This is a genomic window from Mesorhizobium sp. M2A.F.Ca.ET.046.03.2.1, from assembly GCF_003952425.1.
Lineage (GTDB): Bacteria > Pseudomonadota > Alphaproteobacteria > Rhizobiales > Rhizobiaceae > Mesorhizobium.
The window spans coordinates 2,396,590-2,453,341 of the sequence record NZ_CP034449.1 but is presented as its reverse complement, the minus strand read 5'-3'; the positions used below and the strand labels follow the sequence as shown (position 1 = coordinate 2,453,341).

At 64.4% G+C, this 56,752-nt stretch carries 52 protein-coding genes (2 of these 52 running past the window's edge); 33 read left to right on the top strand and 19 right to left on the bottom strand.

Annotation, left to right across the window (positions count from 1 at the left end):
- The 4 genes from EJ072_RS11625 to ugpC all read left to right on the top strand — a co-directional run.
- Positions 1-1,001 carry the 3' portion of a sugar ABC transporter substrate-binding protein gene (locus EJ072_RS11625; RefSeq protein ID WP_126079824.1) on the top strand. 277 nt of this gene lie to the left of the window's left edge, so only the last 1,001 of its 1,278 coding nucleotides appear in the window; the start codon falls outside the window, past its left edge; the stop codon is at positions 999-1,001.
- 241 nt (positions 1,002-1,242) lie between these two features.
- Entirely contained in the window at positions 1,243-2,166 is a 924-nt protein-coding gene (locus tag EJ072_RS11620) for a sugar ABC transporter permease (RefSeq protein ID WP_126079823.1), read from the top strand.
- Positions 2,166-3,014, top strand: coding sequence for a carbohydrate ABC transporter permease (locus tag EJ072_RS11615; protein WP_126079822.1), 849 nt, complete (start codon positions 2,166-2,168; stop codon positions 3,012-3,014). The genes EJ072_RS11620 and EJ072_RS11615 overlap by 1 nt, the downstream gene beginning before the upstream one ends.
- Before the next feature lie 3 nt (positions 3,015-3,017).
- A complete protein-coding gene (ugpC, locus tag EJ072_RS11610) occupies positions 3,018-4,085 on the top strand; it encodes a sn-glycerol-3-phosphate ABC transporter ATP-binding protein UgpC (RefSeq protein WP_126079821.1) in 1,068 nt (355 codons plus the stop codon).
- On the opposite strand, the gene EJ072_RS11605 is transcribed toward ugpC, so the two are convergent.
- From EJ072_RS11605 to EJ072_RS11595, 3 genes are read right to left on the bottom strand one after another with little or no spacing between them, the layout of a single operon-like run.
- The gene (locus tag EJ072_RS11605; RefSeq protein ID WP_126079820.1) at positions 4,086-4,937 is read right to left on the bottom strand and encodes a TIGR01459 family HAD-type hydrolase; all 852 of its coding nucleotides are present in this window, start codon (positions 4,935-4,937) and stop codon (positions 4,086-4,088) included. It lies immediately after the preceding gene.
- Complete coding sequence (locus EJ072_RS11600; protein ID WP_126079819.1) at positions 4,934-6,208, bottom strand: FGGY-family carbohydrate kinase; 1,275 nt, start codon at positions 6,206-6,208, stop codon at positions 4,934-4,936. The genes EJ072_RS11605 and EJ072_RS11600 overlap by 4 nt, the downstream gene beginning before the upstream one ends.
- A 4-nt stretch (positions 6,209-6,212) precedes the next feature.
- Positions 6,213-7,253 (bottom strand): class II aldolase/adducin family protein, encoded by a 1,041-nt coding sequence (locus EJ072_RS11595; protein WP_126079818.1) that lies wholly within the window; start codon positions 7,251-7,253, stop codon positions 6,213-6,215.
- A 193-nt stretch (positions 7,254-7,446) separates the two neighbouring features.
- On the opposite strand from EJ072_RS11595, the gene EJ072_RS11590 reads away from it, so the two are divergent.
- From EJ072_RS11590 to EJ072_RS11565, 6 genes are all read left to right on the top strand, one after another.
- The gene (locus EJ072_RS11590; RefSeq protein ID WP_126063063.1) at positions 7,447-8,229 is read left to right on the top strand and encodes a DeoR/GlpR family DNA-binding transcription regulator; all 783 of its coding nucleotides are present in this window, start codon (positions 7,447-7,449) and stop codon (positions 8,227-8,229) included.
- Positions 8,226-9,605 (top strand): carbohydrate kinase, encoded by a 1,380-nt coding sequence (locus tag EJ072_RS11585; RefSeq protein ID WP_126079817.1) that lies wholly within the window; start codon positions 8,226-8,228, stop codon positions 9,603-9,605. Before EJ072_RS11590 ends, EJ072_RS11585 begins: the two co-directional genes overlap by 4 nt.
- Positions 9,602-11,158, top strand: a complete 1,557-nt coding sequence (locus EJ072_RS11580; protein WP_126079816.1) for a sugar ABC transporter ATP-binding protein — start codon at positions 9,602-9,604, stop codon at positions 11,156-11,158. The genes EJ072_RS11585 and EJ072_RS11580 overlap by 4 nt, the downstream gene beginning before the upstream one ends.
- A complete protein-coding gene (locus EJ072_RS11575) occupies positions 11,155-12,153 on the top strand; it encodes a ribose ABC transporter permease (RefSeq protein ID WP_126079815.1) in 999 nt (332 codons plus the stop codon). Before EJ072_RS11580 ends, EJ072_RS11575 begins: the two co-directional genes overlap by 4 nt.
- An 83-nt stretch (positions 12,154-12,236) precedes the next feature.
- Entirely contained in the window at positions 12,237-13,175 is a 939-nt protein-coding gene (locus EJ072_RS11570; protein ID WP_126063059.1) for an ABC transporter substrate-binding protein, read from the top strand.
- A 70-nt stretch (positions 13,176-13,245) separates the two neighbouring features.
- Positions 13,246-14,139, top strand: coding sequence for a sugar phosphate isomerase/epimerase (locus EJ072_RS11565; RefSeq protein WP_126063058.1), 894 nt, complete (start codon positions 13,246-13,248; stop codon positions 14,137-14,139).
- A 4-nt stretch (positions 14,140-14,143) separates the two neighbouring features.
- Here the strand turns inward: EJ072_RS11565 and EJ072_RS36715 are convergent, their stop codons facing one another.
- On the bottom strand, positions 14,144-15,016 hold the full coding sequence (locus EJ072_RS36715) for an oligopeptide/dipeptide ABC transporter ATP-binding protein (RefSeq protein ID WP_245467286.1): 873 nt from the start codon (positions 15,014-15,016) through the stop codon (positions 14,144-14,146).
- Positions 14,965-15,525 (bottom strand): ATP-binding cassette domain-containing protein, encoded by a 561-nt coding sequence (locus EJ072_RS36710; RefSeq protein ID WP_245467285.1) that lies wholly within the window; start codon positions 15,523-15,525, stop codon positions 14,965-14,967. The genes EJ072_RS36715 and EJ072_RS36710 overlap by 52 nt, the downstream gene beginning before the upstream one ends.
- A gap of 190 nt (positions 15,526-15,715) precedes the next feature.
- On the opposite strand from EJ072_RS36710, the gene EJ072_RS11555 reads away from it, so the two are divergent.
- The 8 genes from EJ072_RS11555 to EJ072_RS11520 all read left to right on the top strand — a co-directional run bounded on the left by EJ072_RS11555 (position 15,716) and on the right by EJ072_RS11520 (position 24,139).
- Positions 15,716-17,074 carry an LLM class flavin-dependent oxidoreductase gene (locus EJ072_RS11555; protein WP_126079814.1) on the top strand — a complete coding sequence of 453 codons (1,359 nt, stop codon included), beginning with the start codon at positions 15,716-15,718 and terminating at the stop codon, positions 17,072-17,074.
- Between the two features lie 11 nt (positions 17,075-17,085).
- On the top strand, positions 17,086-17,859 hold the full coding sequence (locus tag EJ072_RS11550; protein WP_126079813.1) for a DUF427 domain-containing protein: 774 nt from the start codon (positions 17,086-17,088) through the stop codon (positions 17,857-17,859).
- Between the two features lie 57 nt (positions 17,860-17,916).
- Complete coding sequence (locus EJ072_RS11545) at positions 17,917-19,560, top strand: ABC transporter substrate-binding protein (protein ID WP_126079812.1); 1,644 nt, start codon at positions 17,917-17,919, stop codon at positions 19,558-19,560.
- A gap of 31 nt (positions 19,561-19,591) precedes the next feature.
- Entirely contained in the window at positions 19,592-20,551 is a 960-nt protein-coding gene (locus tag EJ072_RS11540) for an ABC transporter permease (protein ID WP_126079811.1), read from the top strand.
- Positions 20,548-21,435: an ABC transporter permease gene (locus EJ072_RS11535; protein ID WP_126079810.1), complete on the top strand. Its 888-nt coding sequence runs from the start codon at positions 20,548-20,550 to the stop codon at positions 21,433-21,435. The genes EJ072_RS11540 and EJ072_RS11535 overlap by 4 nt, the downstream gene beginning before the upstream one ends.
- 62 nt (positions 21,436-21,497) lie before the next feature.
- Positions 21,498-21,983, top strand: a complete 486-nt coding sequence (locus tag EJ072_RS11530) for a hypothetical protein (protein WP_126079809.1) — start codon at positions 21,498-21,500, stop codon at positions 21,981-21,983.
- A 120-nt stretch (positions 21,984-22,103) separates the two neighbouring features.
- A complete protein-coding gene (locus tag EJ072_RS11525) occupies positions 22,104-23,543 on the top strand; it encodes an aldehyde dehydrogenase family protein (protein WP_126079808.1) in 1,440 nt (479 codons plus the stop codon).
- A 20-nt stretch (positions 23,544-23,563) separates the two neighbouring features.
- Positions 23,564-24,139, top strand: coding sequence for a DUF1349 domain-containing protein (locus EJ072_RS11520; protein WP_126079807.1), 576 nt, complete (start codon positions 23,564-23,566; stop codon positions 24,137-24,139).
- Positions 24,140-24,259: 120 nt separating this feature from the next.
- On the opposite strand, the gene EJ072_RS11515 is transcribed toward EJ072_RS11520, so the two are convergent.
- From EJ072_RS11515 to EJ072_RS11500, 4 genes are all read right to left on the bottom strand, one after another.
- A complete protein-coding gene (locus tag EJ072_RS11515) occupies positions 24,260-25,543 on the bottom strand; it encodes an O-antigen ligase (protein WP_126079806.1) in 1,284 nt (427 codons plus the stop codon).
- A 40-nt stretch (positions 25,544-25,583) separates the two neighbouring features.
- Complete coding sequence (locus EJ072_RS11510; RefSeq protein ID WP_126079805.1) at positions 25,584-26,675, bottom strand: acyltransferase; 1,092 nt, start codon at positions 26,673-26,675, stop codon at positions 25,584-25,586.
- 119 nt (positions 26,676-26,794) lie between these two features.
- Entirely contained in the window at positions 26,795-27,973 is a 1,179-nt protein-coding gene (locus tag EJ072_RS11505; protein WP_245467284.1) for a polysaccharide biosynthesis/export family protein, read from the bottom strand.
- Positions 27,974-28,172: 199 nt separating this feature from the next.
- Complete coding sequence (locus EJ072_RS11500) at positions 28,173-28,850, bottom strand: sugar transferase (protein ID WP_126079804.1); 678 nt, start codon at positions 28,848-28,850, stop codon at positions 28,173-28,175.
- A gap of 606 nt (positions 28,851-29,456) precedes the next feature.
- Between EJ072_RS11500 and EJ072_RS11495 the strand changes: the two genes are divergently transcribed.
- The gene (locus EJ072_RS11495) at positions 29,457-29,729 is read left to right on the top strand and encodes an exopolysaccharide production repressor exox (RefSeq protein WP_126079803.1); all 273 of its coding nucleotides are present in this window, start codon (positions 29,457-29,459) and stop codon (positions 29,727-29,729) included.
- Here the strand turns inward: EJ072_RS11495 and EJ072_RS11490 are convergent.
- From EJ072_RS11490 to EJ072_RS11465, 6 genes are all read right to left on the bottom strand, one after another.
- Positions 29,703-31,598: an ABC transporter ATP-binding protein gene (locus EJ072_RS11490; protein ID WP_126079802.1), complete on the bottom strand. Its 1,896-nt coding sequence runs from the start codon at positions 31,596-31,598 to the stop codon at positions 29,703-29,705. The two genes, EJ072_RS11495 and EJ072_RS11490, sit on opposite strands and share 27 nt — an antisense overlap.
- Before the next feature lie 8 nt (positions 31,599-31,606).
- The gene (locus EJ072_RS11485; RefSeq protein ID WP_126079801.1) at positions 31,607-32,578 is read right to left on the bottom strand and encodes a serine kinase; all 972 of its coding nucleotides are present in this window, start codon (positions 32,576-32,578) and stop codon (positions 31,607-31,609) included.
- Positions 32,575-34,488, bottom strand: a complete 1,914-nt coding sequence (locus EJ072_RS11480; protein WP_126079800.1) for a lasso peptide isopeptide bond-forming cyclase — start codon at positions 34,486-34,488, stop codon at positions 32,575-32,577. Before EJ072_RS11480 ends, EJ072_RS11485 begins: the two co-directional genes overlap by 4 nt.
- A 3-nt stretch (positions 34,489-34,491) precedes the next feature.
- Positions 34,492-34,953: a lasso peptide biosynthesis B2 protein gene (locus EJ072_RS11475; protein WP_245467283.1), complete on the bottom strand. Its 462-nt coding sequence runs from the start codon at positions 34,951-34,953 to the stop codon at positions 34,492-34,494.
- Between the two features lie 42 nt (positions 34,954-34,995).
- A complete protein-coding gene (locus tag EJ072_RS11470) occupies positions 34,996-35,295 on the bottom strand; it encodes a PqqD family protein (RefSeq protein ID WP_126079798.1) in 300 nt (99 codons plus the stop codon).
- Positions 35,296-35,448: 153 nt separating this feature from the next.
- The gene (locus EJ072_RS11465; RefSeq protein ID WP_126063040.1) at positions 35,449-35,601 is read right to left on the bottom strand and encodes a lasso peptide; all 153 of its coding nucleotides are present in this window, start codon (positions 35,599-35,601) and stop codon (positions 35,449-35,451) included.
- Positions 35,602-36,101: 500 nt separating this feature from the next.
- Between EJ072_RS11465 and EJ072_RS11460 the strand changes: the two genes are divergently transcribed.
- The 8 genes from EJ072_RS11460 (at position 36,102) to EJ072_RS11425 (ending at position 45,457) form a co-directional block, all read left to right on the top strand.
- Complete coding sequence (locus EJ072_RS11460) at positions 36,102-37,304, top strand: nucleotidyltransferase family protein (RefSeq protein WP_126079797.1); 1,203 nt, start codon at positions 36,102-36,104, stop codon at positions 37,302-37,304.
- A 4-nt stretch (positions 37,305-37,308) separates the two neighbouring features.
- Positions 37,309-38,337: a glycosyltransferase family 2 protein gene (locus EJ072_RS11455; protein WP_126079796.1), complete on the top strand. Its 1,029-nt coding sequence runs from the start codon at positions 37,309-37,311 to the stop codon at positions 38,335-38,337.
- A 123-nt stretch (positions 38,338-38,460) separates the two neighbouring features.
- The gene (locus EJ072_RS11450; protein ID WP_095817674.1) at positions 38,461-38,838 is read left to right on the top strand and encodes a hypothetical protein; all 378 of its coding nucleotides are present in this window, start codon (positions 38,461-38,463) and stop codon (positions 38,836-38,838) included.
- 177 nt (positions 38,839-39,015) lie between these two features.
- Positions 39,016-39,843 (top strand): glycoside hydrolase family 16 protein, encoded by an 828-nt coding sequence (locus EJ072_RS11445; RefSeq protein WP_126083596.1) that lies wholly within the window; start codon positions 39,016-39,018, stop codon positions 39,841-39,843.
- A 181-nt stretch (positions 39,844-40,024) separates the two neighbouring features.
- Complete coding sequence (locus tag EJ072_RS11440) at positions 40,025-41,356, top strand: UDP-glucose/GDP-mannose dehydrogenase family protein (RefSeq protein WP_126079795.1); 1,332 nt, start codon at positions 40,025-40,027, stop codon at positions 41,354-41,356.
- Positions 41,357-41,391: 35 nt separating this feature from the next.
- Complete coding sequence (locus EJ072_RS11435) at positions 41,392-42,474, top strand: glycosyltransferase (protein ID WP_126079794.1); 1,083 nt, start codon at positions 41,392-41,394, stop codon at positions 42,472-42,474.
- Positions 42,475-42,824: 350 nt separating this feature from the next.
- Complete coding sequence (locus EJ072_RS11430; protein ID WP_126079793.1) at positions 42,825-43,991, top strand: glycosyltransferase; 1,167 nt, start codon at positions 42,825-42,827, stop codon at positions 43,989-43,991.
- Positions 43,991-45,457 carry a lipopolysaccharide biosynthesis protein gene (locus EJ072_RS11425; protein WP_126079792.1) on the top strand — a complete coding sequence of 489 codons (1,467 nt, stop codon included), beginning with the start codon at positions 43,991-43,993 and terminating at the stop codon, positions 45,455-45,457. Before EJ072_RS11430 ends, EJ072_RS11425 begins: the two co-directional genes overlap by 1 nt.
- Here EJ072_RS11425 and EJ072_RS11420 read toward each other — a convergent pair.
- Complete coding sequence (locus EJ072_RS11420) at positions 45,353-46,738, bottom strand: polysaccharide pyruvyl transferase family protein (RefSeq protein WP_126079791.1); 1,386 nt, start codon at positions 46,736-46,738, stop codon at positions 45,353-45,355. The genes EJ072_RS11425 and EJ072_RS11420 overlap by 105 nt on opposite strands.
- 147 nt (positions 46,739-46,885) lie before the next feature.
- Positions 46,886-47,035: a hypothetical protein gene (locus EJ072_RS35935; protein WP_189343391.1), complete on the bottom strand. Its 150-nt coding sequence runs from the start codon at positions 47,033-47,035 to the stop codon at positions 46,886-46,888.
- Here EJ072_RS35935 and EJ072_RS11415 point away from each other — a divergent pair.
- From EJ072_RS11415 to EJ072_RS11390, 6 genes are all read left to right on the top strand, one after another.
- A complete protein-coding gene (locus EJ072_RS11415; RefSeq protein ID WP_126079790.1) occupies positions 47,009-48,175 on the top strand; it encodes a glycosyltransferase in 1,167 nt (388 codons plus the stop codon). The two genes, EJ072_RS35935 and EJ072_RS11415, sit on opposite strands and share 27 nt — an antisense overlap.
- Before the next feature lie 23 nt (positions 48,176-48,198).
- A complete protein-coding gene (locus tag EJ072_RS11410; RefSeq protein WP_126083595.1) occupies positions 48,199-49,188 on the top strand; it encodes a glycosyltransferase family 2 protein in 990 nt (329 codons plus the stop codon).
- The gene (locus EJ072_RS11405) at positions 49,188-50,126 is read left to right on the top strand and encodes a glycosyltransferase family 2 protein (protein ID WP_126079789.1); all 939 of its coding nucleotides are present in this window, start codon (positions 49,188-49,190) and stop codon (positions 50,124-50,126) included. Before EJ072_RS11410 ends, EJ072_RS11405 begins: the two co-directional genes overlap by 1 nt.
- A complete protein-coding gene (locus EJ072_RS11400) occupies positions 50,116-51,102 on the top strand; it encodes a glycosyltransferase family 2 protein (protein WP_126079788.1) in 987 nt (328 codons plus the stop codon). Before EJ072_RS11405 ends, EJ072_RS11400 begins: the two co-directional genes overlap by 11 nt.
- A gap of 29 nt (positions 51,103-51,131) precedes the next feature.
- Positions 51,132-52,028, top strand: coding sequence for a UTP--glucose-1-phosphate uridylyltransferase GalU (galU, locus tag EJ072_RS11395; RefSeq protein ID WP_126079787.1), 897 nt, complete (start codon positions 51,132-51,134; stop codon positions 52,026-52,028).
- A 167-nt stretch (positions 52,029-52,195) separates the two neighbouring features.
- Positions 52,196-54,577 (top strand): polysaccharide biosynthesis tyrosine autokinase, encoded by a 2,382-nt coding sequence (locus EJ072_RS11390; protein ID WP_126079786.1) that lies wholly within the window; start codon positions 52,196-52,198, stop codon positions 54,575-54,577.
- 44 nt (positions 54,578-54,621) lie between these two features.
- On the opposite strand, the gene EJ072_RS11385 is transcribed toward EJ072_RS11390, so the two are convergent.
- Both EJ072_RS11385 and EJ072_RS11380 read right to left on the bottom strand, forming a co-directional pair.
- Positions 54,622-55,335, bottom strand: a complete 714-nt coding sequence (locus tag EJ072_RS11385; RefSeq protein ID WP_245467282.1) for a metallophosphoesterase family protein — start codon at positions 55,333-55,335, stop codon at positions 54,622-54,624.
- Between the two features lie 455 nt (positions 55,336-55,790).
- Positions 55,791-56,752, bottom strand: partial view of a propionyl-CoA synthetase gene (locus tag EJ072_RS11380; RefSeq protein WP_126079784.1) — the 3' portion only. The gene runs 946 nt beyond the window's last position; the window shows 962 of its 1,908 coding nt (coding positions 947-1,908); its start codon lies beyond the right edge, outside the window; its stop codon occupies positions 55,791-55,793.

The following is a 56,752-nucleotide window of genomic DNA, read 5'->3' as shown; positions in this document are numbered from 1 at the left end:
GCCTCTACGCCAACAACGGCCAGCTCGAGGATCTCGGCCCCTATATGGCCAAGTGGGACGACGCCAAGACGCTGGGTGACCGCGCCAAGCAGTTCGGCTCGACCGTCAACAACACCCAGTTCATGATCCCCTACGGCTATTATGTGAACGCGCTGTTCTGGAACAAGAAGCTGTTCAAGGAAGCCGGCCTCGACCGGCCGCCGGCAACGCTGGATGAGTTCGTCGACTTCTCCAAGAAGATCTCCGCCATCCCCGGCAAATATGGCTACTGCCTGCGCGGCGGTCCTGGCGCCTTCAACGGCATGCACATGTTCATGAACATCGCCGACGGCAAGGGCGGCTACTTCACCGACGACGGCGTCTCGACCATCAACGATGAAGGCTCGGTCAAGGGCCTGCAGATGCTGGCCGACATGTACAAGAACGGCCTGGCGCCGAAGGACGCCGTGAGCTGGGGCTTCAACGAGACGGTCACCGGCTTCTATTCCGGCACCTGCGCCATGCTCAACCAGGATCCGGACGCGCTGCTCGGCATCGCCGACAAGATGAGCGCCGACGACTTCGCGGTGGCGCCGCTTCCCGTAGGCCCGAGCGGCAAATCCTATCCGACGCTTGGCTATGCCGGCTGGGCGATGTTCGCCAATTCGCAGCACAAGGACGAGGCCTGGAAGCTGATGGCGACGCTTCTGTCGCCCAAGGATAATCTGGAATGGGCCAAGGAAGTCGGCGTTGTGCCGATCCACAATGGCGCCGACCAGGACGCCCACTTCAAGACCGAGCAGTTCAAGGGCTGGTTCACCGAACTCAGCGACAGCTCCAAATATGAAATGGTGACGCCGCCCACCCATCTGGAAAACCTCGGCAACTTCGTCGACCAGGTGGCGATCAAGAATTTCCAGGAAGTGCTGCTCGGCCAGAAGCCGGCCAAGCAGGTGGCCGACGAATGGGCCAAGTTCCTGACCAAGGAGCAACAGGACTGGCTGGCGAAGAACAAGAAGTAGCACCCATCTTCCTTCTCCCCGTTTCACGGGGAGAAGGTGGCCCGATAGGGCCGGATGAGGGGCAGCGCCGAGTTCTGAGAAGCTAGCGCCGCCCCTCATCTGCCTGCCGGCTTTCGTCGCTCGAAAAGCCAAGTACTTGGCTTTTCGGCCGCCGCGCGGACCGCTCCTCAACTCCCCGTCAACAGGGAGAAGGACGCTGCCGCCTGCGCCGGCACTCACACCTCACCGTAGAGCCAAAATCATGACCTACGCAGTGTCCGAAATCCGATCCGCCGCCCGGCCGCGCAAGAAGCGGCTGAGCAAGGCCGCGATCGAGCCATGGCTCTATCTTTCGCCGGCCATCGTCCTGCTGGTTCTGGTGCTGTTGGTGCCATTGATCATCGGCATCAGCTATTCCTTCCGCAAATTCTCGGCCTTCAAGTCGCAATATGTCGGCCTTGCCCAGTACCAGGCTATGTTCTCCGACCAGGTGCTCGGCCAGGCGCTGATCAACACGCTTTGGTGGACCGTCGCCAGCGTGTTCTTCCAATTCTTCCTTGGCCTGGGCCTGGCGCTGCTGCTCGACAAGCCCTTCTACGGCCGCAAGGTCGTGCAGGCTGTCGTCTTCCTGCCCTGGGCGGTGCCGTCCTTTCTCTCGGGCCTCACCTGGGCGTGGCTGTTCAACCCGATCATCGGGCCGCTGCCGCATTGGCTCTTCGCGCTCGGCCTCAAGGCCGAACCGACCAACGTGCTCTCCGACCCCGCCACCGCCATGTGGGGGCCGATCGTCGCCAACATCTGGTTCGGCATCCCCTTCTTTGCCATCACGCTGCTCGCCGCGCTGAAGTCGATCCCGTCCGAACTGCATGAGGCCGCGGCCATCGACGGCGCCTCGCCCTGGCAGCGCTTCACCAAGGTGACGCTGCCCTTCCTTGCGCCCACCATCGTCATCACGGTCATGCTGCGCACCATCTGGATCGCCACCTTCGCCGACTTGATCTTCGTCATGACCGAGGGCGGTCCGGCGGGCTCGACCAGCACGGTGCCGGTCTACATCTATGTCAGCGCCTTCAAGTCGCTCGACAAAGGATACGCCTCGGCGGTCGCGGTGCTGCTGCTGGTGCTGCTCATCGCCTACGCCATCGGGCTGATCGCCATCCGCCGCACGCTGGTGAGGCACGTCTGATGATCGCCGGTCGTTCCACCTCCTCACGGCTTCTCGGCGGCATCGGCCTCTACGCGGCGATAGCCGCTTACGTGATCTTCGCGCTGTTCCCGATCTTCTGGACGCTGAAGATCTCGGTGACGCCCGAGCGCCTGCTCTATTCCGAAGGCATCACCTTCTGGCCGTCGGAGACGACGCTGAAGAATTTCGCCACCGTGCTCGAGGCCTCCGACTTCCCGCGCTATTTCCTCAACAGCGTCATCGTCTCGGTGTCGACGGCCGCGCTTGTTACGGTCATCGCCACGCTTGCCGGCTACGCCATGTCGCGCTTCACCTTCCGCGGCAAGGCGACTTTGGCGATCCTGTTGCTGCTCACCCAGACCTTCCCGCTGGTCATGGTCATCCCGCCGATCTACCGCATCATGGGCGATCTCGGCCTCACAAACAGCCTGATCGGGCTGATCATCATCTACACCGCCTTCAACACGGCCTTCGCCACCTTCCTGATGCAGTCTTTCTTCGACGGCATTCCGAAGGACCTCGAGGAAGCGGCGATGATCGACGGCTGCACCCGCGCCCAGGCGATGCGCCGGGTGATCGTGCCGCTGACCTTGCCCGGCATGGGCGCCACGCTCGGCTTCGTCTTCACCGCCGCCTGGAGCGAATTGCTGTTCGCGCTGATGCTGATCTCCAGCGACGAGCAGAAGACCTTTGCCGTCGGCCTGCTCACCTTCATCGGCAAGTTCGCCGTCGACTGGGGGCAGATGATGGCGGCCTCCATCCTGGCGCTGATCCCGGTCTGCGTCTTCTTCGCCTTCCTGCAACGCTATCTCGTCACCGGCCTCACCGCTGGCGCGGTCAAAGGATAAAAGATGGCTTCCGTCACCCTGCAAAACGTCGAGAAGGATTACGGCTCGCTGCGCATCCTGCATGGCGTCGATCTGGAGATCGCCGACGGCGAGTTCGTCGTGCTGGTCGGCCCGTCCGGCTGCGGCAAGTCCACGCTGCTGCGCATGATCGCCGGCCTCGAAGAGGTCACCGGCGGCGAGATCCATATCGGCGAGCGGCTGGTCAACGATGTCGCGCCCAAGGACCGCGACATTGCCATGGTGTTCCAGTCCTACGCGCTCTATCCGCATATGGACGTGTCCTCGAACATGGGCTTCAGCCTGATGCTGAAGAAGGCCGAGAAGACGACGATCGACAGCCGCGTCGGCGCCGCCGCCAAGCGGCTCGGCCTCGACTCTTATCTCGGCCGCCTGCCGCGCCAGCTCTCCGGCGGCCAGCGCCAGCGCGTCGCCATGGGCCGCGCCATCGTGCGCGACCCGAAGGTGTTCCTGTTCGACGAGCCGCTTTCCAACCTCGACGCCAAGCTGCGCGTCCATATGCGCGCCGAGATCAAGGCGCTGCATCAGCAGCTCAAGACCACGTCCGTCTATGTCACGCACGACCAGATCGAGGCCATGACCATGGCCGACCGCATCGTCGTCATGCATGACGGCTATGTGCAGCAGGTTGGCCGCCCGCTCGAGCTTTACGACCGGCCGGCCAACACCTTCGTCGCCGGCTTCATCGGCTCGCCCGGCATGAATTTCTTCCCGGCCAAGGTCTCCAAGGGCGGCAAGGTCGATGCCGTGCTCGCCGACGACCAGAAGCTTCGGCTGCCGGATGGCCTGCCGCTCAAGGACGGCGATGCGCTCACCATCGGTCTGCGGCCGGAGCACATCAAGCTGGTCGACGACGGCGCGCTCACGGCCGAGGTCGAGGTGGTCGAGCCGCTCGGCCTGTCGACGCAATTCTATGTCAGGCTGGCCAACCAGCAGATATGCGTCTTCGTCATGGGCCGCAGCGATGTGAAGCCGGGCGACATCATTCGGCTGGCCGCCGACCCTGCGGCGCTGCATCTGTTCGATCCAAAGAGCGGCAGCAGGATCGAATAGTCAACGCCACCGAAACGCGTCCAGCATGTAATCCGCATGCGCGTTGAATTCGTCGAAAAGCCCGGCAGGGTCGCCGCTGTCGGCCAATATCCCGGACACAACCAGCGCGGTCGCCACGCCAGCGGCCTGGCCGCCGGCGATGTCGTGCTCGACGCTGTCGCCGACACAGACCACGTCGTGACGATCCGGATTTCCCGCAAGCGCGAGCGCCGCTTCGTAGATCGCCGGATAGGGTTTTCCGATACGGGTGACGCTGCCGCCGAGCCGTTCGTAAAGGTCGGCGATCTCGCCGGAGCCGAAGCGCTGTCCGACCGCGGTCAGCATGATCCGATCCGGATTGGTGCAGAAGCACGGCACCTGCCGCGCCGCCGCCGGGCCGAGAAGTCTTCGGTAGTGATCGAGGTCGTAGCGGTCGCCTTCGCTGGCCGCGATCAGCACCAGTTCGGCGTCGTCGCCGCGCTCGGTCAAAACAAGCGGCAGGCCCTCGATCGCCGAGCGGTCGCCGTCGCGGCTGATCAGCAGGCATCTTGTGCCGGCCCGCAGCGTGCCTTCGCGCGCCATGTCCGTGAAAATGCGCCAGGCCACTTCGCCGGATGAGACGAAATGGTCCCAGCTTCCCGCCTCGAAACCAAGCTTAAGCAGCCGCCTCTCATTGGGCTCCGCCCGCTTGCCGGAGTTCGAGATCAGCGCCACCGTTTTGCCGGCCCGATTCAGCGCCGACAGGGCTTCGACCGCGCCAGGGTAAGGCTGCTGCCCGTCATGCAGCACGCCGAACTGGTCGAGCAGGAACACGTCGTAGCGTTCGGCGAGCGCTGCGACCCCGTCGAGATGCATGGCGTGCTTCGCGCTCACAGCAGCCCCGCTTCGCTTGCACCCTTGAGGGCCAGCCGTGCCGTGCCCGCCGCTGCCTCGTCTGACAGCGCAGGCCGAAATTCGACGCCGAGCTTTCGTTGCCGGATCGCGGTCCAGGCGGCATTGGCGGCGCCGCCGCCGACGCTGCGCACCGATGTCAGCGGTGGCGCGCCGAGTTCGGCAAGCCTCCGGTAGCCCAGCGCCTCGATGGCGGCGATCCCTTCCAGCATCGCCTTCAGATGGTCGGCGTCGGATTGTGGTTGGGGCAACAGGCGCGGCTGCAGCGCCGGATCGGCAATGGGAAAGCGCTCGCCAGGCGAGCCGAGCGGATAATAGTCGAGGCCGGTCTCCGTCGCGGGATCGATCGCCGCGCTGAGCTCGATGATGCGGGCAAGCGAAAAATGCTGCGCGAGCACCTTGCCACCGGTGTTCGATGCGCCGCCCGCCAGCCAGGCGTCGCCGAGCCGGTGGCTGTAGATGCCATAGCGCGGTGCAAAGATCGGCCGGTCGGACAGGATCTTGATGGTCAGCGACGATCCGAGCGCGGTCACGCCGTCGCCGGCGGCCACAGCGCCCGTCGCCAGGAACGAGGCACAGCCATCCGTTGTGCCGGCAACCACCGCGACGTCGCGCGGCAGGCCGAACAGGCCGGCGGCCGCTGCTGTGAGCCTGGCGGTCACGCTGCCTGGCCTGACGACGGCAGGCAGAAGCTCCATGCGCATGCCGGTCGCCGCGATCCACTCCGGCCAGCGGCATGCCTCGGCGTCGTAGCCGGTCTTCAGACTGTTGTTCTCGTCGCTGACGTCGAAGCGGCCGGAGAGTTGTCCAGCGATCCAGTCGGCCTGGTGCAGCACGGCATGGATGTCAGGCAGGCGCTGGAACCACAGCGCCTTGGCGAGTCCGGATGTCGCCCCATGCGCGGCGCTTGCTTCCGGCGCCGCGCCGTCGATCGCGGCGAGGATGGCCGCATCCGGAACCTTGTCGTTGTACATCAGCGGCTCGGCCAGCGGCCGTCCGGCGCCGTCGATCGGCAGCAAGGTGCCGGACGTGCCGTCCACCGCGATTGTCCGCACCGCTCCGCGGTCGATTTGTGAGAAGAGTTCCCGTAGTGTCGCTTCGACCGCGGCCCACCAGACAGCGGGATCGCGGCCGTTCGCGCCGAAGCGATCGAGCGGCGCGGCGGTGCTCGCGGCGATGGAGAAGTCCGGACGCATCGCGACGGCGCGCGACCCGGACGTGCCGATGTCGATGCCTACTGCGAGCGGCACCATTCACCTAACCCGCGGCGTTGAGTTTCTGGCGATACTGCTCGGCATCCCAGTTGACCAGCTCGTCATTCTCGGCGGCGGTGAGATAGTTCAATCGCGCCGTGATGTCGATACGCGCGGTCACGTCGGCGAGGCAGCGCTGCATGGCGTCAGCGCCGGAGCTGGCGTCACCGCGCATCAGCACGCCGGCGCCCGGAAAGAGCACCGCGACGGGATTTGCGCCCAGCCGCGCGACGACGTCGGCAACCTGTTCGCCGGGCCTTGCCACCACGGAGCCCCGGCCAAGGAAGATGACATGATCCGGATAGAGGCTGCCGGCTTCTGCGGTGCGGCAGCTGTCCGGGTCGAGCGCCACCGCATGCGCCTCGACATCCGCCGGCAATCGGTAGCCGCTGCCGCCGGCAAGCACCGTCAGCGCCGCCATATCCGGGGCCGCCGTCTGTCGCGCCGGGCGGGCCAGGAACGATCTCACCCGATGCAGCAGACGCTCCGCCTCGGCCACGGTCTCCGCCGCGACGACCAGGCCGTGATTGCCGAGGATCAGCACGTCGACCTCCGGCCGGAGGCGTTCGGCAATGCCCTGGGCAAGCGGTAGGCCCGGCCGGCGATAGGGGACATACGCCCACGCGATCCCCTGAAGACGCCGCCCGGCCTCGGCCTCGCAATCGGCCTGGACGGCAAGTGAGATCGTCTCGACGCAGTGGACATGCAACACGACCCGTTGCGGCATCAGCGCATGCACGGTGGTCTCGATCGATGGCCGCAGGCCGCGCGGATTGAGGGCATCGATGGCGAAGGCCTGCGGCTTGTCGGCGCTCGGATCGCGTCGTTCCACCGCCTCGACGAGCGGACCCATCGCCACCGGCACCATGATGTCGTCGGTCAGCGCGTCCTTCAGCCATGTGCCGGAGGCCTTGATCCACAGTGTGTCGCCTGCCTTCAGCGATGTGTTGCCGCCGGCTGCCTGGGTCAGGTGCGGATCGGCGCCGATGGCGGCCGAAAGCGCCCGCAAGGCAGCCAGCTCCTGCGCATCAACTGTGGTCGCCATGGCGATCTTCCTCCAACGGCTCGGTCGGTCTCGCACGATCTCCCGTCACGGGAGAATGATTGGTGATGATATCGCAGATGCGAGCGATCTACGTCAACTGTGATCTACTATCATCAAAACTGGCTTGCAATCCGCCCGAGGTTGAGTAAGTTGCACCAATTGCCGTGCAAATGGCATTGTCGGGAGGAAAAAGTTGAGCGACTCCGGCCGCCAGCGTCAGATCGTCGAGCTATTGCGGGACCGGCCGTTCGCCTCGGTGCGCGAGTTGCAGGAGCGGCTTGGCGTCTCGGCGGCGACGGTCCGGCGCGACATCGACAAGATCGACGAGGCTGGCGAGGCCAGGAAGGTCTATGGCGGCATCTCGGCGCTCGACGGCGCCTCGCAAGCCGGCATCGCCTATGCCAGGCCCTATGACGAGAACCGAGATCTGGCGGTCGATGCCAAACGGCAGATCGCCGCTGTCGCCGCCACCATGGTGCGCGACGGTGATGCGGTCATCGTCCATGGCGGCTCGACCTGCTTCCATCTCGGGGTCAAGCTCGCCGACCGCAACATCCGGCTCTTCACCAATTCCATGCCGCTCGCTGCCTATCTCAGCGACCATGGCCATTGCAGCCTGACCATCGCCGGCGGCGATCTGCACCGCGAACCCGGCATCATCCATTCGCTCACTCAGGCCACGCCCTTCTATGCCTCGAAATTCTTTCTCGGCGCGCAGGGGCTGGGCCATGAGGGCGTGCTGGAATCGCATCCGCTGCTGGTGCGCTCGATCGTCGATCTCAGTCTCTGCGCCGACCAGATCGTGGTGCTGGCCGACAGCCGCAAGCTGTCGATCCATGCCCGCAACGTCGCGCTGCCGCTGTCGCGCATCGGCACGTTGGTGACCGATGACGGCCTCTCCGACGCCGATGCGCGCATGCTGGAAGATGCCGGCGTCACCGTGCGTATCGCCTCGCCTTCGGGAGCCGTCCAGTGAAGATGGCGGTGCTCGATTTCGGCAAGACCAACTCGAAGCTGTTCGTCTTCGGCCAGGACGGGCGCATCGTCGACGAACGGCGCACGAAACCTGACTGGATACGTAAGGGCGGCCTCAGTGTGCTTGACGAAGCGGCCCTGCATGACTGGGCGCTGGACGCCGTCGACGAAGCCGCCGATGCCCACGGCATCGAAGGTCTGATGGTGTCGGGCCATGGCTGCACCTTCGCGCTGGTCGACGATACGGCTCTGACGCATCCTATCCTCGACTATGAGCAGGAGCCGCCGGCCGATATCGCCGCGCGGATCGATCGCCGCATTCCCGATTTCGCCGAGACCTTCTCGCCGCGCCTGCCGCTCGGCTTCAACTATGGCCGCCACATGTTGTGGCTGAAGGAAGTGGAGCCCGGCGCCTTCTCGGCGGCGAAGGCGATCCTCGGCTATCCGCAATATTGGAGCTGGCGCTTCGGGGGCCGCGCCGTTTCGGAGGTCTCCTATCTCGGCTGCCACTCGCATCTGTGGGCGCCCCGCAAGCGTGACTTCTCCTCGCTGGTCGATGCCGAAGGCTGGCGTGGTCAAATGCCCGCCTTCGCGCGCGCCGGCGCCGTGACCGGCAAGCGGCGCTTTGGCCGGGCCGGCAAGCCGGTCGCTATTCACAACGGCGTCCATGACAGCAACGCCGCGCTTCACGCCTATCGGCGGCAGGATCTCGGACCGCTCACCGTGGTGTCGACGGGCACCTGGGTGATCGTGCTCAACCCGGACTGCCCGCTCGAGGCGCTCGACCGCGAACGCGACATGCTGGTCAATGTCGATGTCGACGGCGGCCCGGTGCCCACGATCCGCTTCATGGGCGGGCGCGAATTCGCAGCGATCAGCGGCAACTGGCAGGGCGCGATCACGCCGGCCTCGATACAGCGCGCGATCGACGCCGGCACCATGGCCCTGCCGAGCTTTGCCCCGGGCGGGCCGCTGCCGGGCCGGACGGGCGAAATCGTCGGACCGGTTTCCGATGCCGAGGAGCGCGCGGCCGTGGCACTGCTCTACGTGGCATTGATGATCGATCTGTCGCTCGATCTGATCCGTTCAAGCAACACCGTCATCGTCGATGGCGGGCTGAACGCCGGCGGTCTGCTTGTCGCCCTCCTGGCCGCGCTGCGGCCGGGCCAGCCCTTCATGCAGGGCGCCACGTTGGAAGGCAGCGCCACGGGCGCGGCCGCGCTTGCCTTCGAGAGCGTTGGCCGCGAGTTCGCCGCCGAGACTCCGGAGCCGGTACGCGCCGCGGACTTCAAGGGTCTGGACCGCTACCGCGACGACTGGCGCGGCCTCATTGCCGGACGCCACATAGCCGGCGCGGCGGAAGGAGCTGCCCAATGAGCGCCGCCGCCCATGTCGAGGCGCCGCAAAGGCCGGTGCTGGAGATGCGCCACATCTCCAAGACCTTCGGTCCCATCCGCGCCCTGCAGGACGTATCGCTCACCGTCAATGCCGGCGAGTTGCATGCGCTGATGGGCGAGAACGGCGCCGGCAAATCGACGCTGATGAAGGTGCTGTCCGGCGCCTATCGGCCGGATGCCGGCGGCGAGATCCTGATCGACGGCACGCCGGTCGCCACCGGCGATCCGATCAGGGCCCGCGCCCAGGGCATCGCCGTCATCTACCAGGAACTTTCGCTGGCGCCGAACCTGACGGTGGCGCAGAACATCTTCCTCGGCAACGAGCCGCGCAGGTTCGGCATCGTCGATCGCGACCAGTGCAACCGCCGCGCCAGGGAAATCGTCGAGCGGCTCGGCGTTTCCTTTTCGGCGCGCGCCCTGGTCTCCAGCCTGTCGCTCGGCGAGCGCCAGCTGGTCGAGATCGCCCGCGCGCTGTCGACCAGCGCCCGCATCATCGTCATGGACGAGCCGACCACCTCGCTGACCTCGCGCGAAACCGACCGCCTGTTCGAGGTGATCGCGACGCTGAAGGCGCAGGGCATCGCCATCATCTACATCAGCCATCGCATGGAAGAGGTCTACCAGCTCGCCGATCGGGTCAGCGTATTGCGCGACAGCGGCTATGTCGGCACCCTCGAACGCGCCGACCTCAACGCATCGCGCCTGGTCTCGATGATGGTCGGCCGCGATCTCTCGGCCTTCTACAAGAAGGATCACCGGCCGCCGGACAGCCAGCGCCGCGTGGCGCTGTCGGTGCGCGGCATGTCGGACGGCGGATTGCTGAAGGACTGCTCGTTCGATCTTCACCACGGCGAAGTCCTGGCGCTGGCGGGGCTGGTCGGTTCCGGCCGCACCGAGCTCGCCCGGCTGATCTTCGGCGCCGACCGCCGCAGTGCGGGCGAGTTGGAACTCGACGGCAAGCCCCTTACCATTGCTTCGCCGCGCGAGGCGCTGGAAGCCGGCATTGCCTACCTCACCGAGGACCGCAAGGAGCTCGGCCTGTTCCTCGACATGTCAATCTCGGACAACATCAATATGGGCGTGCTTGCGAAGGACGCGCGCGCCGGCGGTTTTCGCGATTTCACCGCCGCCGACAGGCGCGCGGCAAAGGCTATTGCGGACCTCTCGATCCGCACGCGCTCGGCGCAGGCCAATGCCGGCTCGCTGTCGGGCGGCAACCAGCAGAAGGTGCTGCTTGCCCGCCTGCTGGAGACCGAGCCCAAGGTCGTCATCCTCGACGAGCCGACGCGCGGCGTCGACGTCGGCGCCAAGTCGGAGATCTACCGGCTGATCGACAGCCTTGCCGGCAGGGGCATCGCCATCCTGATGATCTCCAGCGAGCTGCCCGAAGTGATCGGCGTGGCCGACCGCGTGCTGGTCATGCGCGACGGCGCCATCGCCGGCGAGGTGACGGCGTCGGAGGGCAGGCCGCTGCGTCAGGAAGAGATCATGGAACTTGCGACGGGAGCGGCCCAGGAAGGACCGACAAGATGACCGACAGCTCAACAGTGGCGAAATCGGCGGATCAGGCAGTGGTCAGGAGCCGGCGGCTGCGCACGGCCTTCGCCGCGCTCGGCATGCTGCCGGTTCTGGTGCTGCTTGCCGTCGGCTTCCAGTTCATCAACCCGCGCTTCCTTACCGGCACCAACCTGCTCATCGTCAGCCAGCAGTCGTCGATCAATATCGTGCTCGCCGCCGGCATGACCTTCGTCATCCTCACCGGCGGCATCGACCTCTCCGTCGGCTCGATCCTCGCCGCCTCGGCGATGGTCGCGGTGCTGGTGTCGCTGGTGCCGGACTGGGGCATGCTCGGCATTCCGGCCGCCATTCTGCTCGGCCTCGGCTTCGGCGTCATCAACGGGCTGCTTGTCGCCTATATCAAGCTGCCGCCCTTCATCGTCACGCTGGGCTCGCTCACCGCCGTGCGCGGCGTCGCCCGCCTGCTCGGCGAGGACACGACGGTGTTCAATTCCGACCTGCCTTTCGATTTCATCGGCAACGGCTCGCTGTTTGGCATTCCGTGGCTCGTCATCATCGCGCTGACGGTGGTGGTGCTGTCCTGGCTGGTGCTCAAGCGCACCGTGCTCGGCACCTGGATCTATGCCGTGGGCGGCAATGCCGAGGCGGCGCGCCTCACCGGCATCAAGGTGCCGCTGGTGCTGCTCTTCGTCTATGGCGTGTCGGGCCTGCTCGCGGGTCTGGGCGGCGTCATGTCGGCGGCCAGGCTCTACGCCGCCAACGGCCTGCAACTCGGCCAGTCCTACGAGCTCGACGCCATCGCCGCCGTCATTCTCGGCGGCACCAGCTTCGTCGGCGGCGTCGGCTCGATCTGGGGCACGCTGATCGGCGGCCTCATCATCGCCGTGCTCTCCAATGGGCTTATTTTGGCCGGTGTCTCGGACATCTGGCAGTACATCATCAAGGGTTTGGTCATCATCGTGGCGGTCGCCCTCGACCGTTACCGGCTGCAGGCCGGAGCAAGAACGTGAATGACCTTGGTCGCCGGCCAAGATGAGCCGGATTGTGTGTAACGCACCGTGAGAGGCGCGGGGCAATCGGAGGAAGCAAGTAAATGAAGACCATCGCCAAACTTCTCTGCGGCGCGGCCCTCGCGGCCCTCGCCATCGCGCCGGCATCGGCCAAGGACCTCAACAAGGTCGGCATCTCGGTCGGCCTGCTCGGCAACCCCTTCTTCGTCGCCACCATCAAGGGCATCGAGGACGCGGCCAAAAAGATCAATCCGAAGGTCGAGGTGACGTCCGTCTCGGCAGACTACGACCTCAACAAGCAGGTCTCGCAGATCGATTCCTTCATCGCCGCCGGCGTCGACGTCATCATGCTCAACGCCGTCGACGCCAAGGCGATCGCGCCCGCGGTCAAGAAGGCGCAGGCCGCCGGCATCGTCGTCGCCGCCTTCGACGTCTCGGCGCCGGGCGCCGACGTCACCGTGATGACCAACAACGTCAAGGCTGGCGAGGAGGCCTGCCAGTATCTGGTCGACCACACCGGCGGCAAAGGCAACTACGTCATCCTCAACGGTCCGGCCTCGTCCTCGATCCTGGAGCGCGTCAAGGGCTGCAAGAACGTGCTTGCGCAGCATGCCGACATCAAGGTCCTGTCCGACGACCAGAACGCCGAAGGCTCGCGCGACGGCGGCCTGAAAGTGTTCCAGTCGCTGCTCACCCGCTTCGACAAGATCGACGCGGTGTTCGCCATCAACGATCCGACGGCGATCGGCGCGCAGCTCGCCGCCAAGCAGCTCAATCGCTCGGAATTCATCATCACCGCGGTCGACGGCGCCCCCGACATCGAGAAGGAGTTCGCCTCCGGCACCTCGATGATCAAGGCTTCAGCCTCGCAGGATCCCTATGTCATGGCCGGCCAGTCGCTGACGATGGCGGCGGATGTGCTTGCCGGCAAGAAGCCGGCCGAGCCGACCGTGCTGCTCGATCCGAAGCTGATCACCGCCGAGAACCTGAAGGACTACAAGGGCTGGACGGCGGCCCGCTAAAAAGCCTGCTCCCAAGGCTGGCGCGGCCGGATCGGTCCGGCCGCGCCTCATTCATCGGACGGAGATGATCATGTCGCGCATTGGAATCCATTCTTTCGTCTGGTCTGCGAGCTCGGCGCAGGCGGATCTCGAACGCACGCTCGCCAACACCAAGGAAGCCGGCTTCGACCTGATCGAGTTCTCCTATCTCGATCCGGCCGATGTCGATATCGGCAGGCTGGCCAAAAGCATCGCCGATCTCGGCCTGGGCGTTGCGATCAGCATCGGCCTGCCGGCCGACGGCGACATCTCCAGCCCCGACAAGGCGGTCGCCGCGCGCGGCGTCGAGATCTTGAACCGCACCGTCGCCCTCACCCGCGATCTCGGCGGTCAAAAGGTCGGCGGCATCCTCTCGACCAGTCATGGACTGCAGACCGAAGCACCGACGCGAGACCAGTGGAACCGCAGCGCGGGAACACTTGCCAAGGTTGCCGAGACCGCCAAAGCCGCCGGGGTCACGCTCAATCTCGAAATCGTCAACCGCTTCGAGAGCAACCTGCTCAACACCGCCGCGCAAGGGCTGGCCTTCATCGAGGACACCGGCTCCGACAACATCTTCCTGCATCTCGACACTTTCCATATGAACATCGAGGAGGCCGATGTCGGGCTGGCCATCCGCCACGCCGCGAAGAAGATCGGCTATGTCCATATCGGCGAGAGCCATCGCGGCTTCCTCGGCACCGGCAGCATCGACTTCGCCGCGATCTTCGATGCGCTGACGGCGATCGGCTACAGCGACGACCTCAGCTTCGAGTCCTTCTCCTCGGAGATCGTCGACGAGAACCTGTCGCGGAAGACGGCGATCTGGCGCAATCTGTGGACCGACAATATGGAGCTCGCCCGCCATGCGCGCCGCTTCATCGCGGTCGGCCTGGAGACGGCGCGGCGCAAGGCCGATCTCGTCTCGGCTTCGCAGCGGCCCTGAAGCTTCAGGACAATTCGCCGCGCCGCCAGCAGGCGATCAGATGGCCGTCGCCCGCATCGGTGGCGGGCGGTTCCGCTTTCAGGCAACCGGGCTGCGCCAACGGACAGCGGCCGGCGAATGCGCACCCGCTGTTCGAATTGATTTCGGCCGCAATCTCCGCCTGGACGGAGACCGCAGGCGAATCATCTGACGACTCTGCCAAGAGCAGCTTCGTGTAGGGGTGGTTGGGCCCGCGAAAGACCTGTTCGGACGTGCCGGTCTCCACCAGCCGGCCGCGATAGAGCACGCCGATCCTGTCGGCCATGTAGCGCACCACCCTGAGATCATGGCTGATGAACAGATAGGTCGTGTTCCTGTCGCGCTGCAGATCGTTGAGCAGGTTGAGCACCGTGGCCTGAACCGAGACGTCGAGCGCCGAGGTCGGCTCGTCCAGCACCACCACTTTCGGCGCGCCGGCGAAGGCCCGAGCGATCGCCGCCCTTTGCCGCTGGCCGCCGGAAAGCGAGCGTGGCTTCTGCTCGGCGGTCGTGTCGGCCAGCCTGACGGAGCAGAGAAGCTCGGCAACGCGGTTCTTCGCATCGCTCCGGCCAAGCCCGGCAAGCCGCCGCAGCGGTCGGCTGATGATCCGCCCGATCCGGTGGCGCGGATTGAGCGTGCGGTCGGGCGACTGGAAGACCATCTGCACGTCGCGCCGTTCGCCTGGCGCCCGCTTCTCGGCGCGTGGCGCCACCGTCCTGCCGAACAGCTCGACCGATCCTTGGCTAGGCGTCTGCAGCCCGGTGACGATCCGCGCCAGCGTCGATTTGCCGGAGCCGGATTCACCGATCAGGCCGAAGGTTTCGCCTTGCTCGATGCGGAGCTCGACCTTGTGCAGCACCGGGCGATCGCGATGTTGGCGCGCTGCTGCATGCCGCCGGAGAGCTCATGCGGATAAAGATCGAGCACTCGCTCGGGATTGGCGACCCGCACACGCCGGAGCAACTCAGCGGAGCGCCAGCGCGCTTCCTCGTGGCGCACCGGGCGATGGCGCATGATCGTCTCGCCGATCTGCCGGCCGATTGTCATGGCCGGACTGAGCGCGGCGCCCGGATGTTGGTAGACGGCCGCGATGCGATCGCCGCGCAGGCCGCGCAGCTCCTCGCCGGAGAGGCCGCGGATTTCCCGGCCTTGGAACTCGATCGCCGAGGCCGCCACTCGCGCATTGCCCGGCAGGTAGCGCAGGATCGCCATGGCCACCGAACTCTTGCCCGAGCCGGATTCTCCGACCAGTCCCAACGCTTCGCCTTGGCCTATCGAGAGCGACACGCCGTCGACGGCGGATTGCCATCCTCTTTTCCCGCCATAGGCGATGGAAAGTTTTTCCACATTCAGCACCGAAGGGGACATCAAGACCTCGAAATCGCTTTCTGTCGGCGCCCTAATCGAGGGCAATCGCTTCCGCTTGCATAGTATATTATCTCTATAAAATTACTCGAATAAAGGCCGAGCGCAATCTAGCCTTTTGCAAATTGGAGATCGCGGGTCGCGCCGACCAACGCGGCGCCCGCGTCTCCCAGCGATTTGCAAGGAGGCCGGCATGGCGCGAAATCAGTTGATCCTGAGCGCATTCTTCTTCAACCCGCAAGGCGACCATCGCATGTCGTGGCGCCATCCGCGCGCGCCAGGCCGGGAAGTGCTTGGCTTCGACTACTATCGCGAGCTGGTCCAGGCGGCCGAGCGCGCCAGGATCGACACCATCTTCGTCGCCGACCATGTGTCCATCTGGGATTCGGTGAAGAGCGGCGTCGCGCACTACGCAAACGCCCGCCTCGAGCCGCTGACGCTGCTTTCGGCACTGGCCGGCGTGACGAAGCATATCGGCCTCATCACCACCGCTTCGAGCTCCTACAGCGAGCCCTATAATGTCGCGCGCCTGTTCGCCTCGCTCGACCATATCAGCGGCGGCAGGGCGTCGTGGAACGTCGTCACCTCGGCCATGGACGAGGAGGCGCGCAATTTCGGCGGCGACGGCAACATCGAGCATGCCTTCCGCTACCAGCGCGCCGCTGAATTCCTCGATATCGTCAAGGGGCTGTGGGACAGCTGGGAGGACGAAGCCCTGCTGTTCGACAAGGAAACCGGCTACTTCGCCGATCCGGACAAGGTCCATGTGCTCGACCATCGCGGCGCGCATTTCAAGGTGCGCGGGCCGCTCAACGTCTCGCGGCCGCCGCAGGGCCACCCGCTGATCGTCCAGGCCGGTTCCTCGGAGGACGGCAAGAATTTCGCCACCGCCCATGCCGATGCGCATTTCGCCATCTACAGCACCAGGGAAGACGGCATCCGGTATCGCGAGGACATCAACGAGCGGCTCGCCCGCTACGGCCGACGTCCCGAGAGCTTCAAGATCCTGCCCGGCATATTGCCGATCGTCGCCGCTTCCGAGGCCGAGGCGCGCGACAGGCAGGATTATCTGCAGACGCTGCTGCCGGATCGCGTCGGCATCGATCTCCTGTCGAGCTGGAGCGGCATCGATCTTTCGGCCTATCCGCCGGACGGCCCGTTGCCGCAGCTTCCTGACGAAAGCACCTTCAATGGCGGCCGCACCTCGCTCAACCGCGTCAAGCAGTGGGCGACGCAGAACCTGACGCTGCGCGAGATCGCGCGAAAACTCGCCAACAGCGGCTCGGTGCCGACCGTCGCCGGCACGCCGAAGCAGATCGCCGACCAGCTGCAGGACTGGTTCGAGGCGGGCGCCGCCGATGGCTTCAACCTGATGTTCCCGCTGTTGCCGGAAGACTGGATCAACTTCGCCGAGCAGGTCGTGCCGGAGCTGCAACGCCGCGGCGTCTTCCCGACCGAATACGCCCCCGGAACGCTGCGCGACCGCTTCGGCCTCGCCCGTCCCGCCAACCGCTTCGCCGAGCAGCGCGCCAATCAGCGCGCCGTGTCCTGAGGAGAGCCGCCATGACCGCCGCACCGAGATTGCAGCCGCGCGAGGCGACCGCGCCGCAGCTGATCAACGTCCTGCACAGCGCCAAGCGCATCCGCGTCAAATTCGGCGGCCGCGTCATCGCCGACAGCCGCAACGTGCTGGTGCTGCGCTCCAACCATTTCCTGCCGATCTATTTCTTCCCGCTGGCCGCAGTCGACCAGTCGGTGCTGAAGCCCTCGAAACAAGGCCAGCAGCATCCCGTCGGTGGCGAGACCAAATACTGGGATATCGAAGCCGGTGACCGGCGCGCCGCGGATGCCGCCTGGTCGTTCACGGCGCCCCCAGATGAGAACCTCGCGCCGCTCGCCGGCCGCGTCGCCTTCACCTGGAACCTCGTAGACCAATGGTTCGAGGAAGACGAAGAAGTCTTCGTCCATGCCCGCGATCCCTATGCGCGCATCGACGTGCTGCAGAGCTCCAGCCATGTCGAGATCTGGTTCGACGGTGAGCCGATTGCCGACAGCCGCCGTCCGGTGCTGCTGTTCGAAACGCATCTGCCGACACGTTTCTATCTGCCGCCCGAGGATGTCCGGCTCGACCGGCTGAGGGCCTCGCTGACGAGGACCCGATGTCCCTACAAGGACATCGCCTCCTACTGGTCCGGCGTGCGCAAGGACGGTTCGCTCAGCGAGGACATCGCCTGGAGCTACCGCGATCCGATCGCCGAGATGCCGAGGATCAAGGGGCTGATCGCCTTCTATCCGCAAGCAGTCGACCGCATCCATCTCGACGGCCAGCCGGTCTGATCCGGCCCCGTCGTCTCCACTTCATTTCAAAAACCACGATTTTCACAGAGGCAAAAAATGACCAAGCGCAACGAAATCGACGCCCTTCGCAATCTCTCCGGCGACATCTGGAACGTCGCCGTCGACGAATACGCCAAGGGCTATCTCAAGCGCCGCGACCTGTTTAAATACGCCGCGCTGATCGGCCTGACCGGCTTTGCCGCTTCGCAAGGGCTGGGCTTCTCCGGTCAGGCCCGTGCGGCCACTGCCGGCGGCACCGTCCGCGTCGGGCTTGGCCAGCCGACCAAGGCGATCGATCCGGTCACCGTCACCGATCCGGCCAGCATCGGCGTTCTCAGCCAGGTCGGCGAATATCTCATCCTCGACGATCCCAAGGACGGGCTGCAGCCGAAGCTCGCTCTGTCCTGGGAAGCCGACGAGACGGCCAAACGCTGGACCTTCAAGCTGCGGCCCGGCGTGAAATTCCATGACGGCCGCACCGTCACCGCCAAGGACGTGGTGGCGAGCTTCGAGCGTCTGGTCGATCCGAACAGCGGCTCCTCGGCGCTCTCAGCCTACAAGGGCATCCTGTCCAAGGGCGGCGCCAAGATCGTCGACGACGAGACGGTCGCCTTCGATCTCGACCAGTCGAACTCCAATTTCCCCTTCTATGTCTCCTCCGACGTCTACAACGCCGTGATCCTGCCGGCCGACTATGCCGGCGACTTCGAGAAGAATTTCAACGGCACCGGTCCGTTCAAGCTCGAATCCTTCCGTCCCAAGCAGGGCGCCAGCTTCGTGCGCAATCCCGATTACTGGGGCGACAAGGCGCTGCCCGACCGGGTCGAGATCAAATTCTTCGATGACGAGCAGGCGCAGGTCGTGGCGCTGCAGGCCGGCCAGCTCGACGTCATCCCGAGCACCACGCGCCTCGAGCTGGCGATCGAGGGCAATGCCAACTTCAAGCTGCTCAGCGTCCAGGCGAGCTCGCACGACGCCGTGCATCTCAGGACCGACCAGGCGCCGTTCACCGACAAGCGCATCCGCCGCGCCCTGGCGCTCACCCTCGACCGCGAGGCCATCGTCAAGGGCCTGCTCAAGGGTCGCGCCATCGTCGGCAACGACACGCCCTTCGCGCCCATCTTCCCCTCGGCCGATTCGTCGGTGCCGCAGCGCAAGCAGGACATCGCCGAGGCCAAGCGTCTGCTGGCCGAAGCGGGCGTGCCGAACGGCTTCGAGGTGACGCTCACCACCGAACGCGCCTACGACATTCCCGACTACGCCGTGATCATCCAGAACTTCGCCAAGAAGGCTGGCATCGACATCAAGCTCAATGTCCTGCCGCAGGATGCCTATTACGGTTCCGCGACCTTCGGCAGCTCGCCCTGGCTCGATTCCAATCTCGGCATCACCGATTTCGGCCATCGCGGCACGCCCGACATCTTCCTCAACGCGACGCTGAAGAGCGATGGCGCGTGGAACTCCGCGCATTTCAAGAATGCGGATTATGACGCATTGCTGGTCGAATACGGCAAGGCCCGCGACCTGCAGGCGCAGCGCATCGCGGCCGGCAAGATCCAGACCCTGCTGCTCGACGAGACGCCGGAGATCATCTCCTACTTCTCGCAGTACAGCCGGATCGCCAGTGCGAAGGTCGAGGGCGTGCGCTTCACGGCCATCTCGCATCTCCTGCTCGACCGCGTTTCCTTCGTCCAGGCATGATGCGCAAACGTCAAGCCAGCCGGGGCACCGGATGCTGACCGGCCGCACCTTGTCGGCGCGCGCGGCTTCGCTGCTCCTCACGCTATGGCTGGTCAGCGCGCTGGTCTTCCTCGCCGGGCAGGTCCTGCCCGGCGATGTCGCGCGCGTCATGCTGGGTCCCTTCGCCGATGCGCAGGCCGTCGCGGCGCTGAACAGACAGCTCGGCGCCGACCAGCCCGTGCTCGTCCAGTACTGGCGCTGGTTCAGCGCGGCGCTTGGCGGCGATTTCGGCACGTCGCTGTCGATGCGTGCGCCGGTCGCGCCCTTCGTGCTGGCAAGCCTCGGCCGCTCGGCGGCCCTTGCCGGCATCATCCTCTTGTTTCTTGTGCCGCTGGGTGTCGGCGCGGGCATCGTCGCCGGCTTGAACCAGGGTCGGCTCACCGATCGGCTGATCGTGCTCGGCGGCGTCTCCTTCGGCATCGTCCCGGATTTTGTCTCCGGCCTGCTCCTGCTCCTCGTCTTCGGCCTGTGGCTGAACTGGCTGCCGATCACGGGTGCCGCGCCCGATGGCGCGGGTTTCTGGACGAGCGGTTACTATCTGATCCTGCCGGCGCTGCCGCTGGTGCTCAACCTCGCCGGCTATCTGGCACGCATGACGCGGGCCGGCGTCATCGAGGCCCTGGCCGCCGACTATACGCGCACCGCCATCCTGAAAGGGCTCGATCGCCGGCAGGTCATTATCCGCCACGTGCTGCCCAACGCGCTGACGCCGACGATCGCGGTGCTGGCGACGCAGAGCGGCTACATGCTCGGTGGGCTGGTGGTGATCGAGGCGCTGTTCGGCATCCAGGGCCTTGGCAATCTGGTTCTGAATGCCGCCAAGTCGCGCGATTTCCCCATGCTGGAAGCAGGCGTGCTGGTCTTGGCGACGATCTTCGTCCTGTCCGCCGCGATCGGCGATCTCGTCCAGGCGCTGCTCGACCCACGGCAACGGCGGCGGGCGTCGTTATGATGGATCTTTTGGAGTTCCCGGCGCCATCGCACGCGCCCGCTGTCCTGGGGGTCGCCGGCAGGCTGGGCCGCGCCGTTCGCGGCCTTCCTGTCTCCGTCATCATCGGATCGCTCATCCTCGCCTTCTGGATCGCCTGCGCCCTGTTCGGCGACCGGCTGGTGCCCTTCGATCCCTATGCCGAGGATTTCCTCGCAACGCTGACACCGCCGGATGCCACGCACTGGTTCGGCACCGATCACCTCGGCCGTGACGTGCTGTCCCGCATCATCGTCGGCTCGCGCGATATCCTGCTGGTCGCGCCGCTGGCCACGCTTGGCGGCGTTACCGCCGGCACGATCATCGGCCTGGTGCTCGGCTATTTCGATGGCCTGGTCGACGCTATCGGCGCGCGGCTGCTGGATACGCTTATGGCCTTCCCCTTCATCGTGTTGGTGACCATGACGCTGGTGGCGCTCGGGCCCTCGAACCTGACCGTCATCCTGGTGATCGCCATCGCCTATGCGCCGCTGGTGGCCAGGACCGTCCGCGCCGCGGTGCGCGAGCAGAAAGAACGCGAATATGTCAGCGCCGCCCGCCTCGGCGGCGAGAATGCCTTCGCCATCATGGTGCTGGAGATCCTGCCCAACATCAGGGAGACGATCCTGATCGAGCTCGTCACGAGGCTCGGCTACGCTTTCTTCTCGATCGCCACGCTGAGCTTTCTCGGCCTCGGCATCCAGCCGCCCTCGGCCGACTGGGGCCTGGCGGTCGCCGAAGGTTACGGCTTCCTCACCGGCGGCAAATGGTGGGTCGTCGTCTTCAACTCGGGCGCGATCGTCTCGCTGGTCATGGCGACCAACCTCATCGCTCAAGGCATCGGCGCCTTCGAGAATAGCGAACGGTGATTTGACCTTCTGAGGCTCGCGCTCTGCTAGACTCCCGTTGATTCGTCTCGACAGGGAACGGCATGAGCAAGGCCCTCGGCACATTCGCACTGATAACGGTTCTGAGCGCCTTGCTGATGGCGCTCTCTTTGGCGGTTGCCAGGCACGGCTATCCCTACGGCGCGTTTGGCGTGAAGCGTCTCGACGGCATTGCCGACGCCGGCTCCTTCCTGGCCATCGCCGCCGTCTATTTCTTCGGCGCCATGCTGATGATGGTCCTGCCGATCCGGGCCGCCGGCATCGTGCTGACCCACGCCGCCGACGCGATCTTCTGGGCGACGATCATGCTGTTCGCGACCATCGTCGGCGCGCTGATCGCCAGATGGGCCTTCGGCCAGCACGAGGTGCTTTGGGCGCTCTTCAACTGGCGCTTCCTGTTCGTCGCGGCTATCGTGGCGGCACACCTCACCATGAACGAGCTTCGGCGCAACGTCCTGCTCAGAAGCCTGTTCTTCGTCATCTTCGGCGCGGTCACGCTCGCCTGCCTGTTCTGGTCGTTCTCGACCTGACGCGAACCAGCTCTAGGTTTAAGATCGCGGGTAGACCTCCTCCCGGACAATCACTATATCATTTGTCTGACAATTGACCCGGCCAAAGGCTGCCGCGACCAAAACCCAAGGAAAAACAAGATGACCCTGCACCGCAAGAACCTGATCGACGGCGAGTGGCTTGGCGAGGCCGGCTCGCGCAACATCAATCCCTCGAACACCAACGATGTTGTCGGCGAATACGCTTCTGCCGGCCCGGAGGAGGCAAAGCAGGCCATCGCCGCCGCCAAGGCGGCCTTCCCGGCCTGGTCGCGCTCGGGTCCGCTGGCCCGCCACGCCGTGCTGAAGAAGACCTCCGACGAGATCATGGCGCGCAAGGACGAGATCGGCCGCTCGCTCGCGCGTGAAGAAGGCAAGACATTGGCCGAGGGTGTTGGCGAGACGATCCGCGCCGCGCAGATCTTCGACTTCTTCGCCGGCGAGACGCTGCGCCTGTCGGGCGAGATGGTGCCGAGCGTGCGGCCCGGCGTCGGCGTCGAGATGACTCGCGAGGGTGTCGGCGTCGTCGGCATCATCACGCCATGGAATTTCCCCATCGCAATTCCCGCCTGGAAGATCGCGCCGGCGTTGGCCTACGGCAACACCATCGTCTTCAAGCCGGCTGAGCTGGTTCCCGAAAGCGCCTGGACCATCGTCGACATCCTGCACCGCGCCGGCCTGCCCAAGGGCGTGCTCAACCTCGTCATGGGCAAGGGCTCGGTGGTCGGCCAGGCGATGCTCGACAGCCCCGACGTCAACGCCATCTCCTTCACCGGCTCGGTCGGCACCGGCAAGCGTGTCGCCGCGGCAAGCGTCGAGCACATGCGCAAGTTCCAGCTCGAGATGGGCGGCAAGAACCCGCTCGTCGTGCTCGATGACGCCGACCTTGCCGTCGCCGTCGACTGCGCCGTCAACGGCGCCTATTTCTCGACCGGGCAACGCTGCACCGCATCCTCGCGCCTGATCGTCACCGACGGTATCCACGACCGTTTCGTCGACGCGGTGAAGGAACGCCTGGACAAGCTCGTCATCGGCGATGCGCTGGACGCCAAGACCCAGATCGGTCCGGTCGTCGACCAGACGCAGCTCAAGCAGGACGAAGACTATATCGCCATCGGTGTCAGGGAAGGCGCAACGCTCGCATTCGGTGGCGAGCGGCTGGAGCGCGGCACGCCGGGTTTCTATCTGAAGCCGGCGCTGTTCGTCGGCTCCACCAATGCCATGCGCATCTCGCGCGAGGAGATTTTCGGCCCGGTCGCCAATGTCATCCGCGTCAAGGATTATGACGAGGCGCTGGCGGTCGCCAACGACACGCCGTTCGGTCTCACCTCGGGCATCTGCACGACCAGCCTGAAACATGCGACGCATTTCAAGCGCAATTCCGAAGCCGGCATGGTCATGGTCAACCTGCCGACGGCGGGCGTCGACTTCCACGTGCCGTTCGGCGGCCGCAAGGGCTCGAGCTACGGTCCGCGCGAGCAGGGCCGCTACGCCATGGAGTTCTACACCACGGTGAAGACAGCCTATACGTTCGCCGGCTGATCCAAACCGGGAGGAGATCGATGAGCGTGGCCGACATGACATGGCTGAACCCGCCGCCGCACCACGTGGTCGGCGACGGCACGCTCACCGTCCGCACCGGCAAGGACACGGATTTCTGGCGCGAGACTTTTTACGGCTTCTGGCGCGACAACGGTCATTTCCTCTACCGTCCCGTCGAGGGTGACTTCACCGCCGAGGTCACCGTCAAGGGCGACTACAAGGTGCTCTACGATCAGGCGGGGCTGATGCTGCGCCTGAGCGAAACGCACTGGATCAAGGCCGGCATCGAATACACCGACGGCCTGGCCTATTTTTCGGTCGTCGTCACCAACGACACCTCCGACTGGTCGCTGGTCGCCATCGCCGCCAGCAAGGACGGCGTCAGGATCCGCCTGACCCGTCACGCCGAGGCGATCCGCATCCAATATCTGGATGCCGCCGACGGCCATTGGAAGCCGGTGCGGCTGGCCTATTTCCCGGTCTCGAAATCGGTCGATGTCGGCATGATGTGCTGCTCGCCGCAGCGCGAAGGATTCGAGGTGACGTTTTCCGATTTCGCCATCGGGCCGGCGATTTCCAAGGATTTGCACGACTGACATCGGGAGCGGTTGTGGACAAACCCACCCTTCTCTTGCGCACGCTGACGAAGCTGTTGAGGTCGAAAACTGTCGCCGCCGGCGCAGGTTTCCGCCCGGATTTGCGCTTGGCTATTCTGATCAGACCGGCGCCGGGACGCGGCCATTGGCAGGCCTTTCGTCCTCGGCCGGAACGGCCACCCTGCGGCGCCGGAAAGCCGGCAACGGGGTCAGCCTGAACAGGCCGTAATAAACGATGAAGGACGCCGTGAAGTAGGGGCCGAGCATCTCGACCTCGAAGAAGGAGCGGATCAGCATCAGTCCGATCGCGCCGGCAAGCACCACCGAATCGGCGCTCCAGTCGCCGAACACCACTTTCGACACATGGCCATAGAAAGCGCGCAGGATGACCAGCGCCAGCAGGGTGACGCCGATGAAGCCGATTTCCACCAGCGTCTCGACATAGGTGTTGTGGAAGTGGAAGCCCGAGCGGGTCGAGATATAGAATTCCGCCCACAGCCGCTCCGGATCGGCAAAACCCTGCACCCAGTAGGCGGCGTAGCCATAGCCGAGCAGCAGATGCTGCTGCGCCGCCTCCCAGCCCTGCTCCCACAGATAGGTGCGGCCGGTGAGCGTCGAATCCTTGCCGAAGATGCCGAGCACGACATCCAGCAGGCCCAGGTTCAGCGCTGCCACGACAGCCGTCACCAGCGCGCCGGCGCCGACAACGAACAGCACGCGGCGATAGCGCAGCGACAGCACCTTGCTCATGGTGAGCAGCGACACGACGCCGATCACGGCCGGCAGCGAAGCCACGGACGTCGCCGAATGGGCGATTGCCAGCATGTAGACCGACAAAAGCATGATTGGCGCGGTCCAGGCGAAGCCCAGCCAATTGCGCCGATAGAAGACCAGGAACGCAAGGCAAAAGAAGATGCCGAGCGAGGCGAAGAAGCCGACCTGGTTCTTGGAACCGAAGGCGCCGACGAAATTGACAGTGCCGTCCATGATGTCGAGCGCATAAGCGCCGACTTTCATTGAATAGAGCAGAACGACGAAGATACCGATCAGCGAGCCCACCACCAGCGTGCGCACGCTGATGGTGCGCGCCGCGACATAGGCGCAGACGATGTGCGAGCTATATTGCACCGCCGCGCGCGCGCTGATGCCCGCCGCCTGGGACCAGAACACCGACAGGCAGACATAGAGCGCAAGCGTGATCGGCAGCCACGCCGTGGAAAGCCTCCAGGTGAAGCGCCGGTAGTCGACGAACAGCAGCGGCAGCCAGACGGCATAGTAGGCGAGGATCAGGATCTGGCCGAAATTGGGCGAATAGGCGAAGGCGATCACGGAAACCGCGACCGCGAAGGCGCCGTAGGTCTCGTTGCGATCGGGATCCATCAGAATGGATTTCGGAATCTTCATGCCGGATTTTGTCCGTTGAGCCCTTCTTGAGTGAGCCGCGCTAAGCCACGGCTCGCGCGCGCTGCATCTGCCGCTGCAGGAAGCGCCGCACCGGCTCGTCGTAAACGCGGGTGGCGATGTCCGCGATCGCGACGACCGAGGCCGCCATGACTATACCGAACCAGGGATGGTGCGCGAAAGGATCGATTGAGAAAGCCTTTCCGACTCCGGCGATGATCATCAGCATCGGCGTGTGGATGATGTAGATCGGGTAGGAAATTCGCCCGAGCCAGCCATAGAAGCCTGACAGAAGCGGTGCGGTCGGCGCCACCGCGCCGGTCGCCACCATGATTGGGAAGACGATGACGATTGCCGCAAGATCGTAGACAACGCGCGCGCCGCCGGCCGGTGCGAAGGCGAAGACGGCAAGGGTGAGCAGGATCGCGCCTTCGACCCACAAGCCGCGCCGCAGGAAGCCGACGCTGCCCTGCCAGCGCGCCATGGAGCGGCAAAGCAGCACCCCGAGGAAGAACGAGAAGGTGACGCGCGGCAGCCCGCTGACGATGGTCTTGCCAGTCATGCCGAAATCCAGCGTGCCGGCTAAAACAGAGGCAGCGACGAGCAGGACGAGGCTGACGACGACGATCCCCGTCAGCACGCGCCGCGACAAAAGGACGAACACCGCGACATAGGCGATGTTGACGATCAGCTCGAAGAACAGCGACCACGAAGCGGGGTTGAGCGGGAAGATCGTGTGATAGGCGTCGCTGACCAGCGGGATGAAGAACATGCCTGTCGTCAGCTGCAGGCCGATCTCGGACAGCGGCATGTACTCGGCCGGCATCAGCCTGTTCTTGACCAGCAGATAGAAGAAGCCGAGCAGCGTGCCGGCGAGATAAAGCGGATAAAGCCGGATCAGGCGGATCGCCACGAACGAGCCGAAGCCCATGCCGTTCTCGATCTTGCGGTCATAGGCATGCGCTATGACGAAGCCGCTCAGCAGGAAGAAAAGGTCGACCGCGAGATAGCTCGACGGCAGCACCTTGCCGTCGGCCAGGAACGGCGAGAAGTGATAGAGCATGACGCTGATCGCCGCCACGCCGCGGATGGCGTCGAGGTTCAGATACACGTGACGCGGGGCTGCGGGCTGCATGTTATGCCTTCAAGCGGTCCAAAACAGATCGCCCGCCCCCGCCGTGACGCGGACGAGCCTGACGTGTCCCTCCCGCCTCCGTTCCTCGGTTCGCTGCGTGCAAGCCGTGGCCGGCGACGCTATTGGCTGGTCGTCGGCGCCAGCTTCACCTTGATCACGTCGCCCGGCAGCACAGGCGTGTCTTCCTTGGCCTCGATCTCGCTCGTCTTGCCGTCGGCGACCCGCACCAGCGAATAGAGCAGGGGCGGTTCTTGACTGCCGGTGAGAGCGGCAGTCGTTGCTGGATCCGACGCCTGAGCGATCAGGCCCTTCTGCATGCCGACCCTCAAGGCCGCCTCGTTGAGGTTCGTCTCCGTTTGCTGCCGATCGGCGGTGAGGCTCGAACCCAGCGTGTTACGGGCATCGATGGCGTCCTGCTCTGCCTTGCTGATCGACTGCTTGGCGGTGAGGATAGCCGTCTCGTAGTCCAGGATCTTGCCTTGCAGGTCGGCGACCGTCTGCTGCGAGGAAAGCAATCTCGCATTGGCAATCAGGCCTTTCTGCGCCAGCGGACCGATGCTGTTTGCCTGCTGCTCCGCCAGATCGACCTGCTTCTGCTGGTTGGCGATCTTCTTTTGCAGCGATTCGATTTCCGACTGCAGAACACCCTTCAACTGGTCGAGCGCATCGAGCTTCAGCTTCAGCGACTTCTGGTCGGAAACCAGGATCGCCGTTTCGTCGGCGACGATGGTCGGCAATCTCGAATCGCCCTGGATTTCCTGAGGCACCTCGAAAGTCGTTTTCCCCGCCAGGTCGGCGTCGATGCGGGCTCGCCTGACCATCAGCCGTAAGCGCTGGTCGTCATAGATGTCATAGCTGCCCTTGGCGGTGATCAGATCCTTTTCGATCTGCGGGCCGTTGTCGGCATTGCGCCGAATGCCGCCGGCGATGCTGATTGCCTTGAGCACCGTCAGATCGGGCACGAAGGGAAACTGGCCGGGATTCTGGACTTCACCCGAAATGTAGAACGGCCGGAACTGCGCCATCTCGACCGAGGCTTCCGGCTTGTCGGGCAGCGCTAGCTTACGCTGCAGCGCGAGCCCGATCGCCGAGGCGATCTCGGCCGTCGTCTTGCCGGCGGCCTGCATGTCGCCGACGAACGGCACCGAGAGCGTCCCGCCCGGACCGACCGAATATTCGCCATTGACGGCCGACCAGTCGCGGAACGTGCCGTCGACCGTCTGCCATTCGGCGACGCGGATGTTGAGCTTGTCCTGCGGGCCGAGCTGATAGTCGCCGGCGGCGGCGAATTGCGGCATGGCCAGTGACGCCGCAAGCAAGAAGCCCGCGACGCGGGCTGGTGTCCGAGATATGAGACTGCAGGCGAAAGACAGTCCGAAGAGGTCTTTTGTCAAATGAACGTTTCCGATCCGCTTTGGCCCCATCCGCCCGAATGAGATCACTGCCGGATGCCTACCCCGGTTGCCGCGGGGCAGGCCTGTTGGTCGATAGTGCCGGTCAATAGCTGCCGCGCGACATCCACACGGCAGGAACTGTCTTGAAGATGATGCGAATGTCCTCGAACAATGACCAGTTCTCGACATAATGGCGATCGAAGGCGACCCGCGTGTCATAGGATACGTCGTTGCGGCCGCTCACCTGCCACAGCCCGGTGAGACCCGGACGTGACTTCAGGTAATAGACGGCGGCGCTGCCATAGATTTCCAGCTCGTCGCGCACGACCGGGCGCGGGCCGACAAGGCTCATGTCACCCTGCAGGATGTTGAGGATCTGCGGCAGCTCGTCGAGGCTGAGCTTGCGAAGCACCGCGCCGACGCGGGTGACGCGCGGATCGTTCTTCAGCTTGCGCGTCGCGATCCATTCGGCGTTGGCCTCCGGATTGGCCGCCAGATAGGCGGCAAGCACGCGCTCGCCGTCCGGCACCATGGTGCGGAATTTGAGGCAGGAGAAAATCCTGCCGCCACGGCCGATTCGCTTGTGGCCGTAGAAGATCGGACCGTTGTCCGAAAGCTTGACCAGCAAGGCGACCAGCAGGAAAAGCGGGCTGAGCAGAACCAGCCCTGACAGGGAACCGACGATATCGAAGCTGCGTTTGAGCAGACCGCCGATGGGGGGTGGAAAATCAACGCCGACCTGCGCAAAACCCGCATTAGCCGACTTGGCGACATCCCTCATGCAGAAGCTCCATACGTTGAACGGATGGTTTACGGCAAGATATCAAAAAAATGCTGCAGCGCAACACACAATTTCCCATCGCGCCGAAATGTTCACGTCATGAATTGACTAAATAATAAACCTTCCCTGCCCAAATTTTCACCTTTGTGGCGCGTTTATGACAAGGTGACAGAAAACCAGGAAAATGTAGTCCGCCTTTCAGGCCTTTTTGGACAGTTCGTTCTTTGCTGCAGACGAAACGCGGTTGCATGGCGCCGGAAGCACTCGCAACGGTAAGTTATTCAGGTAAAATACTATTCAAAGTCGCGGATTTTACTGAGCCGAGAAGAGCGGCATTGAATAGCCGCTCAAGCCGCAGTGTGCGACGCAGCATGGCAGAGTCGATCTCGTAAAATCATTGGAAACCATACCTGCCGGGCCTTGCTCCGATCAGCCCGCCTTAATAGAGTCGCAAATTGTTCCTGTCATAGTCTGCATGGGTAAGGAAGGCCGGAAGCAACCGGCCGGATTGGGCAGCCAGAAAGAGCTCTTTGGCGCAACGGGGAGTTACGCGGGTGGGTAAGTCGCAGCTTCTGCATGCTCGTCTCGGTTGAGAGGCCGGCGAACATGTCTCTGCCAAAATTCATCATAGGCATGATGTTCGCGCTGGCGATCGTCATCGGCTGGTCTTATTTCGACGGCGCGTCGGCGGGCACCATCCTCTTGCGTGCCATCGTTTGCGCCGTGATCATTCAGGCAGGCTATTTCCTTCTGGTCTTTGCCATGATCGGCAGGGCAACGCCGACTTCGGCCGACAAGATCCGCGAAGCCGACCGCGGGGCAATCCTGAACAAGGTCGCCGACGGCGAAAAGCTAAGCGCCAGACGCAGCCTCCACTGACCGTTCGAACGGCGCCGGGACCAATCCGGCCTCGGCCGGGGGCGCGCTGTCGCGCTCGGCCTGCTCGCCCGACAGCATCCTGGCCAGCCGGCTGCCGGCTTTTGCCTTCAGCCGCCGGTATTGTCCGACCTCGACGATGCGCCCGTTCTCGATGGCCACGACCCAGTCGGCGAAGGCGATCATCGACGGCCGATGCGCGATGGTCAAAATCGTCATCCGGCCGCGCAAAGCCTCGATCGATTGCGCGATCAGCGACTGGTTCTGCCAGTCGAGCGCGCTCGTCGCCTCGTCGAGGATGAGCAGCGACGGCTTGCGCAGCAGCGCCCGCGCCAAGGCGATGCGCTGCCGCTCGCCGCCGGAGAGCCGGACACCGCGGTCGCCCACCACCGTATCGAGCCGCGATGCCAGCCGTTCCACGAAATCGGCCGCATGGGCGTTGCGCAGGGCCGCCCATAGCTCCTCGTCGCTGACCCCAGGCGCGGCAAGACGAAGATTGGCGGCGATCGTGTCATGCAGCAGGAACACATCCTGCGGTACATAGGCAACCTGATCGCGCCACGCCCTGCGATTCTGCGCGGTGATTTCCACGCCGTCGGCCAGGATCCGGCCGCTGGTGGGTTCGAGCAGGCCGAGCAGCATGTCGGCGATCGTGCTCTTGCCGGAACCGGAAGGGCCGATCAGCGCCGTCACCTTGCCGGCAGGCAGATCGAAGGTGATATCGCTGACCACCGGTCTTGCGTCACCCTCGCCATAGGCGAACGATACCTCGCGGATGTTGAGGCCGGTCTCGAGCGACAGTCTCGCGCCTCGTTCGGCCACGCCTTGGGTCGGCTCGCGCTCGGCGTCGAAGCGGGCCTGAAGGGCTTGCATCGAAGCGTAGGCCGGCAGGTTGATCAGCACCTGCTGGGTTTGAAGCTGCATGTCCATGAAGCGCGGCGCGACCCGCATGAAGACCAGGAGCAGCACGACGATCTCGGCAAGCGAAAGGTGGAAGCGGACCAGCGCGATGTAGATGAAGAGGCTGAGCCCGATCACGCTCGCCATCTGGAACAGGGCGGTGCCGAGTGAAGAGTTGCGGACAAAGGTGATGTTGTCGGCCTTCATCCTGTCCAGCGTCGCGCCGAGCTCGGCGAAATAGCTCGCCTCGACATTGAGGCTCTTGGCGACCTTGATGCCGCCGAGAAACTCGGAGACCGTGCGATACTGGTCCTGGCGGTTGCCGGTCAGCGTGCGGCCATAGGCGCTGGCGCGTGCCCGGAACGGCTGCAGCGCAACCAGCAGCACCAGGCCGATGAGGATGGCGAAGGACGTCATCACCGGCGAGATGAACAGCGAGACCACGAGATAGCCGGTCAGGAGCAATGTCGCCTGCGTGAGCATCAGCAGCGAGAAGGCGGCTACCTGCACGCGGTCGACGTCGCCGTTCAGTGCGTGGTCGAGATCGGAGCTGCGGATGCGGGTGAAAACACCCCAGCGCGCCCGGCCGATGCTTTCGAACAGGTTCATGCGCACGCGGTTGACGAAATCGTAGAGCAGCCGCGCCATGTAGACCGACTTGAAGCGGTTGAAAATCGCCTGCAGCGCCACCAGCGCGACAAGCAGGCAGAGCACGGTGGCCAGCGACAGCGTTCCGCCGGGCACCAGCCAATGCAAGGCTTCCGGCAGTCGAACTGCGTAATCCTGTTCGGCCCTGCCGATCAGGCGCAGCAGCGGGACGAGCAGCAGGATCGAGATGCCTTCGGTGAGGCTGCCCAGGATCAGGAAGGTCAGCGCCGTCGCGGTGCGTCGCCCGCCGACATGCGCCATCATGGCGCCGAAGCCGGTGATGTCCCGCAACAGCGACAGGCGAAGCTTCGAGGACCAGCTCATGTCCCGGCTCACCTTGTCCCGGACGCCAAGTCGGTATCGATCGCGGCGACCGCTTCGTCGATCCGGTCGAGTCCGGCCGGCACTTCCAGTCGGCTGACGCCGACCCGTCCGGCGATCTGTGCGCATTGGCTGAGATGCATCGAGGCGAAATCGCCCGGCAGCGCCTGCCGGCCGAACCGCGTGATATACGAGAATTTGATGATCGCCGGCAGCGCGGCTGCGCCGGACAGCGGGGAGATAGCCGCCCGCACGCCCCGCTCGAGCACATAGATGCGCGACACCGGCACCGCTTCGACCGCAAATCCGTCACGCAGCCGATGCTGCGCCTTGTCGATCTGCGGATGCACCTGCGGGCGCACCTCCGCCTGCTCGAGGCGAATGGCGCCGGCCGCGTCCGCCGCAAGCTTGAGCTGCGGGAATCCGGGCAGGATCATCGGCCGGTCCGGGTCGGACAAATCCAGCGCCACGACATCGTCGGTGAGCAGTCGATGGCCGGCGCGGATCATCGCGCCTGCCGTGGTCGATTTGCCGGCGCCCTTGTCGCCCATGAAGATCACGCTCTTGCCGTCGACTTCAATGGCGCTGGCATGCAGGACGAGCAGCCCGCGCTGATGCAGGGCGAGCGCCATCACCGGCCCGAGCAGCGGAAAGGCGAGCAGCGGATCGTCGACCCCTGGCGCGGGATCGACATCGATGCGGTTGCCGCTGATCAAGAACGTGCCGACCGCCTGCCAGGAAAGATACTGGCGCGTCGGCTCGAACCGGAAGGCGGTGGCGTCCCGGGATGCCTGGCCGGGAAAATCGACCCGCCCCACCGCGATCTCCAGATCCGGTGTCGCCGGGCGCGTCGGCTCCAGCTCCGGCAAGGTCACTTCGGAGCCGATCACCAGCCCGTAGGCCTTGTAGAAACGGCGGACACGTCCGCTCGCCGCCGCCGTTTGCGGCTCGGATCGCGCAAGGGAAGCGATCGGAAGGTTCATGCGGGGTTTCCCTCAACTTGCCGCAGCCACAGCGACAGCGAAACCGCGCGCCAGACATGCTGCACGTCCGGCAGGGTCGCCTGCTCGGGCTGGCGCAGCATCCGGTCATAGACCGCGGCCACTGCAGGCAGGTTCACATAGGGCGCGATCCGCTCGCTGTCCGATATAAGCAGCCTGTCCAGAAGCTCGCGGTGATTGCCGAGCATGCCATTGACCAGGTTGGCGGTGAAATCGATCTTGTCGCGCCGCCATTGCACGGCCGGCGGCAGAACGCCTTGCATGGCCCGGCGCAGCACATGGCGGCCAAAACCGTCCTTGAGCTTTTCCTCGCCGGGCAGCGCCAGGCAGAATTCGACGAGCGGCTTGTCCCAGAACGGATAGCGCGGCTCGACGCCGAAATTGGCGGCGGCCTTGTCGAGCACTTCGAAAGCGTGCGGCACCAGCCCGGTCGACAGAAGCCAGCGATGCGTCAGCGCTTCGCTGGCGCTGACGGCGGCGGGCATGTAGCCGCTGCGATGAAAGCGCTCGGTAAGATCGGTGCGCCCGGCAAGATCCGGATTGACCAGACCCGCCCAGGCGGCGCGTGGCGCCTGCGCCGGCCCGCGCCGCACTTTGCGGACAAGGCGTTTGGCCGCCGCCCTCATCCTGGCGATTCGCCAGGCCGGCCCATAGATGGTCAGGAACTTGAAATAGAGGGGAAGCATGCCGTCGCCATAGGTGTTGGCCGCGCTGCGCAACTCGCGCCAAAGCTTCAGCCATCTGCCGGCATTGGCGAGCTCGTGAAGGTGTCCGTGGCCCTGCGAGACGACCTCGTCGCCGCCGTGTCCGTCGAGCAGCACCTTGACGCCCTTTGCGCCCGCCGTCCGGTAAAGGTCGCGCGTCAAGGACAGGCCGGGCGCCAGGAACGTGCCTTCCTGCTCCTCCAGGATGCGCTCGAACTCGGCGAAGGGTGCGTAATGGCCGACGGCAATCAGCGCGGCGTCGAGCGGATTGCCGTCGAGCACCGCATCGATGAACGGCTTCTCGTCCATGGAGGAGCCCTTGTCGAACACCAGCGAGAAGGTCTTGAGCTTCGGGTTGCCTGTCGCCGCTGCCCTGAGGCTTGCAAGGCATGTGATCGAGGATGAATCGAGGCCGCCGCTCAGCATGGCGCCGACAGCCGACGTGCCACGCATCCGGTTCTCCACCGACTGCGCGAAGAGATGCCTGAATTCTTCGGCCGCGTGAGCGCGCGGCGGCCGCTGTGACGGCTCGATCTGCCAGTAGCGCCGCAGCGCAATCCCGTGGCCCGCCACCATCATGCTGTGTCGCTCCGGCAAGCGGAAGATTTCGGCGTAGGGCGTGGCCTGGGAATCGTCCGGCAGGCCGGCGAGAAAGCCGGAAATCTGGTGCTCGCTGAGGCGCCTGCCGACGCCGTCCAGCGCCAGGATGGGCCCGATCTCGGAGGCGAAAGCAAAGCGCCTTGCGGTCGAATGATAGTAGAAGGGTTTGACGCCGAAATGGTCGCGCGCGCAAAACAGGGCCTGGCGCTCGCGGTCCCATATCGCGAAGGCGAAGTCGCCTAGCAGGTAGGTCGGACAGGCCTCGCCCCATTTCAGGTAGGCGTGCATGATGAGCATCGCGTCGGCAATCGACCGGTCGCTTAGGCCTAGCCGCGCCAGCAGCTCGTCGCGATTGTCCAGCCGGCAATCGGCGGTGATGGCGAGCTTGCCGCCGGCCATCGCCAGCGGACCGGGCCCGTCCTCGCCGGTCGTGTCGAGCCAGGCGTGGCCGAGCGCCACGCTGCCCTCCGTCCGCCATGAGCTGCCGTCGCGGGCACGATGGCGCATGCGCGAAAGCATCTGCTGGATGTCGCTGGCCGCGGCGGGCCTGCCGTTGTCGATATGCATGATGCCGGCCACGCCGCTCATCGGTCAACACCCATGGTCGACAAGGTGGGTAAATCCGTTGATCGAGCCGCCAAGCACGATGTGGTTGCCGCTCATCAACCAGGCATGCGCCCTGAGTTCGCTGCCTGTCCCCCTTTCGATGCCGATGCTGATCTTCGAGGCGTTGCCCTGGCGTGCGAGCAGATATTGCCCGGCCAGCGCCTGGGTGAGGCAACTGGCGCCCGGCACCAGCCGCGCGGCGGCGGCAACGCCCCAGGCGACGCGCCGCAGGTCGGCGATGCCGGCATCGCGCCTCGCATCAAGCCGCGTGATCAGGCCACGGACGCGGTTGTAGGAGGAAAGCGTCAGCGCGAGCCGCACCACGCTCACCACCGCCAGGCAGTGCGCGAGAAAAAGCATCTCCCGGCCGCTCAGCGAGCGGATCCTAAAGCGCGTCGCGATCCTTCGGATTCGCTCCATGCGCTTTAGGTCTTTGATTTGACGCATGTCTTTATCCCGAAACCGGTCCCCACTTTCGGGAGACATGCTTTAGACCAGTTCCTCACTGTGGAGCCTCGCAAGCCCTGCTTCGGTCAGCCCCTTCAGCAAGCCCTCGACATCCGCCTTGCAGCGCTCGGCATCGACATTGTAGCGCGCAAGCACGGCGTTGCGGACATCGAGGACCGATCGCGGCTCCTGGATCTGCTCCCAGATGAAGGCGCCGACGCTGTTCAGGCTGTAATAGACATTGGATTTGAGGTGGAGCAGCGCCAATCCGGCACCGAATTCACAAGCCACCGCCTCGCCGGTCGCGACCACGCGGTCATGGTCCGAAGGGTTCCAGTGCATGCTAAAACCTCGTTGCTGGCCCGCCGCGCCATGGACCTTGGCCAGGGATCGGTTGCCTGCGATCCTCGGCCGTAAGCCGGGGGACAAAAGCCCCCCGGCTCGCCTACTGGTAGTATCCGGAGCCCCAACTTAGACTCCCGGGTGGCTGCAAGCTTACGAGAAAGTCAGCTCGCCGACCGGCGTGTGTGCGGGAAAGCTCACGTCGAGCGCCGTCGAGCCAGCGCCACCCTGCGTGATGGTTTCAATCGACCCATGAACCGTCAAGCTGGGGGTTTCGTACTCATGCTTCTCAACATTCTGTTCCATTCTACTCTCCAATTAAGGACTGGAAGCGGCCGCAGAATGCCGCCAGCACATGGCTATGCTGCAATGCGATTGCTGCATGGCAACATTCATGAGTCAAGCGTGATTTACCAAGCATTAATCAATTCTTGGTTGCGCTTGCCTTTCTTGATGATCCAGCCATGAGCGTCGTCATCGTAATCCTCAACCGCTCAGGAATTCAACTGCGCGTTCTCGTCGATTAAATAAGTGATTGATTTATTTATAGTAACTTTTTGAGCGATAAATCCCTCCCGCGGGCTTGAAGAAATTGCTGCAAAAGCCATCGCTTTTCGGCACCCAAGCATCGTCCTGGAGGCTTGTCTTCAAAAGTGATTAAGTGCGTGCGATTTTAAACGCTTAGGTTGTGAAGCTGAAGCGGTCGCGGCCGCCTCTTCGACTATCGAGGTAATTTTCCCGGTGCTTTTCTTCGCAAGTGCGGTATAGATCGCGCGGGCGGCATTTTGCGGAGAGCGACATCGGGCATGGCGATGCAGGATGGCTCATATGAAAGGCTGCGTGCCGCCGGCTGTGCCGATGAAGTCGCCTATGTGCAGGCCTGCCTGAGGCTGTTCTTCGCACCCGCCGTCGACGCCGCCGACGCTCAGACGGATATGCCTGCCCCGGCAATCTGGGCGGCTCATGTCGCAGACATCGCAAGGCTGAACAAGGTCGGCGTATTCATGCTCAAGGCGCTCGCGCGTGCTCCCGCCGGCGCGGCGCCTCCCGGTTTGCCCGGCTGGCTCGACGGCTATCGGCGGCGCACCATGTCGATGAACGCCGCCTGCATCGGCGATTCGGTGGCCATCGATCGCGTGCTTCGCGACAGGCGGATCGATTTCGTCTTCCTCAAGGGACCGCTCCAGCAGCACAGGCTCTATGGCGACCATTTCATGAAGCCTTCCGGCGATGTCGACATACTGGTTTCGCCGGCGAGCTTCGCCGAGGCGCGCGCGGCGTTGCGGACCATCGGCTATGAGGTTGCCGGCAAGTCGCGCTCGGTCTGGTGGGTGCGCTTCCTCGGCGAGCAGCACATGGTCCGCGAGGACGGCGCGAGAGCGTCGACGGTCGACCTCCATCATCGGCTGCAGCAGCCGGGTTCGCCGAGCCCGCGCGACATAGACGGCTTCCTGCGCCGCAAGCGCGAAGTCGAAGTGGCCGGCGCGGCCATGCCGATCATCTCGGCGGCCGACACCTTGCTTTTGTCGTCGATCAGCGTCGCCAAGGCCTTTTTCAACCGCGAGCCTTGCGCCGGCTATGTCTGCGATGTCCGGGCCAGCGCCAGCCGGCTGAGTGAGGCAGAGCAGCAGATGGTGCTCGATCACGCCGCCGAGCAGGGCCTAGCCGATACGCTGCTTCTGGGGCTGCGCGCCGCCGACGTGCTGCTAGGCGCCAGCGGCACGCTGCTGTCGGATCGCGCCGCCCGCATCCTGGCGCGTATCGGCAATGCCGACCTCTTCCACATGGTGATCGCGCCCTGGCTTGCCTCGCTGCGCTGGCCGCAGCGTCGCCATGTCCTGTGGGAACTGTGCGGCCACGAGCCCGTCCGTTACCTGGCCGAGGCTGGCTGGGCGGCCTCCGCCGACCTCAGCCGGCGCATCTTCGAGCGGCCGGCCGCTGTCGCGCCAGCGCCGGGCGGCACGATCAAGATCGCGGGCGGGACAGCCACTCATGCAAGCGAAAGGTGAACCCATGCCCCTGACGACGCCTGTGACGAGCCCGGCGGTTTGCGTCATCATTGCCGCGCGCAACGCGGCGCGGACGATTCCCGTCGCCATCGCCTCGGCGCTGCGCGAGACGGAAGTCGCCGAAGTCGTCGTGGTCGACGACGCTTCCACCGACAACACCCGCGATGTCGCCTTGGCCGCCGACGACGGCAGCGGCCGGCTTGCCGTCATCCGCCTCGACGTCAATCGCGGTCCTTCCTCCGCGCGCAACATCGCCATCCAGGCCTCCAGATCGCCCTTCATCAGCATCCTCGACGCCGACGATTTCTTCCTCGAAGGCCGCTTTCGCCGGCTTTTCGCCGCCGCCGACTGGGATTTCGCCGCCGACAACATCATGCTGATCCGCGACGACGCCGCGCCCGACCTCGCCAGGGTCGCCGCGCCGCCTTTCGCCGCCGACCCGGAATTCCTCGATTTCGAGCGCTTCATCGACGGCAACATCTCGCGGCGCCGCGTCCTGCGCGGCGAGCTCGGCTTCCTCAAGCCGGTGATCAGCCGGGCTTTCCTCGAACGGCACGGGCTGACTTACGATGAAAACCTGCGTCTTGGCGAAGACTACGAGCTCTATGCGCGCGCAGTCGCCCGCGGGGCGCGCTTCAAGATTATCAAGTCCTGCGGCTATGGCGCGATCGTGCGCGCCGATTCGCTGAGCGGCCGCCACAGGACGCAGGATCTGAAGCGCCTTGCCGATGCCGATCTGGCATTGCTTCAGATCGACAATCTTCCTGAGCGCTCGAAAGCGGCGTTGCGGCGCCATGAGCGTCATGTCCGCGACAAATACCGGCTGCGCAACTTCCTCGACGTGAAAGCCGAGCGTGGCCTGGCGTCGGCCGCGGCTTACGCCTTCGCCAGCCAGTCGAATCTGTTCCCGATCGTTCGCGGCGTCGCCACCGACAAGCTCGACGCGCTGTTCCGCCGCACCGGCATTGCTCCAAGGCAGCAAGTTCCGCCGATGCGCTTCCTGATGGCGGCAAGCAGCGCCGCAAACGAGTGATTCCGTATCGCCCCGGAAGCCGCGGCCCTCAAAAAATCCGCATTCGCAAAACTATGATGTTGCCTAGTCGCCGCGGGGGTGGCAGTCTATGCTGCAATGCAGCAATTTCGAAAGGCCGGCAAGATGGCTTCGATTTTTGGCTTCAGATCCCGGGATCCGGCTCGCGACCGGCAGACCGATCTCCAGCGTTTCGACCGGCTGGCGAAGCTGTTCGATCAGATCGCGGCCGAGATCGAGACGGAGAAAACGGGTTTGGAGAATCGCTACAGATCGACGGCAGCCAACGCGGCCTTCCTGGTCGAGGCGATGGAGAATGGTTCGGCATCGGCGAGCAAGGGATCGGATGTCAGCGCGATGACCAACTCGATCCTGAACTGCGAGCGGCGCATTGCGGAGCTCGCTCGCCAGAAAGGCCTGGTGAAGGAACTGCGCCGTTCGCTCGACGCGATTGTCGAGGATGGCGCCGATCGGTCTGCTTCGCAGTCCGCGGCAAGAGGCTGACGGCGCCCGCAAGCGCCGTCATCGGTACGAGGCACTAGAGGAGTTCAAAAGGGCGCAGGATCAGAGGCGGCTCGCTCGCTCGAGCCAAGAATGACTTTGGGTTGGGGCGGAACAACACAAGGTGAGTTTGTTATGAATGCAGATCCCAACAACCCCTCCACCGTGGCGGCTTGCGAGATGTCGCATGCGCCGGGGAGTGGATTAGCCGGCCTGCGGCTCGGCGCGGCCGGCGTCCTGTTTGCAGTCGCGGCGGCCCTGCATCCCGCGCATGCGCAAGGGACCCAACCAGAGCTGAAAAGCGCGCCGTCCTTCGTCGACAATTTCTCCAATTTCAGTCAGTCCCGCTGGTTCGTCTCGGACGGCTGGACCAATGGCGCCCATCAGAACTGCACCTGGTCGAAGGATCTCGTGCGGCTTTCCGATGGCGTGCTGTCGCTGAGCTTCGAAAAGCGCAAGCAGAAGGACCGCGAGTTCGCCTGCGCCGAGATCCAGACCAAGCAGCGCTACGGCTACGGCGTCTACGAGGCGCGGATGAAGACCGGCGCAGGCTCCGGGCTCAACGCCGCCTTCTTCTCCTATATCGGCCCGCAGGACAAACAGCCCTGGGACGAGATCGACTTCGAGGTCCTCACCAAGGACCCGTCGAAAGTGCAGGTCAACAGCTACATCCAGGGCAAGCCGAAGAACGCCAAGCTGGTCGACGTCGCGGGCGGCGCCGACAAGGGCTTCAACGACTACGGCTTCGTCTGGGAGAAGGACAGGCTGCGCTGGTACGTTAACGGCAAGCTTGTCCATGAGGTGACCAACCCGGACGAGCTGCCTACCCACTCGCAGAAAATATTCTTTAGCCTCTGGGGCAGCGACAAGCTGACCAATTGGATGGGCGCCTTCGTCGACCCGGGCAGCAAGGTCACCATGCAGGTCAAGCGCGTCGCGTTCACCGCTTTGGGCCAGCCATGCCAGTTTCCGGAATCGCTGGCATGCAGCATAAGTAACAGCAACTGAGCATGATCCCCGAAAGTGGCACCCGGTTTCGGGGATCATGCGGAAATAACCAATCATGATCCCCAAAAGTGGGAACCGGTTTTCGGGTAAGATCATGCGAACCAGCCAGGCCGTTGGGCCTGGGGACATCTGAACCAGCCGGGCCGCTTTGTGGCCCGGCCTTTGACAGGAATAGAACCAAATGAATTTGACGGTGTTTGGGATTGGCTATGTCGGTCTCGTCCAGGCGGCTGTGCTGGCCGAGGTCGGCCATGAAGTGGTGTGCGTCGATATCGACGAGAAGAAGGTGGAGCGGCTCAACCAGGGCTTGATCCCGATTTTCGAACCGGGCCTCGAAAGCCTCGTCAAGGAAAACCACGCGGCCGGCCGCATCCGCTTCACCACGGATGCGGCAGCGGCGGTCAGGCATGGCCGGATCCAGATGATCGCGGTCGGCACGCCGCCCGGTGAGGACGGCTCGGCCGATCTGAAATATGTGCTGTCCGTCGCCGAGACCATCGGCCGTGAGATGGACAGCGCCAAGATTGTCGTCGGCAAGTCGACCGTGCCGGTCGGCACTTGCGAAAAGGTGAAGGCCAGGATCGCCGAAACGCTGAAGAAGCGCGGCCGCGAGGACCTCGCCTTCGACGTCGCCTCGAACCCCGAATTCCTCAAGGAAGGCTCGGCGGTCGCCGATTGCATGAAGCCGGACCGGATCATCGTCGGCACCTCCAGCGAGGATACCGAGATGGTGATGCGCGAGCTCTATGCGCCGTTCAACCGCAACCATGAGAAGATGATCGTGATGGACGTGCGTAGCGCCGAATTCACCAAATACGCCGCCAACTGCATGCTGGCGACCAAGATCAGCTTCATGAACGAGATGGCCAATCTTGCCGAACAGCTGGGGGCCGACATCGAGGAGGTGCGCAAGGGCATCGGCTCGGATCCGCGCATCGGCTACCACTTCATCTATCCCGGCCTCGGCTATGGCGGTTCGTGCTTCCCGAAGGACGTGCGCGCGCTGATCAAGACCGCCGAGGGCGTCAAGTTCGACGCCAAGCTGCTGCGCGCCGTCGAGGAGCGCAACAATGCGCAAAAGTCAGTGCTGTTCGACAAGGTCAACCACTATTTCAAAGGCGCGCTCAGGGGCAAGACGTTCGCCGTCTGGGGGCTGGCCTTCAAGCCCAACACCGACGACATGCGCGAGGCGCCGTCGCGCACGCTGATGGAAGCGCTGTGGGCGGCCGGCGCCAAGGTGCAGGCCTATGATCCCGAGGCGATGCAGGAGTGCCAGGCCATCTACGGCCTGCGCGACGACCTGCTGCTCTGCGGCACCAAGGAGGCGGCGCTGCGCGGCGCCGACGCGCTTTTGATCTGCACCGAATGGAAGAGCTTCCGCGCGCCCTCCTTCGACGCGCTCAAGGATTCGCTGACCACGCCGGTCATCTTCGATGGCCGCAACCTCTACGATCCGAAGGTGATCGCGCGCTACGGCATCGAGTATTTCTCGATCGGCAGGATGGCGGCATGACGATGCCCGCGCGGGCACAGCAAGGAGCCTAGGCTATGAAAGTTCTGTTTGCGGGCGGCAGCGGCTACACGCCGCAATTTAGCGGTGGCGTTCAGTCGAGCACGCATCATCTGGTCGAGCAGTTGCGCGAGCATGGCCACGAGGCCTCGGTGCTTGCCGCTTTGTTCGGCGACGGCTTTTTCGGCTTCAAGGCGCGCGCCAAGATGAAGCTGCTCCGCCAGCGCGCCGTCATCGATACGTTCCCAGGCTATCCCGTCGTGCGGGCATGGTTCCCGTGGGAGGCGGCGGGCTTCGCGATCGAGCGATTGCGGTCCGACGTCGCGGTCGTCCAGTGTCACAAATCCGTGCCGATCGGCAAGGAATTGCAGGCCCTCGGCGTGCCCCTGGTCGTTTACCTGCGCAACGTCGAGTTCGATGAACTGGCCGGCGACCCGCGCGAATTGGAGTCCGCGCTCTACATCGCCAATTCGGAATTCACCGCTCGTGCCTACAAGGAGAAGTTCGGCATTGAATCCACGGTGATTCCACCCACGATCAATCCTGCCTTCTACAGCACGCCGACGACCGGCGAGTTCGTGACGATGATCAATCCTTACAACGAGAAGGGTTTCGAACTGGCCGTCCAAATTGCCCGCGAATGCGCGGAAATCCCGTTCCTGTTCGTTGAGAGCTGGATGCTCGACGACGATCACCGGGCCGAGATCGAGCGGACGCTTGCTTCGCTCGGCAATGCCGTCCTCGAGAGCCGTACCAGCGACATGAAGACGGTCTACGGCCGCACGAAGATCCTGCTTGCTCCCAGCAAATGGGAAGAAGCCTGGGGCAGGGTCGCGTCGGAGGCGCATTGCAGCGGCATTCCCGTTGTCGGATCCCGGCGCGGCGGTCTCCCGGAAGCGATCGGCAACGGCGGCGTGATACTGGATTACGATGCTCCGCTCGCCGACTGGGTGGCTGCCATCCGGCGGCTATGGACCGACAAGGCCGATTACGACAGGATGTCCGCGGCGGCTCGCCTGTTTGCGGAGCGGCCGCAGATGAACCCCGACAACCAGTTCGCGACGTTCATGGACGTCCTGAATCGTGCTGTCGAAGGACAGTCCCTTCGCAAGGCCTCCTGAGCGGGACTGCCGCGACACGAGGCGAAACCGGCACTTCGCAACGGTTTATGTTGCATGCAACAATTCGTGCCAACGCGGGCGCGGGACGAAAAGTCAAATGCGCTGAATCAGAAATGTTGCAGTGCAGCAATTCCTATACTACCATCCCCATCGGGTGGGCCAACAGCGGTCGAATGAATGCTGCATGTCGTGTGCCTCAAGTACGATTCCCATCCAGTTGCCCCTGTCGTGCGACTTTTCCTGACGGCTGAAGACGCCGCGCCGAAGTCCGCGGGCAAGGCCGGTTGCCTTGTTCAGACCTGGTTGTGGGCGGGCTGCCCGATGAATCCCAGCGTGGGCGCGGGCCGAGAATGAGGATATGCTTCGTCGTCGACAAGTTCCCCTCCCTGTCGGAGACCTTTGTCCTTGACCAGATAGCAGGCTGCCTCGAGCGCGGCATGGAAGTCGGGGTCGTCTGCAACGAGACGACGTTCGGCAAGGACGTCAATGTCGACGATCGGCGCTGGAAGGGTCTGCCCGGCAAAGTCGTGTGCTGGTGGGGCTGGCTCGGCCGTTATCGACCCTTGCTGAGGAAATGGTCAGGCAAGTCTTGGGACAAGCTCTCGACCGCCATCGACCTCCTGTACGCGCGCAAATTGCACAAGGCTGATGTCATCGTCGCGCATTTCGGCACGAACGGCTTGCGGGTGGCGCGTGTCATCAAGCGTGGGCGGATTTCCGCGCCGCTGGTGACCGTCTTCCACGGCAACGACGTCGGCGGCCCGATGCATGACAACACGCTGGCGCGCTACAGGACGGTGTTCGAGAACGGCGTCCTCCAGATGCCGGTGAATGCCTTCTTTCGCGATGCCCTTATCGAGGTCGGCGCCCCGCCGGGCGAGGTCGTCGTGCACCATATGGGCGTTCGACCCGGCGAGATAGAATACCGGTGGCAATCCTGGAAGAATGAGACGCTGTCGTTCATTTCGGTCTGTCGTCTGACCGAAAAAAAAGGCGTTGAATATGCGCTTCGCGCGCTGGCCAGGCTGCCGCGTGATGACTGGAACTATTCGGTGATCGGCGCCGGCGAATTGCTGGAGCAATTGAAACGACTGGCCGCCGAGCTCGGCATCGCCGGGCGCGTCGATTTCCTCGGCCCCAGGCCGCATGCGGAGGTCAAGCAGCGCTTGCGGGACGCGCATGTCTTCGTGCTGCCCAGCGTAAGCGCCCACAACGGCGACCTCGAAGGCATCCCGGTCGCCCTGATGGAGGCGATGGCTGCCGGACTGACGGTGGTCAGCACCTACCATTCAGGGATACCCGAACTGATCGAGGACGGGAAAACCGGCTTCCTCGCGCCGGAACGGGACGTTGCGGCGTTGGCCGCCAAACTCGTCTGGGTAGCCGACAACCCGGTCCTGTGCGAGCCGATCGCGATCGCCGCGCGGCGCAAGATAGAAACAGACTTCAATGCCGACGTGCTGAACCAGCGGTTCGCACGGATTGCGATTGAACTGGCTGGAACGAGAGCACACTGATGAACGCTAACCCGCCCCTGCCGCAGTTCGGACGCGTCGCCCTGCGCGGCGGGCTGGTCACTGCCGGTGCCCAGGGTTTCAAGATGGTGATCCAGTTCCTCTCGGTCATCATCCTTGCCCGGCTGCTGCTGCCGGAAGATTTCGGCCTTGTGGCGTCGGTCGGGCCGATCGTCGCCTTTGTCGGGCTTCTGCAAAATCTCGGGCTGCAGCAGGCTCTTGTCCAGCGCAAGGACATCAGCGACAGGCAGCTCAATCAGGTGTTCTGGATCAGCGCGCTGGTCGGATTGGGCAGCGCGGTGGTAGTGGCGGCATTGGCCCCGGCCATTGCCGGCTTCTACGGCGATCAGCGCATGTTAGGCATCACGGTCGCCTCCGCGCTGCCGTTGCTTCTCGGCAGCATCGCAGCCGTCCCGCTCGCCTTGATGAACCGTCACCTGCAGTTCGGCCAGCTGGCCTTCAACGATGTCATAACGGCGGCCGCTGGTCTTGTTGCCGCCGCCATCGCGGCCTGGGCGGGAATGGGATACTGGTCGTTGGTGCTGGGGCCGGCCGTGGCGGCGGTCGTTGCGCTCGGCGCCGCATGGCTGGTGGTGCGCTGGACGCCGTCGCGTCCGGACTTCAGGGTCGAAAGCGAGATCCTGTCGTTCGGCGCCAATCTGACCGGCTTCAATCTCGTCAATTTCTTTTCACGCAATCTCGACAACATCCTGATCGGAAAATATTCCGGAGCGATCGAGCTTGGCTACTATGACCGGGCCTACAAACTTCTCCTGTTTCCGCTGCAAAACATCACCCAGCCGCTGACGCGCGTGATGGTGCCGTTGCTCAGCCGCATCCACGAGGATAAGGTGCGGTTCCGCGATCTGTACGTGCGCACCAACTGGATGCTGGCGGCCGTGACCATGCCCGGCATCGCGGCGCTGACATTGACTTCCGAACAGGTGGTCGCGCTTCTCTTCGGGCCGCGCTGGACCGCCGTGGCGCCAATCTTCGCGTGGCTGGGCATCGCCAGCCTGATGCAATCCGTATCGAGCACCACCGGCTGGATATTCATCTGCCAGGGCAAGACAAAGGCCATGTTCCAGTGGGGCGCCTACTCGTCGCTCACCACCGTGGCCTCTTTTGTCGTCGGCCTGCATTGGGGCGCCGTCGGCGTCGCGGCCGCCTACGCGATCAGCGGCTACGTTCTGCGCGTGCCGGTGCTCGCGGTCATGATCCACCGCGTCGGGCCGGTGACGGCAGGGGACTTCCTGATCATGCAGGGCCTTTTCATTGCATCGTCCCTGCTTGCCTGGCTTGCCTATCTCGGCCTGCCAGCGTCCCTTACCGGCCAGTCGGACCTTCTCGCCGTCGTCCTGGCTTTATGCCTCGACTACGGGCTTGCCTTCGTCCTTATGGCGATCTTCCCCCAGCCGCGCAGGATACTGCTCACCACGCTTGCCAACATCGCGCGCAATCTGCGCTGATGCCTTGGCCATGAGAGGCTTCAGCAACTCCGCGGCAGACATCGCCGAAGCATGTTCCTCGAGCACGGCTTGGAGGATGGTGCGGCGGTAGTCTTCAAGCTTGTCGACGAACCGGCCGAGCTTTTCGGCCGCCTCCGGCGGGGTGACAGTGTCGATATCGAGCAGCAGATCGGCAACACCGATCCTCTTGGCGACTTCCTTGGTCTTGAACTCATAGGCGATCGGAAGCACAGGCGTTCCCACGCAGAGCGACATGATCATCATGTGCATGCGGGTCGCGACGACGAAGTCGAAACCCTTGACCAGAGCCATCAGTTGCTCGGGGGTGTGGAATGAAGCGTCCACGCTGACATTCCTCGCAATTTCTGGATCGAGCTCGGCGACGATCTTGCGTGCTGTCTTGGAATCGTCATGGGCATATTCTGGAACGCCCTGGCAGGTGGAGACAAAGGTCACCTGCTTGCCATGGTCCCGGACAAGGATGGTCGCGATCTCGCGTACCGAATCGATATAGCGGCGCATCCCGTCTTGGCCGTCATTGACGTAGTTCCAGTGGCGGACGGAAATCGCGACGCGGCCGGTCTGCGCAGGCGGCTGAGTCGAGGCGAGCCGCTTGCCGATGCGGTCCGTGTCGGCAAGGGCAAACACGGCATCGGCCACCACGTGACATTTGCCCGGCTCCTTGACCATGTCCGCTATGTGGTGGCGGGAGCGCTCGTCGCGCAGCAGGATGAGCGGACTGCGATCAAAAATCGGGCTCAGTTCGTGTCGATTGTAAGGCTTGTTGAACGGACCGAGGGACTGCGTGAAGAATACGGGATCCTTGCCGATGGCCGCATCCAGGCGGAACTGGTTCAGTCGCCGTTCAAGGTTGTAGTTCTCGACCAGATAGGTGCCGCCAGTCGTGACCACGAGGTCGGCGTTCTGGTAGATATCGAGGCCGCGGCGGTCGCTCTCCTTGAAAAAGGCGCGGCCGAGAAGGCTGTCAGATCCGAAATTCCGAAGCACCTTGTGGACCAGCCGGTTGTAGTGCGGCTTGAGCCGATCCTTCACACCGCTTCCCGAAGGGTAGCGGAAGAGGGTCTCCGACAGGAGCTTGTGAAATTCGAGGTCGGGGTAATCCTTCTTTGGATAGAGCCTCGCGGCGACCTCGGGCTGGCTGTCGAAGACGAAAAAGCGCAAGCCGTCGCCGGCGACAGTCCTCAGAATGTGGCGAATGGCCAGCAGGATCGCTGCGTCTCCCGTGTTCAGGCAGACCGTGTTCTCGACGATGATCTTCATCGCATCTCCTCATCTTGGGCAGGTTTCCGAAAAAGGCGGCCCCCTTGTCGCCCAAATGCCGGTATGTCAATCCGCTGTGCCTGTGCGCTCTCTGCCACCCTTCCGACGACCGACCGGTCGCCAACTGTTGCCGAGGACAACTTAAGCTCAGGGCTTTTGCAGTGCAACAAAAAGCGCAATGCGCTTTGCTACGCCGCACCAAAATTGTTGCGATGCAGCAAAAGCTGTAATAGCATCCCCGATGGGTGGGCCGAACATCGGTCGAGTTTCATGCTGCATGTCTTGTACCTTGTGCATGACGTATCCGACCCGGCAGTGCGCCGGAGGGTCCAGATGCTCAAGGCAGGAGGCGCCGGGGTCACCCTGGCGGGCTTCCGCCGCACCACCAGTCCGGTCGCCGAGATCGAGGGTGTCAGGCCTGTCGACCTCGGCGCGACACGCGACGGCCGATTCGCGCAGCGCCTCGGGGCGGTCGCCAAGGCGGCCATGTCGATCGGCGCGAAGCTGGGCGCCATGTCCAGGCCGGATCTCATCATCGCGCGCAATCTCGAAATGCTGGCGCTTGCCCGCCGCGCCAATGCCGCCCTCGGGGCGAACGTGCCCATCGTCTATGAATGCCTCGACATCCATCGCCTGGTGCTGCGCGACGATTTTGTCGGCAGGACATTGCGCGGCGCCGAGCGTCGTCTCGCCCGCGACGTGAAGCTTCTGGTGACCAGTTCGCCGGCCTTCATCGCCAATTATTTCGAGCTCTTCGGGCAGATCGGCGCGCCTGTCGAGCTGATCGAGAACAAATATTTCGAGGCGGCATCCGTTGTCGCCGCGCATTCTTTCGAGGACGACGGCCCGGCGACGCCGCCCTGGCGGATCGGCTGGTTCGGTGCGCTGCGCTGCCGCCGCTCGCTGGAGCTGGTGGCCGACTTCACCCGCCGGCAGGCGGGGCGTTTCGAGGTCGTGCTCAGAGGCCGCCCGGCGCTGTCCGAATTTCCGGATTTTCAAGGTTTCGTCGAGGCCGAGCCGTGGCTTTCGTTCGAGGGGCCTTACCGCAATCCGGAGGACATGGCGGCCATCTACGGGCAAGTGCATTTCTCTTGGGCGATCGATTTCTTCGAAGCCGGCCAGAATTCCGAATGGCTGCTTCCCAACCGCCTCTACGAGGGCTGCCGCTTCGGCGCCGTGCCGATCTCGATGGCCGGCACCGAAACCGGCCGGTTCCTCAAAGGGCAGGACATCGGCGTGCTTCTGTCCGAGGCGACGCCCGAAGGTCTTGAGGCGATGCTCGGCCGAATGGATCAGGACAGATACCGCGCCCTGAAGTCGCGGGTGTTGGCGCGCAATCCTCGGACCTGGAGCTACGACCGCAGCGACTGCGCGGCCTTCGTCGAAAAGCTGCGCGGCCTCACCGCCATGCCTTCGGCTTTTGCGGCGGCGGCATGATGGCAAAGGACGCGCAAAGACCGATGACGCAGGCAAATCCATCGATCCTGATTGTCATTCCCTGCCTCAACGAGGCGGCCCATATCGGCGGCCTGCTCGATCGGTTGCGGCCCGCGGCGGCACGGCTCGGCGGGCGCATCGTCGTCGCGGACGGCGGCAGCAGCGACGGCACGCAGGCCATCGTCGAAAAGATCGTGGCGAAGGATCCTCGGGTCATCCTGCTCGCCAATCCGAAGCGCCTGCAAAGCGCTGCCATCAATCTGGCGGTGGCGACCCTCGGCGAAGGCGCCGACTATCTCATCCGCATCGACGCGCATGGCGGTTATCCGGACGATTACTGCGACCGGCTGGTCGAGGAAGCCATTGCCACCGGCGCCGATTCGGTCGTCGTTTCGATGCTGACCGCCGGCACCGGGGCCGTGCAGAAGGCCGTCGCGGCGGCGCAGAATTCCAAGCTTGGCACCGGCGGCTCGAAGCACCGGCACGTGTCCGAGGGCGAATGGGTCGACCACGGACACCACGCGCTGATGCGCATCGCCGCTTTCAGCCATGCCGGCGGCTATGACGAGAGCTTCAGCCACAACGAGGACGCCGAGCTCGACTACCGTCTGCGCCAGGCCGGTTACCGCATCTGGATGAGCGGCAGGACGCACATGATCTACTATCCGCGCTCGTCGCTGAAGAGCCTCTATTTCCAGTATCTTGGCTATGGCCGCGGCCGCGCCAGGAATGTGCTCAAGCACCGCATGGTGCCGAAGGTCCGGCAGATGGTCCCGCTGCTGGTGGCGCCCGTGGTGCTGTTGGCCCTGTTCTCCTTCGTCCACTGGCTGGCGGCGGTGCCGTTCCTTTTGTGGGCGGCGGTGTGCCTCGGCTACGGCTTGGCGACGGCGGTGCGCCAGCGCAACGCCAGCATCGCGCTGGCCGGCGTCTCGGCCATGGTCATGCATTTCGGTTGGTCCGTCGGCTTCTGGCAGCAGCTTTTGACGCCGCGCTCGCAGCGCGAGGTGGCGTGATGGCCGGCCGCTCGATCGACATCTGCATCTGCACCTTCCGCCGGCCTGAGCTGGCCGACACGCTGCGCTCCGTCGCCGCCCTGGAGAAGCCTGAAGGTTTGGAGATCGGCATCGTCGTTGCCGATAATGACGATGAACCAGGCGCCCAAAAGCTGGTGAAGGCGCTGGCCGAGGAATTGAAGCTGCCGATCCGCTATCGCCACGCGCCGGCGCGCAATATCTCGATTGCCCGCAACGCCTGTCTCGACGCCAGCGTGTCGGACTTCGTCGCCTTCATCGACGATGACGAGACGGCGTCGCCCGGCTGGCTGGTCGAGTTGATGGCGACGGCCGACGCCACCGGCGCCGCGGCGGTGCTTGGGCCGGTGCGGGCGCATTATCGCCAGGACGCGCCGGACTGGATGCAAAAGGGCGACTTTCACTCGACCTTGCCGGTCTGGGTTCGCGGCGAGATCCGCACCGGTTACACCTGCAACGTCCTGCTCAGAACGACCGACGCGAGCCTGCGCGGCCGGCGCTTCAGCCTGTCGCGCGGCCAGACCGGCGGCGAGGATACCGAGTTCTTCGATGCCATGGTCAAGGCCGGCGGCCGCATCGCCTTTGCGCCGCAAGCCTTCGTCGACGAGGTCGTGCCGCGCGCCAGGGCCGCGTTCGATTGGCTGCGCCGTCGCCGCTTCCGCTTCGGCCAGACGCATGGCCATTTGATCGGCCACGGCGCCGGCGGCATCCGCCGCGCCGGCCAGGTCGGGCTGGCTTCGGCCAAGGCCGCTTACTGCTTCGGCATGGCTGTTTTGACCGCGATCAGCCCGGTGCGACGGAACCGCAGCGTGCTGCGCGGCATTATGCACGTTGGTGTCGTCTCCGGTTTGGTCGGCGTCCGTGAAATCCGCCAGTACGGCCTCACTTCGCCAGAACAAGGGAACAAGCGTGCAGCCTGACGTCAGCTTCGTCATCGCCGCCTACAATGCGGAGGCCACTCTCGACCGCGCCATCGCCGGCGCGATCGCGCAACTGGGCGTGACCGTCGAGGTCATCGTCGTCGACGACCAGTCGCGCGACGGCACGCTGGATGTGGCGCGCGCCTATCCTGAAGACATCGTCAAGGTGGTGGCGTTGCCGCAGAATCGCGGACCAGGCGGTGCCAGGAATGCCGGCCTCGATTTCGCGCGCGGCCGCTGGGTGGCGGTGCTGGATTCCGATGACGCCGTTCTTCCTGGCCGCATGGCGGCGATGATCGCGCGGGCGGAAGCGGCCGGCGCCCAAATCGCCGTCGACAATGTCCAGGTCGTGCGCGAGGACGGCACGCCCGACGACACCATGTTCCCGGCAGGCTATCTCGAGGGCTTAAGCGAGATCTCGCTGGCCGATTATATCGAGGGCAATCTGGTTTTCGAATCGCGCTTCAATCTCGGCTATCTCAAGCCGGTCTTCCAGCGCCGCTTCCTCGACGACAACAAGCTGCGCTACGACGAGAAGCTGCGCATCGGCGAGGACTACATTCTGCTTGCAAGCGCGCTGGCCAGCGGTGGCCGTTGCGCTGTCGAGCCGACCGTCGGTTATGTCTACCATATCCGCACCGGCTCGATCTCACGGGTGCTCGAATTGCACCACGTCGAGGCAATGACGCGCGCCGACGCCGCCTTCGCTGCGGCATATCCCATGGACAGCACCGCGAAGGCGGCCTTCGCCCGGCGCGGCCGCAGCCTGCGCAAGGCGGCGTCGTTCCTGTCCCTGGTCCAGCACATCAAGGCGCGCGCGCCGCTCAAGGCAATCGGGGCGGCGCTCAGGGATCCGGCCGCGATCGGGCATTTGTCGATGCCGATCGCGGTCCGGCTCAGAAGGGTTGCGGCGCAGGTTCGCCGTGGGGGCGGGGAGATGAAGCATGCGGGCGATTTGATAGCCGGCGATAGGTAGAAATCTTTTTCTCTCAGAAGGAAGACCAGATGCAGAAAGTCAGGAAGGCAGTCATCCCGGTGGCGGGGCTCGGAACGCGGTTCCTGCCGGCAACCAAGTCCATGCCGAAGGAAATGCTTCCCGTCGTCGACAAGCCCGTCGTGCAATATGCCGTCGACGAGGCGTTCGAGGCCGGCATCGAGCACATCGTCTTCGTCACCGGCCGCAACAAGGCGGTTATCGAGGACTATTTCGACCTGCATCCTGAACTGATCGGCACGCTGGAACAGACCGGCAAGAAGGCGCAGCTCGCATCGCTGGAGAGCCTGCTGCCGGTGGCCGGCGCCACCTCCTTCATCCGCCAGCAGTCGCCGCAGGGCCTCGGTCACGCCGTCTGGTGCGCTCGCGACGTGATCGGCAACGAGCCCTTCGCGCTGCTGCTTCCCGACATGGTGTCCTTCGGCGCGCGCGGCTGCCTCGCCGAGACCGTCGATCTCTATCAGCGGACCGGCGGCAACGTCATCGCCGTCGAGCGCTGCGATCCCGCCGAAACCAGCAAATACGGCATTGTCGGCCGCGGCGACGAGGTCGGCTCCGGCTTCCAGGTCACTGAGATGGTCGAAAAGCCCGCGCCCGCCAAGGCGCCGTCGAATTTCTACATCAATGGCCGCTACGTGCTGCAGCCGGAAATCTTCGCGCTGCTCGGCAATCAGCAGCGCGGCGCCGGCAACGAGATCCAGCTCACCGACGCCATGGTGCGCCTCGCCCAGAGCCAGCCCTTCTATGCGCAGCCTTTCGATGGCCGCATGTTCGACTGCGGCTCCAAGGAAGGCTTCATCGAAGCCACCATCGCCTTCGCCCTGGCTCGCGACGACATGAAAGGCCCTGTCTTCGAAATGCTGCAGCAATTCGTCCGGTCGCATGAGCGCCGGGAAGTAGCCGCATAATGCCCATCTTTCGGGTGCATATGCGGTTTCGCGATGGCGCGACAGCCACTCGGGCGCCCGGGCCTTCAGGCCCGGCGCATCCTGGCAGCAACGTTGCGCGGTCTTTTCTGGTCACGACGCGGATCTACCAAGGCCGATAGCGCCTGCAACCTGGAATTGGACCGAACATGAATTATGCCAACTTCCCTCTCGACAAGAGGACGCCCTTGCCCAGTGCCGATCAGGAAAAGGGTGAAGACTTCATCGATGTCGAGCGTCTGCTTGGCATGGCCGCCCGTCAGGCCAAGGTGGTGGCGATCTGCGCCGCCATCGGCCTGTTCCTGGGCGTGGTCTATCTGCAGACCACGCCCAAGCAGTATACGTCCGTGGCGAGCGTCCTGATCGACGAGGGCATGAACAAGGTCATGGACGACATCTCGGCCGCCAGCGCCACGCGGCAGACCGACGCGACGATCCTCAGCCAGATCGAGATCCTCAATTCGGCGCGGCTGGCGTCTGAGGTGGTCGACAAGTTGAAGCTCGACCAGAACCACGACTTCATGAGCCCGCCTCAATCGGCTCTGGCCAAGGGCATTGGGTTCCTGCGCGGCATCGTCGCCTATTTCCGCGGCAATGCCACCGATCAACTCCCTGGCATCCAGAATGTCGATGCCGCCACGCGCGAAGCCATGATCAAGACCGCGACTCACGACTACGCGGTTCTTATGCTGCAGACAGGATTATCGGCCGATCGCGTCAGCCGCTCCAATGTCATCAGCATCAGCTACCAGGCGACAAATCCTGCACTCGCCACGGCCATCACCAAGGCCTATGCGGACGCCTATCTCGCCGACCAGCTCAACGCCAGCTTCGACGCCACCGAGCGCGCGGCCGTGTGGCTGCAGGGCCGGCTGACCGAGTTGCGCGAAAGCTCGCAGGCCGCTTCGCTGGCGGTCGAGAAGTTCAGGGCCGAGCACGGCCTTTCCGCCAACAGCGACGGCCAGTTGCTGAGCGACAAGCAACTCGCCGACCTTAACGCCCAGCTCATCGTCGCGCAGGCCGATACGGCTCGCACCAGCGCCCGCTACCAGCAGTACAAGGCGATCGTCGACAGCGGCTCGGAAAGCGCCTTCAACGATTCGGCCGTAGCGGCTGACCAGCCGAGCAGCTCGGTCATCATCGGGCTCAAGACCCGCTATCTGGCCATTGCCAAGCGCCTGCAGGACGTTGAGACCAATTTCGGCAAGGATCACCCGCAGGCGGTCGCGCTGGCCAAGGAAAAGGCCGATGTCTCGGCGCAGATCTTCGGGCAGCTGAAGCAGATCACCGAAAGCTACCGCAACGACTTCGAAGTGGCGCAGGCGCGCGAGACCGCGCTTCGCGACAAGATTTCCACAGCCGCCGGCAAGAGCTCGATCGACAATCAGTCGCAGGTGAAGCTGAAGGAACTCGACCAGCAGGCGCAGGCGCTGACCACGCTCTACCAGACCTTCCTTAGCCGCTATGAGGAAGCTTCGCAGCAGCAGTCCTTCCCGGTCGGCAAGGTCCGCATCATTTCCGACGCGACGATGCCGCTGGCGGCCTCGGGCCCTCGCACCATGCGTGTGCTGGCGCTGTCTCTGGTGCTCGGCCTGATGCTCGGCGCCGGTTTCGGCGGCCTCAACGAGTTCAACGAGCGCTTCTTCAGGACGGGCGAGGATATTCGTGATCGCGCCGGCCTGAAATTCCTCGGCTATCTGCCGACGATCGGCGGCGGCAGGGCCAAGGATTCCAAGGCCGACGACCTGCCGGCCGACGGCAAGGTGGCCAGCCTCTCCTCGGCCGAGAGGCGCGCGCGCATGCGCGTCAGCATCGATGCTCCGGCTTCGATGTTCGCCGAGACGCTGCGCAACGCCAAGATCGCCTTCGACGTCGTGATGGAGGACCGCGGCAGCCGGGTCATCGGCGTCATTTCGGTGCTGCCGGGCGAGGGCAAATCGACGGTGGCCGCGAACCTCGCCGGCCTGCTTGCCGCAAATGGCGCCAAGACCTTGCTCGTCGACGGCGACCTGCGCAATCCTGGCTTGAGCCGCAGCCTTGGCATGGAGGCCGAGCAGGGCCTGATGGAGGCGGTGGTCAATGGCCAGACCTGGCAGTCGGTCGGCAAGGTCGACCGCCAGACCAAGCTTGCGATCATTCCAGCCGTGCTCCGTGGCCAGTTCTCGCACACCAGCGAGCTGCTGGGCTCCGCCGGTATGCGGCGCTTCATCGAGAACGCCAAGGAGACGTTCGAGTACATCATCGTCGACCTGCCGCCGCTCGGCCCCGTCGTCGACGCCAAGGCTTTCGCGCCGCTGGTCGACGGCTTCGTGCTGGTCACCGAATGGGGCCGCACGCCGCGCAACATGGTGCGCTCGATGCTGGAATCGGAGCCCTATATCGCCAACAAGGTGATTGGGGCGGTGCTCAACAAGGTCGATTTGAAGAAGCTGGCCAAATACGGCGCGCTCGGCGGCTCGGAAAGGTTCTTCGACCGCTACTCGAGCTACTATCTGGAGAAGTCGGAAGCGCGCGCCAAGCAGGCTGCCTGACGTGGAACAGGATCAGGGCGGTTCAGCCCGAAACGGCGAATTGCCTAATCCCGTGACGACAGCAGCCGGCCGTATTTGCCGACGATCCTGAGCGCGGTCAGCCGCCCGGTCTGGAAGGCGCCGGTGTCGATGTCGAGCCGGCGCCCGTCGAGCTTTGGGACGTCGACGATCGTGTGCCCGTGCACCACCCAGCGGTCGAGCCGGTGCGCCGCCTCGAAGAACTCCTCGCGGATGTTGAGGAGGTCGCCCTCGTCCTGTGCCTCCAGCGCGATGCCAGGCCGGATGCCGGCATGAACGAAGACGAATTGGTCGGAGCAGACCATCGCCGGCAGCGTGCGCAGGAAGTCGACATGGCTGGCGGGAATGGCCTCGCGTATGCGTGCGTCCGCCTGGGTGCTCGAACCGTAGAGGCTTATCAGCCGGTCGGGGTCGACGCCGTAGGAGAACAGGGTCTCGCGGCCGCCATAGCCGAGCCAGGTTTCACGCGAGAGATGTCCGTCCAGATAAAAGAGCAGCGCGACTTCATGGTTTCCCACGAGGCAGACGCGCTGAAAACCCCTCGGCGGCGGCGCCATCAGATGGTCGACCACGCGCCGCGAATGCGGCCCGCGATCGATATAGTCGCCCAGCATGATGATGATCTTGCGGCCGCGGAACTGCTGCGCGTCGAGCTCGATTTTCTGTTCCAGCGCGCGCAGTTCGTCATGACAGCCATGCACGTCGCCGATCGCATAGACGATCGTGTCGCGCATATCCATCACAAGGCGCTCGCGCGGCGCGGGTCGAGGGCGTTTCGATCGTTGGAACAGGCTCACGGATTGAGGCTCGGATACTTGCACTGATTTGCGCCTCGATATCATGCCGAATGCAAACAATTCCACACCGGCGGTCCAGGCAGCCAGACGAGCGGTTCCCCGCTCCCACGAAACGGTAGACCCCTCTCGGCGGACTTCAACAGATGACGGAACAGGGTGGGACCGAGCGGCGGCAGGATGCGCGGCTCGCCGCCGGCCGCTACCGGCCGGTTGACGGCGACGGTAGCAAGGCATCGCGGTATGTCGACGCCGCCGAATGTCGTCTCTTGTTGAGCCATGCCGTGCCTTCGGTATGGCCCCCAGGCAAACTTAAAGTCTGATGCTGCATCGCACAACAAGCGATTGCAGCGCGGGGGAAACTGGCTAATACATTATTAACGCGGCCGTCTGCCGGGCTGCTACAGTCCGATGCCGCGGCCCTTCAGCGCCGCCGCGATCTCGTCGAGGATCGCGGGGTCGTCGATGGTCGCCGGCATCGCCCATTCCTCCTTGTCGGCGATCTTCTGCATCGTGCCGCGCAGGATCTTGCCGGAACGGGTCTTGGGCAGCCGCTTAATCGTCACCACGGTCTTGAAGGCGGCAACCGGGCCGATCCGCTCGCGCACTAGGCTCACCACCTCGCTCTCGATCGCGCCGCTGTCGCGGGCCACGCCGGCATTGAGCACGACGAAGCCCAGCGGCACCTGACCCTTCATGGCATCGGCAATGCCGATGACGGCGCATTCGGCGACGTCGGGGTGGGCGGCCAGCACTTCTTCCATGGCGCCGGTCGAGAGACGGTGGCCGGCGACATTGATGATGTCGTCGGTGCGGGCCATCACGTAAAGATAGCCGTCCTCGTCCATCATGCCGGCATCGGCCGTCTTGTAGTAGCCGGGGAATTCTTCCAGGTAGGCCTGGCGGAAGCGGGCGTCGGCATTCCACAGCGTCGGCAGGCAGCCGGCGGGCAGCGGCAGCTTGACCACGACATTGCCGAGCGTGCCGCGCGGCACTTCGTGGCCGGCATCGTCAAGGATGCGGATGTCATAGCCCGGCATCGGCACGCCGGGCGATCCGTATTTCACCGGCAGCAGCCCGAGACCGGCCGGGTTGATCGTCATCGGCGAGCCGGTCTCGGTCTGCCACCAATGGTCGATCACCGGCCGATCGAGCTTCTGCTCGGCCCATTTGATCGTCTCGGGGTCGGCCCGCTCGCCGGCAAGGAACAGCGTGCGGAACTTCGACAAATCGTATTTCGGCACGAACTCGCCCTTGGGGTCCTGCCCCTTGATGGCGCGGAACGCGGTCGGCGCGGTGAACAGCGCCACGACGCCATGCTCGGAGATCACCCGCCAATAGGTGCCGGCGTCCGGCGTGCCGA

Bases quoted from the DNA above. Each gene is read 5' to 3' on its own strand.
- EJ072_RS11390 (WP_126079786.1), top strand. From the start codon at position 52,196: ATGAATTATGCCAACTTCCCTCTCGACAAGAGGACGCCCTTGCCCAGT.
- EJ072_RS11405 (WP_126079789.1), top strand. From the start codon at position 49,188: ATGGCCGGCCGCTCGATCGACATCTGCATCTGCACCTTCCGCCGGCCT.
- EJ072_RS11615 (WP_126079822.1), top strand. From the start codon at position 2,166: ATGATCGCCGGTCGTTCCACCTCCTCACGGCTTCTCGGCGGCATCGGC.
- EJ072_RS11505 (WP_245467284.1), bottom strand. From the start codon at position 27,973: ATGCCGCAATTCGCCGCCGCCGGCGACTATCAGCTCGGCCCGCAGGAC.
- EJ072_RS11580 (WP_126079816.1), top strand. From the start codon at position 9,602: ATGAGCGCCGCCGCCCATGTCGAGGCGCCGCAAAGGCCGGTGCTGGAG.
- ugpC (WP_126079821.1), top strand. From the start codon at position 3,018: ATGGCTTCCGTCACCCTGCAAAACGTCGAGAAGGATTACGGCTCGCTG.
- EJ072_RS11540 (WP_126079811.1), top strand. From the start codon at position 19,592: ATGCTGACCGGCCGCACCTTGTCGGCGCGCGCGGCTTCGCTGCTCCTC.
- EJ072_RS11430 (WP_126079793.1), top strand. From the start codon at position 42,825: ATGAGGATATGCTTCGTCGTCGACAAGTTCCCCTCCCTGTCGGAGACC.
- EJ072_RS11525 (WP_126079808.1), top strand. From the start codon at position 22,104: ATGACCCTGCACCGCAAGAACCTGATCGACGGCGAGTGGCTTGGCGAG.
- EJ072_RS11470 (WP_126079798.1), bottom strand. From the start codon at position 35,295: ATGCACTGGAACCCTTCGGACCATGACCGCGTGGTCGCGACCGGCGAG.
- EJ072_RS11385 (WP_245467282.1), bottom strand. From the start codon at position 55,335: ATGGATATGCGCGACACGATCGTCTATGCGATCGGCGACGTGCATGGC.
- EJ072_RS11510 (WP_126079805.1), bottom strand. From the start codon at position 26,675: ATGCAGCCCGCAGCCCCGCGTCACGTGTATCTGAACCTCGACGCCATC.
- EJ072_RS11440 (WP_126079795.1), top strand. From the start codon at position 40,025: ATGAATTTGACGGTGTTTGGGATTGGCTATGTCGGTCTCGTCCAGGCG.
- EJ072_RS11445 (WP_126083596.1), top strand. From the start codon at position 39,016: ATGTCGCATGCGCCGGGGAGTGGATTAGCCGGCCTGCGGCTCGGCGCG.
- EJ072_RS11515 (WP_126079806.1), bottom strand. From the start codon at position 25,543: ATGAAGATTCCGAAATCCATTCTGATGGATCCCGATCGCAACGAGACC.
- EJ072_RS11555 (WP_126079814.1), top strand. From the start codon at position 15,716: ATGGCGCGAAATCAGTTGATCCTGAGCGCATTCTTCTTCAACCCGCAA.
- EJ072_RS11575 (WP_126079815.1), top strand. From the start codon at position 11,155: ATGACCGACAGCTCAACAGTGGCGAAATCGGCGGATCAGGCAGTGGTC.
- EJ072_RS11410 (WP_126083595.1), top strand. From the start codon at position 48,199: ATGACGCAGGCAAATCCATCGATCCTGATTGTCATTCCCTGCCTCAAC.
- EJ072_RS11465 (WP_126063040.1), bottom strand. From the start codon at position 35,601: ATGGAACAGAATGTTGAGAAGCATGAGTACGAAACCCCCAGCTTGACG.
- EJ072_RS11620 (WP_126079823.1), top strand. From the start codon at position 1,243: ATGACCTACGCAGTGTCCGAAATCCGATCCGCCGCCCGGCCGCGCAAG.
- galU (WP_126079787.1), top strand. From the start codon at position 51,132: ATGCAGAAAGTCAGGAAGGCAGTCATCCCGGTGGCGGGGCTCGGAACG.
- EJ072_RS11565 (WP_126063058.1), top strand. From the start codon at position 13,246: ATGTCGCGCATTGGAATCCATTCTTTCGTCTGGTCTGCGAGCTCGGCG.
- EJ072_RS11415 (WP_126079790.1), top strand. From the start codon at position 47,009: ATGCTGCATGTCTTGTACCTTGTGCATGACGTATCCGACCCGGCAGTG.
- EJ072_RS11570 (WP_126063059.1), top strand. From the start codon at position 12,237: ATGAAGACCATCGCCAAACTTCTCTGCGGCGCGGCCCTCGCGGCCCTC.
- EJ072_RS11545 (WP_126079812.1), top strand. From the start codon at position 17,917: ATGACCAAGCGCAACGAAATCGACGCCCTTCGCAATCTCTCCGGCGAC.
- EJ072_RS35935 (WP_189343391.1), bottom strand. From the start codon at position 47,035: ATGCACAAGGTACAAGACATGCAGCATGAAACTCGACCGATGTTCGGC.
- EJ072_RS11520 (WP_126079807.1), top strand. From the start codon at position 23,564: ATGAGCGTGGCCGACATGACATGGCTGAACCCGCCGCCGCACCACGTG.
- EJ072_RS11530 (WP_126079809.1), top strand. From the start codon at position 21,498: ATGAGCAAGGCCCTCGGCACATTCGCACTGATAACGGTTCTGAGCGCC.
- EJ072_RS11535 (WP_126079810.1), top strand. From the start codon at position 20,548: ATGATGGATCTTTTGGAGTTCCCGGCGCCATCGCACGCGCCCGCTGTC.
- EJ072_RS11455 (WP_126079796.1), top strand. From the start codon at position 37,309: ATGCCCCTGACGACGCCTGTGACGAGCCCGGCGGTTTGCGTCATCATT.
- EJ072_RS11550 (WP_126079813.1), top strand. From the start codon at position 17,086: ATGACCGCCGCACCGAGATTGCAGCCGCGCGAGGCGACCGCGCCGCAG.
- EJ072_RS11480 (WP_126079800.1), bottom strand. From the start codon at position 34,488: ATGAGCGGCGTGGCCGGCATCATGCATATCGACAACGGCAGGCCCGCC.
- EJ072_RS11600 (WP_126079819.1), bottom strand. From the start codon at position 6,208: ATGGTGCCGCTCGCAGTAGGCATCGACATCGGCACGTCCGGGTCGCGC.
- EJ072_RS36710 (WP_245467285.1), bottom strand. From the start codon at position 15,525: ATGTCCCCTTCGGTGCTGAATGTGGAAAAACTTTCCATCGCCTATGGC.
- EJ072_RS11425 (WP_126079792.1), top strand. From the start codon at position 43,991: ATGAACGCTAACCCGCCCCTGCCGCAGTTCGGACGCGTCGCCCTGCGC.
- EJ072_RS11485 (WP_126079801.1), bottom strand. From the start codon at position 32,578: ATGAACCTTCCGATCGCTTCCCTTGCGCGATCCGAGCCGCAAACGGCG.
- EJ072_RS11475 (WP_245467283.1), bottom strand. From the start codon at position 34,953: ATGCGTCAAATCAAAGACCTAAAGCGCATGGAGCGAATCCGAAGGATC.
- EJ072_RS11450 (WP_095817674.1), top strand. From the start codon at position 38,461: ATGGCTTCGATTTTTGGCTTCAGATCCCGGGATCCGGCTCGCGACCGG.
- EJ072_RS11500 (WP_126079804.1), bottom strand. From the start codon at position 28,850: ATGAGGGATGTCGCCAAGTCGGCTAATGCGGGTTTTGCGCAGGTCGGC.
- EJ072_RS11595 (WP_126079818.1), bottom strand. From the start codon at position 7,253: ATGGCGACCACAGTTGATGCGCAGGAGCTGGCTGCCTTGCGGGCGCTT.
- EJ072_RS11420 (WP_126079791.1), bottom strand. From the start codon at position 46,738: ATGAAGATCATCGTCGAGAACACGGTCTGCCTGAACACGGGAGACGCA.
- EJ072_RS11490 (WP_126079802.1), bottom strand. From the start codon at position 31,598: ATGAGCTGGTCCTCGAAGCTTCGCCTGTCGCTGTTGCGGGACATCACC.
- EJ072_RS11460 (WP_126079797.1), top strand. From the start codon at position 36,102: ATGGCGATGCAGGATGGCTCATATGAAAGGCTGCGTGCCGCCGGCTGT.
- EJ072_RS11435 (WP_126079794.1), top strand. From the start codon at position 41,392: ATGAAAGTTCTGTTTGCGGGCGGCAGCGGCTACACGCCGCAATTTAGC.
- EJ072_RS11495 (WP_126079803.1), top strand. From the start codon at position 29,457: ATGTCTCTGCCAAAATTCATCATAGGCATGATGTTCGCGCTGGCGATC.